The 54089-nt window shown below is 65.2% G+C and carries 59 protein-coding genes, 2 tRNA genes and 1 other RNA gene (1 of these 62 cut by a window edge); 27 read left to right on the top strand and 35 right to left on the bottom strand.

Going from position 1 to position 54089, the window contains the following annotated elements; translation table 11 throughout:
* A protein-coding gene (gltX, locus tag AYJ57_RS01345; RefSeq protein ID WP_442974580.1) for a glutamate--tRNA ligase crosses the window boundary here: on the top strand, positions 1 to 1403 show its 3' portion. 16 nt of this gene lie to the left of the window's left edge; only the last 1403 of its 1419 coding nucleotides appear in the window; its start codon lies beyond the left edge, outside the window; its stop codon occupies positions 1401 to 1403.
* A gap of 94 nt (positions 1404 to 1497) precedes the next feature.
* Positions 1498 to 2793 (top strand): citrate synthase, encoded by a 1296-nt coding sequence (gene gltA, locus AYJ57_RS01350; protein ID WP_066100124.1) that lies wholly within the window; start codon positions 1498 to 1500, stop codon positions 2791 to 2793.
* A gap of 144 nt (positions 2794 to 2937) precedes the next feature.
* Here the strand turns inward: gltA and AYJ57_RS01355 are convergent, their stop codons facing one another.
* The 8 genes from AYJ57_RS01355 to AYJ57_RS01390 form a co-directional block, all read right to left on the bottom strand.
* Positions 2938 to 3714, bottom strand: a complete 777-nt coding sequence (locus AYJ57_RS01355; protein WP_066100127.1) for an enoyl-CoA hydratase-related protein — start codon at positions 3712 to 3714, stop codon at positions 2938 to 2940.
* An 80-nt stretch (positions 3715 to 3794) separates the two neighbouring features.
* A complete protein-coding gene (locus AYJ57_RS01360) occupies positions 3795 to 4304 on the bottom strand; it encodes a DUF2087 domain-containing protein (RefSeq protein WP_066100130.1) in 510 nt (169 codons plus the stop codon).
* 181 nt (positions 4305 to 4485) lie between these two features.
* On the bottom strand, positions 4486 to 4983 hold the full coding sequence (locus tag AYJ57_RS01365) for a cytochrome c-type biogenesis protein (protein WP_066100132.1): 498 nt from the start codon (positions 4981 to 4983) through the stop codon (positions 4486 to 4488).
* Positions 4980 to 6947, bottom strand: coding sequence for a heme lyase CcmF/NrfE family subunit (locus AYJ57_RS01370; protein ID WP_066100135.1), 1968 nt, complete (start codon positions 6945 to 6947; stop codon positions 4980 to 4982). The genes AYJ57_RS01365 and AYJ57_RS01370 overlap by 4 nt, the downstream gene beginning before the upstream one ends.
* A gap of 105 nt (positions 6948 to 7052) precedes the next feature.
* On the bottom strand, positions 7053 to 7601 hold the full coding sequence (locus tag AYJ57_RS01375) for a GNAT family N-acetyltransferase (protein WP_066100137.1): 549 nt from the start codon (positions 7599 to 7601) through the stop codon (positions 7053 to 7055).
* Positions 7602 to 7719: 118 nt separating this feature from the next.
* Positions 7720 to 7989 carry a 50S ribosomal protein L27 gene (gene rpmA, locus AYJ57_RS01380; RefSeq protein WP_066100140.1) on the bottom strand — a complete coding sequence of 90 codons (270 nt, stop codon included), beginning with the start codon at positions 7987 to 7989 and terminating at the stop codon, positions 7720 to 7722.
* A 23-nt stretch (positions 7990 to 8012) separates the two neighbouring features.
* Positions 8013 to 8585 (bottom strand): 50S ribosomal protein L21, encoded by a 573-nt coding sequence (locus tag AYJ57_RS01385; RefSeq protein WP_066100143.1) that lies wholly within the window; start codon positions 8583 to 8585, stop codon positions 8013 to 8015.
* A gap of 311 nt (positions 8586 to 8896) precedes the next feature.
* On the bottom strand, positions 8897 to 9721 hold the full coding sequence (locus AYJ57_RS01390; protein ID WP_066100146.1) for a DUF2059 domain-containing protein: 825 nt from the start codon (positions 9719 to 9721) through the stop codon (positions 8897 to 8899).
* A gap of 189 nt (positions 9722 to 9910) precedes the next feature.
* On the opposite strand from AYJ57_RS01390, the gene AYJ57_RS01395 reads away from it, so the two are divergent.
* Positions 9911 to 10000, top strand: a tRNA-Ser gene (locus AYJ57_RS01395).
* Positions 10001 to 10294: 294 nt separating this feature from the next.
* Here the strand turns inward: AYJ57_RS01395 and AYJ57_RS01400 are convergent.
* The 4 genes from AYJ57_RS01400 to AYJ57_RS01415 form a co-directional block, all read right to left on the bottom strand.
* Positions 10295 to 10813, bottom strand: coding sequence for a hypothetical protein (locus AYJ57_RS01400; RefSeq protein ID WP_066100148.1), 519 nt, complete (start codon positions 10811 to 10813; stop codon positions 10295 to 10297).
* Between the two features lie 112 nt (positions 10814 to 10925).
* Entirely contained in the window at positions 10926 to 11465 is a 540-nt protein-coding gene (locus AYJ57_RS01405) for a hypothetical protein (RefSeq protein WP_066100151.1), read from the bottom strand.
* Positions 11466 to 11602: 137 nt separating this feature from the next.
* On the bottom strand, positions 11603 to 12247 hold the full coding sequence (locus tag AYJ57_RS01410; protein WP_157373895.1) for a DUF4760 domain-containing protein: 645 nt from the start codon (positions 12245 to 12247) through the stop codon (positions 11603 to 11605).
* Positions 12248 to 12663: 416 nt separating this feature from the next.
* Positions 12664 to 12749, bottom strand: a tRNA-Leu gene (locus tag AYJ57_RS01415).
* 165 nt (positions 12750 to 12914) lie between these two features.
* Between AYJ57_RS01415 and AYJ57_RS01420 the strand changes: the two genes are divergently transcribed.
* From AYJ57_RS01420 to gap, 4 genes are all read left to right on the top strand, one after another.
* Positions 12915 to 13493 (top strand): YqaA family protein, encoded by a 579-nt coding sequence (locus AYJ57_RS01420; RefSeq protein WP_066100156.1) that lies wholly within the window; start codon positions 12915 to 12917, stop codon positions 13491 to 13493.
* Positions 13494 to 13497: 4 nt separating this feature from the next.
* Positions 13498 to 13971: a disulfide bond formation protein B gene (locus AYJ57_RS01425; RefSeq protein WP_066100159.1), complete on the top strand. Its 474-nt coding sequence runs from the start codon at positions 13498 to 13500 to the stop codon at positions 13969 to 13971.
* Positions 13972 to 14156: 185 nt separating this feature from the next.
* Positions 14157 to 14300, top strand: a complete 144-nt coding sequence (locus AYJ57_RS26160) for a hypothetical protein (protein WP_193789501.1) — start codon at positions 14157 to 14159, stop codon at positions 14298 to 14300.
* An 85-nt stretch (positions 14301 to 14385) separates the two neighbouring features.
* Positions 14386 to 15387, top strand: a complete 1002-nt coding sequence (gap, locus tag AYJ57_RS01430) for a type I glyceraldehyde-3-phosphate dehydrogenase (protein ID WP_066100162.1) — start codon at positions 14386 to 14388, stop codon at positions 15385 to 15387.
* 65 nt (positions 15388 to 15452) lie between these two features.
* On the opposite strand, the gene AYJ57_RS01435 is transcribed toward gap, so the two are convergent.
* Positions 15453 to 15704, bottom strand: a complete 252-nt coding sequence (locus AYJ57_RS01435) for a hypothetical protein (RefSeq protein WP_066100165.1) — start codon at positions 15702 to 15704, stop codon at positions 15453 to 15455.
* A 327-nt stretch (positions 15705 to 16031) separates the two neighbouring features.
* On the opposite strand from AYJ57_RS01435, the gene AYJ57_RS01440 reads away from it, so the two are divergent.
* Entirely contained in the window at positions 16032 to 16193 is a 162-nt protein-coding gene (locus AYJ57_RS01440) for a glyceraldehyde-3-phosphate dehydrogenase (protein WP_066100169.1), read from the top strand.
* A gap of 77 nt (positions 16194 to 16270) precedes the next feature.
* On the opposite strand, the gene coaD is transcribed toward AYJ57_RS01440, so the two are convergent.
* The 3 genes from coaD to AYJ57_RS01455 form a co-directional block, all read right to left on the bottom strand.
* Positions 16271 to 16768 (bottom strand): pantetheine-phosphate adenylyltransferase, encoded by a 498-nt coding sequence (gene coaD / locus AYJ57_RS01445; protein ID WP_066100173.1) that lies wholly within the window; start codon positions 16766 to 16768, stop codon positions 16271 to 16273.
* A 103-nt stretch (positions 16769 to 16871) separates the two neighbouring features.
* Positions 16872 to 17306 carry a CBS domain-containing protein gene (locus AYJ57_RS01450; protein WP_066100177.1) on the bottom strand — a complete coding sequence of 145 codons (435 nt, stop codon included), beginning with the start codon at positions 17304 to 17306 and terminating at the stop codon, positions 16872 to 16874.
* A 58-nt stretch (positions 17307 to 17364) separates the two neighbouring features.
* Positions 17365 to 18261 (bottom strand): LysR family transcriptional regulator, encoded by an 897-nt coding sequence (locus AYJ57_RS01455; RefSeq protein WP_066100181.1) that lies wholly within the window; start codon positions 18259 to 18261, stop codon positions 17365 to 17367.
* 97 nt (positions 18262 to 18358) lie between these two features.
* Between AYJ57_RS01455 and AYJ57_RS01460 the strand changes: the two genes are divergently transcribed.
* The 10 genes from AYJ57_RS01460 (at position 18359) to AYJ57_RS01505 (ending at position 26355) form a co-directional block, all read left to right on the top strand.
* A complete protein-coding gene (locus AYJ57_RS01460; RefSeq protein WP_066106503.1) occupies positions 18359 to 19858 on the top strand; it encodes a CoA-acylating methylmalonate-semialdehyde dehydrogenase in 1500 nt (499 codons plus the stop codon).
* A 192-nt stretch (positions 19859 to 20050) separates the two neighbouring features.
* A complete protein-coding gene (locus tag AYJ57_RS01465; protein WP_066100183.1) occupies positions 20051 to 20470 on the top strand; it encodes a hypothetical protein in 420 nt (139 codons plus the stop codon).
* Positions 20471 to 20598: 128 nt separating this feature from the next.
* Positions 20599 to 21018 (top strand): hypothetical protein, encoded by a 420-nt coding sequence (locus AYJ57_RS01470; RefSeq protein WP_066100186.1) that lies wholly within the window; start codon positions 20599 to 20601, stop codon positions 21016 to 21018.
* 18 nt (positions 21019 to 21036) lie between these two features.
* Positions 21037 to 21386, top strand: a transfer-messenger RNA (tmRNA) gene (ssrA, locus tag AYJ57_RS01475).
* Between the two features lie 141 nt (positions 21387 to 21527).
* The gene (locus AYJ57_RS01480) at positions 21528 to 22181 is read left to right on the top strand and encodes a DUF1194 domain-containing protein (RefSeq protein ID WP_066100190.1); all 654 of its coding nucleotides are present in this window, start codon (positions 21528 to 21530) and stop codon (positions 22179 to 22181) included.
* A gap of 6 nt (positions 22182 to 22187) precedes the next feature.
* Complete coding sequence (gene chrA / locus AYJ57_RS01485; RefSeq protein ID WP_442974582.1) at positions 22188 to 23489, top strand: chromate efflux transporter; 1302 nt, start codon at positions 22188 to 22190, stop codon at positions 23487 to 23489.
* A gap of 109 nt (positions 23490 to 23598) precedes the next feature.
* Positions 23599 to 24066, top strand: coding sequence for an SspB family protein (locus AYJ57_RS01490; RefSeq protein ID WP_066100196.1), 468 nt, complete (start codon positions 23599 to 23601; stop codon positions 24064 to 24066).
* A gap of 215 nt (positions 24067 to 24281) precedes the next feature.
* Complete coding sequence (gene fumC / locus AYJ57_RS01495) at positions 24282 to 25676, top strand: class II fumarate hydratase (protein WP_066100199.1); 1395 nt, start codon at positions 24282 to 24284, stop codon at positions 25674 to 25676.
* 203 nt (positions 25677 to 25879) lie between these two features.
* Positions 25880 to 26113, top strand: a complete 234-nt coding sequence (locus AYJ57_RS01500; RefSeq protein WP_066100202.1) for a DUF4169 family protein — start codon at positions 25880 to 25882, stop codon at positions 26111 to 26113.
* The gene (locus tag AYJ57_RS01505; RefSeq protein WP_066100205.1) at positions 26110 to 26355 is read left to right on the top strand and encodes a ribbon-helix-helix domain-containing protein; all 246 of its coding nucleotides are present in this window, start codon (positions 26110 to 26112) and stop codon (positions 26353 to 26355) included. The genes AYJ57_RS01500 and AYJ57_RS01505 overlap by 4 nt, the downstream gene beginning before the upstream one ends.
* A gap of 39 nt (positions 26356 to 26394) precedes the next feature.
* On the opposite strand, the gene AYJ57_RS01510 is transcribed toward AYJ57_RS01505, so the two are convergent.
* Entirely contained in the window at positions 26395 to 26784 is a 390-nt protein-coding gene (locus AYJ57_RS01510) for a DUF6314 family protein (protein WP_066100208.1), read from the bottom strand.
* 166 nt (positions 26785 to 26950) lie between these two features.
* Between AYJ57_RS01510 and purB the strand changes: the two genes are divergently transcribed.
* The 5 genes from purB (at position 26951) to AYJ57_RS01535 (ending at position 31480) form a co-directional block, all read left to right on the top strand.
* Positions 26951 to 28258 carry an adenylosuccinate lyase gene (gene purB / locus AYJ57_RS01515; RefSeq protein ID WP_066100210.1) on the top strand — a complete coding sequence of 436 codons (1308 nt, stop codon included), beginning with the start codon at positions 26951 to 26953 and terminating at the stop codon, positions 28256 to 28258.
* 180 nt (positions 28259 to 28438) lie between these two features.
* Positions 28439 to 28594, top strand: a complete 156-nt coding sequence (locus AYJ57_RS01520) for an adenylosuccinate lyase (protein ID WP_066100212.1) — start codon at positions 28439 to 28441, stop codon at positions 28592 to 28594.
* A 246-nt stretch (positions 28595 to 28840) separates the two neighbouring features.
* On the top strand, positions 28841 to 29893 hold the full coding sequence (locus AYJ57_RS01525) for a flagellar motor switch protein FliG (protein ID WP_066100215.1): 1053 nt from the start codon (positions 28841 to 28843) through the stop codon (positions 29891 to 29893).
* A 231-nt stretch (positions 29894 to 30124) separates the two neighbouring features.
* Positions 30125 to 31036 (top strand): lysophospholipid acyltransferase family protein, encoded by a 912-nt coding sequence (locus AYJ57_RS01530; protein ID WP_066106506.1) that lies wholly within the window; start codon positions 30125 to 30127, stop codon positions 31034 to 31036.
* Positions 31037 to 31138: 102 nt separating this feature from the next.
* The gene (locus AYJ57_RS01535; RefSeq protein WP_066100219.1) at positions 31139 to 31480 is read left to right on the top strand and encodes a hypothetical protein; all 342 of its coding nucleotides are present in this window, start codon (positions 31139 to 31141) and stop codon (positions 31478 to 31480) included.
* Positions 31481 to 31508: 28 nt separating this feature from the next.
* Here AYJ57_RS01535 and AYJ57_RS01540 read toward each other — a convergent pair whose 3' ends face one another.
* Complete coding sequence (locus tag AYJ57_RS01540; RefSeq protein WP_066106509.1) at positions 31509 to 32216, bottom strand: DUF1223 domain-containing protein; 708 nt, start codon at positions 32214 to 32216, stop codon at positions 31509 to 31511.
* Positions 32217 to 32433: 217 nt separating this feature from the next.
* Here AYJ57_RS01540 and acnA point away from each other — a divergent pair, with 217 nt between their 5' ends.
* Together acnA and AYJ57_RS25795 are read left to right on the top strand one after the other, a co-directional pair.
* Positions 32434 to 35202 (top strand): aconitate hydratase AcnA, encoded by a 2769-nt coding sequence (acnA, locus tag AYJ57_RS01545; RefSeq protein ID WP_066100222.1) that lies wholly within the window; start codon positions 32434 to 32436, stop codon positions 35200 to 35202.
* 390 nt (positions 35203 to 35592) lie between these two features.
* A complete protein-coding gene (locus AYJ57_RS25795; RefSeq protein WP_157373897.1) occupies positions 35593 to 35766 on the top strand; it encodes a hypothetical protein in 174 nt (57 codons plus the stop codon).
* 127 nt (positions 35767 to 35893) lie between these two features.
* Here the strand turns inward: AYJ57_RS25795 and AYJ57_RS01550 are convergent, their stop codons facing one another.
* The 4 genes from AYJ57_RS01550 to AYJ57_RS01565 all read right to left on the bottom strand — a co-directional run bounded on the left by AYJ57_RS01550 (position 35894) and on the right by AYJ57_RS01565 (position 39590).
* Positions 35894 to 36322: a PACE efflux transporter gene (locus tag AYJ57_RS01550; RefSeq protein WP_066100224.1), complete on the bottom strand. Its 429-nt coding sequence runs from the start codon at positions 36320 to 36322 to the stop codon at positions 35894 to 35896.
* 138 nt (positions 36323 to 36460) lie between these two features.
* On the bottom strand, positions 36461 to 37492 hold the full coding sequence (locus AYJ57_RS01555; RefSeq protein WP_066100228.1) for an LLM class flavin-dependent oxidoreductase: 1032 nt from the start codon (positions 37490 to 37492) through the stop codon (positions 36461 to 36463).
* A gap of 102 nt (positions 37493 to 37594) precedes the next feature.
* The gene (locus tag AYJ57_RS01560; RefSeq protein ID WP_066100231.1) at positions 37595 to 38923 is read right to left on the bottom strand and encodes an ATP-binding protein; all 1329 of its coding nucleotides are present in this window, start codon (positions 38921 to 38923) and stop codon (positions 37595 to 37597) included.
* Between the two features lie 4 nt (positions 38924 to 38927).
* A complete protein-coding gene (locus AYJ57_RS01565; RefSeq protein ID WP_066100234.1) occupies positions 38928 to 39590 on the bottom strand; it encodes a response regulator in 663 nt (220 codons plus the stop codon).
* 334 nt (positions 39591 to 39924) lie between these two features.
* Between AYJ57_RS01565 and AYJ57_RS01570 the strand changes: the two genes are divergently transcribed.
* Together AYJ57_RS01570 and AYJ57_RS01575 are read left to right on the top strand one after the other, a co-directional pair.
* Positions 39925 to 40686 carry a L,D-transpeptidase gene (locus AYJ57_RS01570; RefSeq protein ID WP_066100237.1) on the top strand — a complete coding sequence of 254 codons (762 nt, stop codon included), beginning with the start codon at positions 39925 to 39927 and terminating at the stop codon, positions 40684 to 40686.
* Positions 40687 to 40830: 144 nt separating this feature from the next.
* Entirely contained in the window at positions 40831 to 41382 is a 552-nt protein-coding gene (locus AYJ57_RS01575) for a L,D-transpeptidase (protein WP_066100240.1), read from the top strand.
* A gap of 115 nt (positions 41383 to 41497) precedes the next feature.
* Here the strand turns inward: AYJ57_RS01575 and xylB are convergent, their stop codons facing one another.
* The 13 genes from xylB to AYJ57_RS01640 all read right to left on the bottom strand — a co-directional run bounded on the left by xylB (position 41498) and on the right by AYJ57_RS01640 (position 54009).
* Positions 41498 to 42946, bottom strand: a complete 1449-nt coding sequence (xylB, locus tag AYJ57_RS01580) for a xylulokinase (RefSeq protein WP_066100244.1) — start codon at positions 42944 to 42946, stop codon at positions 41498 to 41500.
* A gap of 4 nt (positions 42947 to 42950) precedes the next feature.
* Positions 42951 to 44429 (bottom strand): mannitol dehydrogenase family protein, encoded by a 1479-nt coding sequence (locus AYJ57_RS01585; RefSeq protein WP_066100247.1) that lies wholly within the window; start codon positions 44427 to 44429, stop codon positions 42951 to 42953.
* A gap of 11 nt (positions 44430 to 44440) precedes the next feature.
* Positions 44441 to 45211 (bottom strand): L-iditol 2-dehydrogenase, encoded by a 771-nt coding sequence (locus tag AYJ57_RS01590; RefSeq protein ID WP_066100251.1) that lies wholly within the window; start codon positions 45209 to 45211, stop codon positions 44441 to 44443.
* A 2-nt stretch (positions 45212 to 45213) separates the two neighbouring features.
* Positions 45214 to 46218 carry an ABC transporter ATP-binding protein gene (locus AYJ57_RS01595; RefSeq protein WP_066100254.1) on the bottom strand — a complete coding sequence of 335 codons (1005 nt, stop codon included), beginning with the start codon at positions 46216 to 46218 and terminating at the stop codon, positions 45214 to 45216.
* A gap of 14 nt (positions 46219 to 46232) precedes the next feature.
* Entirely contained in the window at positions 46233 to 47063 is an 831-nt protein-coding gene (locus AYJ57_RS01600; RefSeq protein ID WP_066100257.1) for a carbohydrate ABC transporter permease, read from the bottom strand.
* 90 nt (positions 47064 to 47153) lie between these two features.
* A complete protein-coding gene (locus tag AYJ57_RS01605; RefSeq protein ID WP_066100260.1) occupies positions 47154 to 48026 on the bottom strand; it encodes a carbohydrate ABC transporter permease in 873 nt (290 codons plus the stop codon).
* 249 nt (positions 48027 to 48275) lie between these two features.
* Complete coding sequence (locus AYJ57_RS01610; protein WP_066100263.1) at positions 48276 to 49592, bottom strand: ABC transporter substrate-binding protein; 1317 nt, start codon at positions 49590 to 49592, stop codon at positions 48276 to 48278.
* 118 nt (positions 49593 to 49710) lie between these two features.
* The gene (locus tag AYJ57_RS01615; RefSeq protein WP_066100264.1) at positions 49711 to 50673 is read right to left on the bottom strand and encodes a sugar-binding transcriptional regulator; all 963 of its coding nucleotides are present in this window, start codon (positions 50671 to 50673) and stop codon (positions 49711 to 49713) included.
* 2 nt (positions 50674 to 50675) lie between these two features.
* The gene (locus AYJ57_RS01620; RefSeq protein ID WP_083191117.1) at positions 50676 to 51359 is read right to left on the bottom strand and encodes an HAD family hydrolase; all 684 of its coding nucleotides are present in this window, start codon (positions 51357 to 51359) and stop codon (positions 50676 to 50678) included.
* A 183-nt stretch (positions 51360 to 51542) separates the two neighbouring features.
* Positions 51543 to 52340: an ATP-binding protein gene (locus AYJ57_RS01625; protein WP_157374102.1), complete on the bottom strand. Its 798-nt coding sequence runs from the start codon at positions 52338 to 52340 to the stop codon at positions 51543 to 51545.
* 41 nt (positions 52341 to 52381) lie between these two features.
* The gene (tatC, locus tag AYJ57_RS01630; RefSeq protein WP_066100269.1) at positions 52382 to 53311 is read right to left on the bottom strand and encodes a twin-arginine translocase subunit TatC; all 930 of its coding nucleotides are present in this window, start codon (positions 53309 to 53311) and stop codon (positions 52382 to 52384) included.
* A complete protein-coding gene (gene tatB / locus AYJ57_RS01635; protein WP_066100272.1) occupies positions 53308 to 53790 on the bottom strand; it encodes a Sec-independent protein translocase protein TatB in 483 nt (160 codons plus the stop codon). Before tatB ends, tatC begins: the two co-directional genes overlap by 4 nt.
* A 3-nt stretch (positions 53791 to 53793) precedes the next feature.
* Positions 53794 to 54009 carry a twin-arginine translocase TatA/TatE family subunit gene (locus AYJ57_RS01640; RefSeq protein ID WP_066100275.1) on the bottom strand — a complete coding sequence of 72 codons (216 nt, stop codon included), beginning with the start codon at positions 54007 to 54009 and terminating at the stop codon, positions 53794 to 53796.
* Positions 54010 to 54089 lie beyond the last annotated feature (80 nt).

The following is a 54089-nucleotide window of genomic DNA, read 5'->3' on the forward strand; positions in this document are numbered from 1 at the left end:
CGGTCGTCACCCGTTTCGCCCCTTCCCCCACCGGCTTTCTGCACATCGGCGGCGCCCGCACCGCGCTGTTCAACTGGCTCTATGCCCGTGGCCGTGGCGGCAAATTCCTGCTCCGCATCGAGGACACCGACCGCGCCCGCTCGACCCCCGAGGCGACGGCGGCGATCCTCAAGGGGCTCGACTGGCTCGGCCTCGACCATGACGGCGAGGTGATCAGCCAGTTCGAGCGCGCCGAGCGCCACGCCGAGGTCGCCCGCGAGCTTCTCGCCAAGGGCGCGGCCTATAAGTGCTTCTCCACACAGGAGGAAATCACCGCATTTCGGGAAAAGGCGAAAGAGGAAGGCCGCTCCACGCTGTTCCGCTCGCCCTGGCGCGACGCCGATCCGGCAACCCACCCCGACGCCCCCTATGTGATCCGCCTGCGCACCCCCGAAGAGGGCGAGACGGTGATCAAGGACGAGGTGCAGGGCGAGGTGCGCATCGGCAACGCCCAGCTTGACGACATGATCCTACTGCGCTCCGACGGCACGCCGGTTTACATGCTGGCGGTGGTGGTCGATGATTTCGACATGGGCGTGACCCATGTGGTCCGCGGCGACGACCACCTCAACAATGCAGCGCGCCAAATGGGCATCTACACCGCCATGGGCTGGCCGGTCCCGGTCTATGCGCATATCCCGCTGATCCACGGCCCCGACGGCAAGAAGCTGTCGAAGCGCCACGGGGCGCTTGGCGTCGATGAGTACCAGAAGATGGGCTACCCCTCGGCGGGCATGCGCAACTACCTCGCGCGCCTCGGCTGGAGCCACGGCGATGACGAGTTCTTTACCGATGCCCAGGCAAAAGAGTGGTTCGACCTGTCTGGAATCGGCAAATCCCCGGCCCGTCTGGACTTCAAGAAACTCGAGAACATCTGCGGCCAGCACATCGCGGCCGGGGACGATGCCGCACTGCTGCAAGAAATCGAGGCGTATCTTGCTGCAGCCGAGCTTCCGGCGCTGACAGCGGCGCAAAAGGACGGGATGACGCGGGGTATGTATTGCCTGAAGGACCGGGCCAAAACCTTCCCGGAACTCCTTGAAAAGGCTCAGTTCATTCTGACAGAGACGCCGATTGTCCCGGATGAGAAGGCACAGAAAAACCTCGATCCTGTATCCCGTGGTATACTGGCTGCGTTGACGCCGCACCTGCAAAGTGCTAGCTGGTCGCGAGAAGAGCTCGAGGGGGTAACGGCGCGTTTCGCCGAGGAACACGACACCAAGTTCGGCAAGCTTGCGGGCCCGCTGCGTGCGGCCCTTGCTGGCCGGGCCGTCACCCCTAGCGTGTTCGATATGATGCTGGTGCTCGGCCGCGAGGAGTCGCTCCTCCGGCTCGAACAGGCAGCGGCCTCCGAGGTGGCGTAACGGCAAGTACCGACCCACTCCGGGCCATGTGACAGATACCGACCGGGCGCGCCCGCCGCGCCTGGCCTTTTCCAGATGAAGGGATAAAGCAAGCATGGCTGACACAGCGAAAAGCGCGAAACTGACCATTGGCGAGCAGAGCTACGATCTTCCGATCTACTCCCCGACCGCCGGCCCCGATGTGGTCGACATCCGCAAGCTCTACGCGCAGGCCGGGGTATTCACTTACGACCCGGGCTTCACCTCCACCGCGAGCTGCGACAGCACCATCACCTTCATCGACGGCGACGAAGGCGTTCTGCTGCACCGTGGCTACCCGATCGACCAACTGGCCGGTAAGTCGCATTACCTCGAAGTGTGCTACCTGCTGCTCTACGGCGAGCTGCCGACCGCGGCAGAGCTCGAGCTGTTCGAGAACACGATCACCCGTCACACGATGATCCATGAGCAGATGCACAACTTCTTCCGCGGCTTCCGCCGCGACGCGCATCCCATGGCAACCATGGTGGGTGTGGTCGGCGCCATGTCGGCCTTCTACCACGACTCGACGGATATCTCGGACCCGCGTCAGCGCGAGATCGCCTCGCACCGCCTGATCGCCAAGATGCCGACCATCGCCGCGATGGCCTATAAGTACTCGATCGGCCAGCCCTTCGTGTACCCGCGCAACGATCTGACCTACGCAGAGAACTTCCTGCACATGTGCTTCTCGGTGCCCGCCGAGAAATACGAGGTCGACCCGATCCTCGCGCGCGCCATGGACCGCATCTTCACGCTGCACGCCGATCACGAGCAGAACGCCTCGACCTCGACCGTGCGACTGGCCTCCTCTTCGGGCGCCAACCCCTTCGCCTGTATCGCGGCTGGCATCGCCTGCCTCTGGGGCCCGGCCCACGGCGGCGCCAACCAGGCCTGCCTCGAGATGCTCAAAGAGATCGGCTCGGTCGACAAGATCCCCGAGTTCATCGCCCGCGCCAAGGACAAGAACGACCCGTTCCGCCTGATGGGCTTCGGGCACCGCGTCTACAAGAACCGCGACCCGCGCGCGACGGTGATGAAGCAATCCGCCGACGAGGTGCTGGATCTCATGGGTGTCGAGAACAACCCGATCCTGCAGGTCGCCAAGGAACTGGAAAAGCAGGCGCTCGAGGATGATTACTTCATCGAGAAGAAGCTGTTCCCGAACGTCGACTTCTACTCGGGCATCATTCTCGAGGCGATGGGCTTCCCGACCTCCATGTTCACCCCGATCTTCGCGCTGTCGCGCACCGTCGGCTGGGTGTCGCAGTGGAAAGAACAGCTCGCCGATCCGCAGCACAAGATCGGCCGCCCGCGCCAGCTCTACCGTGGCTCGGTGACGCGCGACTACACCGACATCGAAAGCCGCTGAACGCAGCTTTTGTGACAGGAAAGGCCCCGCAGATGCGGGGCCTTTCGCTGTCCGGGCCATTACTTTTAGGGCTAAAGCGCGTCTTCAGCGCCGCCCCCCTGCTTCTTCTCTTTAAAAATACGCAGATCCGGCGCCAGCCACGCGTCACCGCCCCTCGAATTTCGCCGCGCGCTTCTCATGGAACGCCACCACGCCCTCCTTGAAGTCCCGCGTCATGCCGCATTCGCCCTGCAATTGCGCCTCCAGCACCAATTGGCTGCCGAGGTCCTGCTCGAAGGCCCCACGGATGGCGCGTTTGATGCGCGCGTAGGCCTCGGACGGGCCCTGCGCCAGATGCGCCGCGCGGGCCTTCCAGATCGCCTCGAACTCCGCGTCCGGCACCGCCTCCCAGATCATCCCCCAGCGCTCGGCCTGCGCCGCGCTGATGCGGTCGGCAAAGAGCGCGGCGCCCATAGCCTTGGCCAGCCCCATCTGCCTTGGCAGCAGCCAAGTGCCGCCCGCGTCGGGTATCAGGCCGATGCGGGTGAAGGCCTGCATGAAAAAGGCGCTCTCGGCGGCGATCACCACATCGGCGGCCAGCGCGAGATTCGCCCCGGCCCCCGCGGCAGCGCCGTTCACCGCCGCGATGGTCGGGCGCGGGCATTCGGTGATGGCGGTCAGCATCGGCATATATTCGTCGCGCAGCACGCGCTCGAGGTCGATATTGGCGGCGGTCTCGCGGTCGCCCAGATCCTGGCCCGAACAGAACGCCCGTCCCTCGCCGGTCAGCACCACCACACGCGCCTCTTTGCCGCCCGCTTGGATGGCATGGGTCAGCTCGGCCCGCATCGGCGCCGAAAGCGCGTTCATCACCTCGGGCCGCGCGAGGGTGATCTGCGCCACGTCGTCAATGACCTCATAGCGGATGGTGTCGTAATTCATGCTGCTCCTCCAGACATCGGCCCGCGTTGGGCCTGCGCGCGCGAAGAGTGCCCGCGCGCGCCGCCGATGCCAAGCCCAGCTCAGAGCTTTTGCAGCGCCGCGATCAGCGCCAGCGCCTCGGGGCTGGGGCGGTGCTCGATGCGGCTGTAGCGCGCGCCATCGCAGGTGCGTGTCAGCATGCGGTTCTCCACCATGCTGCGCCTGATCTGCGCGGCATCGCGAAAGGCGCAGTGTAGGTCGATGCGGGCGCTGATCTCGCGTTCGTTGAACACCTGCCGGGGCGGGATCCGGGCCCAGATCGACGCGAGGCACAGCGCCTGCATCGCAGTCCGCCCGGGAAAGCGCAGCAACCGCCCGTGCTCGTCGAAATGGCGTAGGGCGCGCGCCACCTGCTTGGGGTCGGCCTTCGGCTTTGGCTCAGCCTGCGCGCGCAGCTGCTGATAATTGCGATAGCCCGCGGCCCTAGCGATCAGCCCCAGCATCTGCTGATGCGAGGGCGGCGCGTCGAGGCTCGCGCGCAGGGCGCGGGCAAAGCCCGACAGATCGTCAATGGCAAGCGGGATGGTCTCACGGCGCGAAAACGTGCTCATCGGATCCTCCAGATCCTCCGGCGCTGCTGCCCGACCCCTTGCGGAGCTGGAGTTCCGCCCTTGTCCGTCAGGCATCGCCGGGCTGTCCGGAGATCACTGAAAGCGACAGAGCAGGTTCAGCGTACCTGCGTGCTGCAGGCGGCGGAGACTGGGTGAACTGCCGACCCTGCCCGCGACGCTATCAGGAGGAGCCGCCCTCGTCCAGAATCCGCTTCAGCCGCGCCTCTTCCTCGGGGGTGAGCCCCGCCTCGGTGCTGGCCTCGGCCCGAGAGCGGCCACGTAGGTAGACCGCCGCAAGCAGCAGCGCCAGCACAAAAAGGATCGGCCCAGCGGCCCAGAGCAGCCAGTTCCACCCGCGCGTGGTGGGCTGCAGCAGCACAAACTCGCCGTAGCGGTCGACGAGATAGGCCACGGCCTCTTCGTCGCTGTCGCCCGCCACCAGCCGCTCGCGCACCAGAAGCCGCAGGTCGCGGGCAAGCGCGGCGTTGGAATCGTCGATGTTCTCGTTCTGGCAGACAAGGCAGCGCAGGTGCTTGGAAAGCTCGCGCGCCCGCGCCTCCAGCGCCGGATCGTCGAGCATCTCATCGGGCTGCACCGCCAGCGCCGGGGCGGCGGGCACCAGCGGCAGCGCCAGAAGCAGCAGCATCAGGGCCATGCGAAGCAGGTGAAGCGGCTTCATTCTGCGGGCACTCCCTGCGCCGGGCGGCTCTTGCGCGCGCCTGCGGCGACGCGGAAGCGCCGGTCCGACAGGCTCAGCGCGCCGCCAAGCGCCATAAGGATGGCGCCGCCCCAGATCCAGTTGGCCAGCGGCTTGATATAGACCCGCATGGTCCAGCCGCCGCCCGCCTGCGCATCGCCCAGCACAACGTAGACGTCGCGCAGGACACCGCCGTCGATCGCCGCCTCGGTGGTGGGCATCTTGGCGACCGGGTAGTTGCGCTTTTCCGGATAGAGATGCGCGATCTCTTCGCCGTTCTTACGCAGCGAGACCTCGCCCATGTCCGAGAAATAGTTCGGCCCCTGCACCCGCTGCACGTCGAGCAGTTCAAGCTCATAGGCGCCAACGGTGAAGGGCTGGTTCACCTGCGCGACGCGGATGTCTTCCTCCTGCCACGCCATCAGACCCGCGATGCCGAGCATGGTGATGCCAAGCCCGCCATGTGCCACCGCCTTGCCCCAGTCGGCGCGCGGCAGACGCTTCAGGCGGCTCCAGTCGCGGCTGCGACCGATGCGCGAGATCAGATCGGTAATCGCCCCCGCCACCAGCCATGTGCCAAGAAAGACGCCAATCGGCCCCATCAGGCTGCGCCCGGTCTGCATCGCCCAGGCAAGGCCTGCCAGAGCAATGGCAAGGATCAGCGCGGGCACCAGTTGGCGGAGCGCGCGGCCGATCTTGCCGCGTTTCCAGCTCAGCAGACTGCCGATTGGCAGCACGAGGCCGAGCAGGATCATGAAGGGCGTGAAGGCCATGTTGAAGAAGGGCGCCCCGACCGACAGCTTGCGCCCGAACAGCATTTCGGCGACCAGCGGCCAGAGCGTGCCGGTGAAGACCACAAAGCAGGCGACCGCCAGCAGGATGTTGTTGACCACCAGCGCCGACTCGCGGCTGACGATGCCGAAAACGCCCTTGGCCTGCATGATGCCCGCCCGCGCCGCGTAGAGCGTCAGCGCGCCGCCGGTGAAGAACACCAGAATGCCAAGGATGAAGACGCCGCGCTGCGGGTCGGTCGCGAAGGCGTGGACCGAGGTCAGCACGCCCGAGCGCACGATGAAAGTGCCGATCAGCGAGAAGCCGAAGGCGAGGATGGCCAGAAGGATGGTCCAGCTTTTCAGCGCCTCGCGCTTTTCGACCACGATGGCCGAGTGCAGCAGCGCTGCGGCCAGAAGCCACGGCATGAAAGAGGCGTTCTCGACCGGGTCCCAGAACCAGAAGCCGCCCCAGCCAAGCTCGTAATAGGCCCACCAGGAGCCAAGCGCGATGCCGATGGTCAGGAAGAGCCAGCTCAGCAGCGTCCAGGGGCGCACCCAGCGGCCCCAAGCGGCATCAACCCTGCCCTCGATCAGCGCGGCGACCGCGAAGCTGAAGCAGATCGAAAGGCCTACATAGCCGAGGTAGAGGAACGGCGGATGGAAGGCGAGCCCCGGGTCCTGCAGCAGCGGGTTCAGGTCCTGCCCGTCAAAGGGCGGCACCGCGAGGCGCAGAAACGGGTTCGAGGTGAAGAGGATGAAGGCGAAAAAGGCCACGCCCACAGCTGCTTGCACCGACAGCACCCGCGCGCGCAGCGTCGGCGGCAGGTTGCCCCCGAACCACGCCGCCATCGCGCCAAACAGCGACAGGATCAGCACCCACAGGAGCATCGAGCCCTCGTGGTTCCCCCAGACGCCAGAGATCTTGTAGATCAGCGGCTTGGCGGAATGCGAGTTCAGCACCACCAGCCGCAGCGAGAAATCGGAGGTGATGAAGGCATGCATGAGGGCACCGAAGGACAGTGCCACCAACAGGAATTGCGCCGTGGCGGCGGGCTCGGCGACGGCCATCCAGCCGGGCCATCGCTTGTGCGCTCCGATCATCGGTACCACCGCCTGCACGCAGGCGACGAAGAAAGCGAGGATGAGCGCGAAATGTCCGAATTCGGTGATCATGATCCCGCTTATAGGGCGCAAGACAACGCCCGGCCAACGGAAATCGCGGGCCGGGCGGGATCACAATGTCGCAATTGACGCAGCGGGACGGGCGCGGCGCGCGCCTCAGTCCATGCGGCGCAGGTAGGTCCAGGTCGGCACCGCGGAGTTGCGGGCCACCGAGAAAGCCTCTGCGTCGCCAATATATTCAAAGCCGCAGTTCACCAGCACGCGCGCCGAGGCGGCGTTGTCCTGAAACACCGAGGCGAACATCGTGGAGCTGCCAAACGGGTTGGCCTGCACCAGCGCGCGCACCGCTTCCGAAGCGTGGCCGGTGTTCCAGAACGGCGGCGCGACCCAATAGCCGATCTCGGCCTGATTGCCGTCGAGACGTTCAAGCGAGATGAGCCCCATGACCTCGGCACCGCCATGCGCTTCGCCGTCCATCGCCCAGACATCCTCTTCGCGCTTGGGATCGGTCGCGCGCGCGATGAAGGCCTCGGTCGCGCCCGGCGGCAGCGGGTGCGGAATCGAGGTGGTCATACGCGCGAGGCGCAGATCGCCGGTGTAATGCGCAATCATCCCGGCGTCCGACTTTCGCAGCGGCCGCAGCAGGAAACGGGGTGTCTCGATGACCGGCTGTGCGGTCAGCTGGTCCTCTTGGGCCAGGCTCATCGTCTTTCTCCTCTTGTGCGCGAGGGATCGCCTCACGGGCCGTTTCGTCTCCCCCCGAAACGGAAGAGGGGGACCGGCCCGTGCCGATCCCCCTGCAAGATGTCGATCTTGGATCGGCTTATTCGGCAGCCTCCGCCACGGGCAGGACGGAAACGAAGGTGCGGCCCTTGAGGCCTTTGTGGAAGGTGACCGAGCCTTCGGTCACAGCAAAGATGGTGTGGTCTTTGCCCATATCCACGCCCTCGCCCGGCCAAAACTTGGTGCCGCGCTGACGGATGATGATGTTGCCGGGGTTGGCGGCTTGGCCACCGTAGAGTTTCACGCCGAGACGGCGGCCAGCGGAGTCGCGGCCGTTACGGGAGCTACCGCCTGCTTTTTTATGTGCCATGGGTTGGTCTCCTTAAATCTCTATCAGGCCAGGGTCTTGGCCTGTTCAACCCACTCGGGCTTCACCTTCACGGCTTCGAAGCTCTCGGGGTCAACGGCGGCGAGCTGTGCGAAGGTGGCGATGCCGGCTTCGTTCAGCTTCTTGGCGGCGGCGGGGCCGACACCGGTGATCTGGGTCAGGTCGTCACCCTCTGCTGCGGCGGCCTTGGGGGCTGCTGCGGCGGGCGCGGCTTTCGGAGCGGAGGCAGCGCCAGCGGCGGCCTTCACGCCGGTGCCTTCGGCGCCGGATGCGAGGATCTCGGTCACGCGCAGCAGGGTCAGCTGCTGACGGTGGCCGCGGGTCCGCTGCGAGCTGTGCTTGCGGCGGCGCTTGACGAACTTGATGACTTTCTCGCCCTTGATCTGGTCGATCACGGTTGCCTGAACGGCAGCACCGGACACCAGCGGAGCACCAACGGTGACATTGTCGCCGCCGAGCATAAGGACTTCGTTGAACTGAACGGTTTCACCCGCATCAGCAGCCAGCTTTTCCACGCGGAGCACGTCGCCCGCCTGGACTTTGTATTGCTTGCCGCCGGTTTTCATCACCGCGAACATCTGCGTCTTCCTTTGTCTACCGCGTTCTGTGGCGTCCCGGCCCGTGCGGACCTTTTCGGGAACTTCGTGGTGCGGAAAGCCCGCTCCGCCGTCGAACAGCGCGCCCTTTCGGGCTGTCATGATGTAAGAATCGAAAGCGGGGCGCGCAATGGCCCCGTCTTCGAAGCCCGGCTTATCGGGGCAAAACCTTATGCTGTCAACCCATCAGAGCGGCAAAGCGCTGGATTCGCGCTTAGCGCAGGGATGACCGCGGGGTTCTCATGCGCGCGGGCATCAAAGCCCCCTCGCCCACGCCGAGCCCCAAAACCCTCTCAGAGCTCTTCGCTGCGCATCTCGCGCGCGGCCGCCAGCCCCAGCCCGTAAGAGATCTCTTCATACATGTGATTGAACCCGTCGAACAGCGCGCGGTTCATCGCTTTGCCCTCGGGCGTTGCAGAGACATCTATATAGGCATCGAGCTCTTCATCGGGCAGCGGCCCATAAGCGGTGAGCATATAGGCATAGAGCCACTCTTCGGTGTCGTAGCGCGTGGTCTCTTCCTGCATCCAGACCTCTTCGACGATCTCCGGCTCGGTCATCTCCATGCCGCCGCCATCCACAAGGCCAAGGTAGAACTGGAAGCTGGCGTTGAGCGCGCCGACCACATTTGTTTCAAGCAGATCATTGGCGGCCACGAAACGGTCAAGCTGCGCCGCGCGCGGATCGCCAGTGCCGGCGATGGCGTTCCACGCCTCGCGCGCGGCAACCTCGACATCATTGTCGATCAGCTCGCGCCGGGCCGTGAGTTCAAGCTCGACCACACGCTGCCCGGCCTCGGAGGTGAAAAACTCCAGCAAGGGCCCCGCGTCGGTGTCGCCGAAGCTTTCGAGAAAGCCCGCGCGCACCACCTCATCCATGGCGTCCGCATCATAGAGCCTGTCCACGGCCTCTTCCCAGCCAGCGGTCGCCCCTGCCGGAAGAAGGTCCTGCGCCATGTCCGATCCATAGTCCCGGCCCTCGGCGCGCATGATCTCGACAATCTCATCCACCTTCAAAGCGTCGAGCAACTCCTCGGCGCTGCCTGCCCAGCCCGGCAGGCTAAGCGTGGGCAGGATCAGCGAGGCGGAAACGGTACAGGCGGCAAGACGCGACAACATGGCAGAGCTACTCCAGCTACTTTCGGCCAGACCCTAGGGCGCGCCCGCGGCATTTCCAAGGTGACGCAAGGTGCCCGCGCGATGGCTGGCGGAGCTTTGCCAAGGAAAAATTCCTCCGAATGAAAAAACTTCAAAATTCCCTGTTGCACCCCCCTGAGCATATCGTTAAACGCCCCCCACGACCCCCGCGGAGAGGTGCCGGAGTGGTCGAACGGGGCGGTCTCGAAAACCGTTGACCCTTCACGGGGTCCCAGGGTTCGAATCCCTGTCTCTCCGCCACTTTCCTTCGGGAAAGTAGCCAGTTACGCCGACAGCCTTCAGACATATCTGAGCTGTCGGCATCACTGACCCAGCCATCCAAAATTGATCCACGCCCGGTGTCAGCGCCCGATCGTTCGTGCGTTGTATCTGCCGTTGGCGCATTCTGCTGCAGCCCCCTATGGCCTATGCCGCGCGCGTGGGTTCACGGCCCTTTGGTTCCTCCAAACACCCTACCCCGCACAAAAAACGCGGCGTGCAGGGATCGTCCTGCATACCGCGTCATTCTCAAAGACCGGTTTTGCGCTGCGGTGCTCAGGCCTCGATGCTGCCGCGTGCCGGTGCATCCGCCTGCTGCGCCTCGGCGCGTGCTGCGGCATAGCTTTCGGCCCCTTGGCGCATCCGGGTCGCAAGACCGTCTTCATCGGCACCGCTGCCGATCTGCGCAAGCACCAAGGACTTCATGAAGCTTTCCTGCGTGGAGATCGCCTTGGCGCGGGCCTGCGCGAGAGCGTCAGCCTCTTCCGGAGTTTCGCTCGCCTCGACCTGCGCGCCGCTCGACTGAGCGGCATTGGCGGCCACGTCATCGGTCTCGCTCGACGCATTGCCGTTCGCGGCACTTGCGGCGCCAGACGAAGAGCCCTCGCTCGCCGCCTCTTGGGTGGACGTCTCCGCCACTGCGTCAACGCTGGCCGAGATCTCCTGAATCTGATCGTCTTCGTCCGTGGCTTCCGATTCAGCTGCAATCTGGTTCTGGGAGGAGGTTTGCGCCGCGACCGTCGAGGCGATCGCCCCGAAGAGGCTCGAGTTCGAGCCGGAAATGGAACCTAACATTTACATACACCTTTTGATGGTACACGCGCCTTTTGATTAAGGATTGAGGAAGAATTACGACCTCTGCGAGACCACTTGGCGGCAAGCCGCCCTTCCGGTGCCCGTCAGGTTCTCACCATTCGGCGGGGAATTCGCCCGGCAGATAGGCCCGGATGCTGTGGAAAAAGATATCGATCTCCAGCGCCAGCCCGACCTCGAAGTCATTGAGTTCCGCCCCGCTCCAACGGTGCTGCTCGAGGCGTGCAAGAAAATCCCGGCGGGTTTGCTCGTCGCGCGGCTCCAGTGGCAGGGTTCCGGCGGCACGCAGCAGGTCGATGCGCTTGTGCACCTCGCGCATGCCCGAAAAGGCCTCCATCATCGGGCGCGTCAGGCGCGGGTCTTTCTGCCATGACGCTCCGCCAAAGACCTCCTGCACCACCCGATTGCCCGCCCCAAGGCAATCATAGGCGACGCAGCCCGGAAACCCCTCCTCCGTAAGGCGGTCGTGAATGGTGCAGCTGTGTCCCGAAAGGTTCCGGCACGGCTCGCCGGGGTTCTTGTCGAAGGCGAAGTCCTTGCCCTTGTCGAAGGCCAGCGCGAGGCAGCAGAGCGCCGCGCATTTCGAGCAGTCGGTCTTGAGGTGATCGGTCTTGAGATGATCGGTCTGCGGCATTGCGGCAATCGTTCTTCAGGGATGTCCAAGGGCGGCTGAGGTGGCCGTATCCCGCGGAACGCCCGCGGATTGCAAGGCCACGCTCTGCGCAGCGTGTGCAAATGACCGGCGCGCGCCAGCTGCGGACGGAGCGGGGTTCAGGCTGATTTATCCGACTTCTTACCGTCGGGCAGAGCCTCGTCCCCCGGCCCCGAGGGGGCCTCCGGCGGTTTGCTGAAGGACTTGGTCAGAACGATTGCCTCTTCACTCCAGCGGCAGGCCATCTTCTGGAAGTTCTCAAAGAGAACATGGTGGTAGTCCCATTTTTCGCTCTGAGCGTCCCACTTCCATCTTTCGCGCTGAATGAAATCCGCAGCCGCGTTCCAATCCCGCACGAAGGGTCCTCTCATCCACTCACGATAAAAGGCTTCATCGAGAATTTTTCTGCGAATCCCGATGGATACAAGCTCGTAGTGATTGAGATACCCCAAGATCGCCCGGCGTTCTTCCCGGTCTTTCGTTTCCGCGGGGCTGTGAAGCTTTGCAAAGCCATTTTGACGGCGGTGGTAGCTGAAGACAGAATTCTGCTCTTGGTAATATGGCGTGGATTCGACCTTCTCGATCATGTCCAGCGTGGCTCTTTGGCGGGTGGACGCCCGGGCCATGGCGACGCCATAGGCCGCCACCGCGACCGACAGCAGGATGACCGCAGGGCCGACCAAACCGATCCAGTTGAAACTAGAAGCGACGCAAACCACCAAGGTTTGCGTCGCTTCACTGGCAATCTGCTCGGAACAGTTCACGTCAGTCCCGAGCACCTTCTTTGGTGATCACAGACATGCTGGTCTCCTTCTCAGAAAGATGCGTTGCAAGCAGGTTTACGCGCTTCACGCGCACTGTCAACGAATTCCCATACGCTGGCACAGCCTCCCGCTTACTCCCGCTTTGCGAGAGCCGCGCGGGACCGGAGAGCGCAAAACCTCGCCCACAACAAATGCGGCCATCGAAACTCTAGCTTACAATGGTAAACGCTTCACTTCCCGCCGAGTTCCATAACGCTCGCACATATTCCAACTTCATTCTGCAAGCTGAGATGAAATGATCTGACCACGCTGATCTACCACGACGGACCGCGCGCGACCCGGCGCGGCGCAACGCCTGATCACGCAAAACACGCTTAAATCTATGAGGATTTGCAGAAAGCTGAGACATTTCAGCTTGGTACCCAAGGTCGGACTCGAACCGACATGACCTCGCGGCCGGGGGATTTTGAATCCCCTGCGTCTACCATTCCGCCACTTGGGCCCGGGCATGGATTTAGCCGCCCCGCCGCGCCGCGTAAAGCGGCAATCTTCACGCACTCGCATGTTCCTTGCGAAACTGTCATCACAAATGCAGCGTCAATGGCTTGCGCCTCGGGGTCCCCCGTGCTTCCTGCAAAGAAGACCCACGCCGGAGACCTGCCCGACGATGCTGCGCCGCCTTTACGACTGGACCATGTCGCTTGCCGATCACCCCAAGGCGCTTTGGGCGCTGGCAGCGGTCTCTTTCATCGAAGCCTCGGTGTTTCCGATCCCGCCCGACGTGCTGATGATCCCGATGATCCTCGCCGCGCCGCGCCGGGCATGGCTGATCGCGCTGGTGGCCACATTGGCCTCGGTCGTCGGTGGCCTCTTCGGATATGCCATCGGGCATTTCTTCTTCGACAGCATCGGGCGGCCAATTCTCGAAACGCTCGGCAAGGCCGACTCGATGGAGGCCTTCAACGCCCGCTTCAACGGCGTTGGGTTCTGGGCCGTGCTGATCGCCGGGATCACCCCCTTCCCGTTCAAGGTGATCACCATCATGTCGGGCTGGACCGCGATGCCGCTCGGCACCTTCGTCACCACCGCCATCATCGCCCGCGCCTTCCGCTTCTTCATCGTCGCGGGGCTGCTGCGGGCCTTCGGCGCGCCGATCCGGGATTTCATCGAAAACCGGCTCGGGCTGGTGTTTACTGTCTTTGTGCTGCTGCTTGCCGGCGGCTTCTTTCTGGTGAAATACCTCTGAGACCATGACTGACCTGCGCAAGTTCCTCATCCTGATCGCCGCTGGCGGATCGGCCGCCGTGCTGCTTGGCGCCATCGGCTCACAATTCATCGGCGGACTCGCCCCCTGCCACCTGTGCATCCTGCAGCGCTGGCCCCACGCCATCGCCGTCGTCATCGGTGCACTGGCGCTGGCCTTCCGCGCCCGCCTGCTGCCGCTTTTGGGCGCGCTGGCGGCGCTGACCACCAGCGGCATCGGCGTCTATCACACCGGCGTCGAGCGCGGCTGGTGGGAAGGGCCGACCACCTGCACCTCCGGCCCGATCGGCGGCATGTCGGCCGATGAGTTGCTCAACCAGATCATGGACGCGCCTCTGGTGCGCTGCGACGAGGTTGCCTGGCAGTTCCTCGGCCTGTCGATGGCCAGCTGGAACGCGGTCATCTCGCTTGGCCTTGCGCTGATCTGGATCGCCGCATGGCGGCGCTCGGCCCAAGCCTGAACGGTGTTAGTGCGGCCCTGAACCAAAGTTGCAGGGGGCCAAATCAGCCCCCTGCCACGCAGCGCGACCCCGCCTGCCCCACGTCAGATCGGTCTTCGAGGCGCGGATGTCCTGAGCAGCGCCGCGCCTGACGGCATCGCTACAAGACAGGTGACAGAGCGCCAAACCTCTGGCATCACGAGAAAATGACCAATCGCTTCGCCCTCTGGCTCGCCGCCATCCTGATCCTCGCCGCCGTGCTGGATTACCTGCTCTTCGGGAGCGATCACTTCATCTATCTGGGGCGGAAAGTTTTCAATCTGCTCGATTGGATGGCATTTTGGCGGTGAGCGCTAACAGTCCCAGTATTGACTTGCCCGACGTATCCTGATGACCTTCGGGCAACCGCAGACTCTCGGACAGCGAGGAGACATCATGACCGTCAAGGTAGCGATCAACGGCTTCGGCCGCATCGGGCGCAACGTGCTGCGCGCCATCATCGAATCCGGCCGCACTGACATCGAAGTCATCGCCATCAACGACCTCGGCCCGGTCGAGACCAACGCCCATCTTCTGCAGTTCGACAGCGTGCACGGTCGCTTTCCGCAGGACGTGAAAGTGGCGGGCGACACGATCGACGCAGGCCGCGGCCCGATCAAGGTGAGCGCCGAGCGCAACCCCGCCGATCTGCCTTGGGGCGACGTCGATGTGGTGCTCGAATGCACCGGCATTTTCACCGACCGCGAGAAGGCCGCCGCCCACCTCGCCAATGGGTCGAGCCGCGTTCTGGTCTCTGCCCCCTCCGCCGGTGCCGACAAGACCATCGTCTACGGCGTCAACGACGACACGCTGACCAAGGATGACCTGATCGTCTCCAACGCGTCCTGCACCACCAACTGCCTGTCGCCCGTCGCCAAGGTGCTGAACGACACCGTCGGCATCAAGAAGGGCTTCATGACCACCATTCACAGCTACACCGGCGACCAGCCGACGCTGGACACGATGCATAAGGATCTCTATCGCGCGCGCGCCGCGGCGCAGTCGATGATCCCCACCTCGACCGGCGCCGCCAAGGCCGTCGGCCTCGTGCTGCCCGAGCTTAACGGCAGGCTCGATGGTGTGGCGATCCGCGTGCCGACGCCGAACGTGTCGGTCGTGGATCTGGTGTTCGAAGCCGAGCGCGAGACCACGGTGGAAGAGATCAACGACGCGATCCGCGTCGCCGCCAATGGCAAGCTGAACGGCATTCTGGGCTATACCGACAAAAAGAACGTCTCGATCGACTTCAACCACGATCCGCACAGCTCGATCTTCCACACCGACCAGACCAAGGTCATGGAAGGCACCATGGTGCGCATCCTGTCGTGGTATGACAACGAGTGGGGCTTCTCGAACCGTATGTCCGACACCGCCGTGGCGATGGGCAAGTTGATCTGAGCCTGCGGCGCGCTTGAGGGCGCCATATCTGGAAACTCAAAGGCGGGGCCGCGTGCCCCGCCTTTTCATTTGTCGAACGCCTTGCGCGCCGCGCCATAGCCCTCTGCCGCCTCGAGCCCCGCGGGCCGTGCGCGCGGGGTCACCCTGCCGGTCAGCGGCAGCGCCAGCGGCTGGCTGATCACCGGCACAGGCGCTGCGAGCGGGGCGTGAGACAAGCGAGCCGCCCCCTCTTGCGGTGCAGTGCGGGCGGGCTGCTGCGGCGCGGTTTTGGGCCGCTGCGACCGGCCGTGACCGCCGATCCCTTGATGAATTTCCATGACCTGTCTCCCTTTCTAAGAGCCCATCCGCGCTGTTTTGGCTGCGCGCCCGGCAGCCGCGCCGCGCTGTTGCTGTGGCGTTAAGGTTAATCGCCGAAGGTTTACAAAGCCTTGCGCCCGCAGAAACGCGCCGCACGTCATGCCATGCATGTTTTGCAAGGCGGGTCTGGAAAAGCGTCAATTGTGCTGCGTCGCAGCAAGACCTAAGTTAGCGCCAACGCCGGGGACACCCGCAAGGGCATTTCCCACGGCACCGAGTTTCAACAAACCAACCGCAAACGCGCCCACTCCTCCCCTCGGGGCGCCCTTCATAGATGGATCAGAGACATGACCAAAGCCATCAACGCCGTTCGTGACAGCTTCTCCCGCCGCTTCGCCTATCGCCGCACCCATCAGGCCCTGATGTCGCTGCCGCTGCGAACCCGCATTGACTGCGACATCGCAGGCCGCGAAGCGGAAACCGCGCGGATCGCTGTCTACGGTCAGTAAGACCAAGCTACGACAAAGATAAACGGGGCCCCAGCGGCCCCGTTTTTGCGTTCAGCCTTGGCGTTGCACGCCTGCGTTCAACCTTTGTCGAAGCGCGCCTTCAGCGCCTCGTTCACCGTGGGCGTGACGAATTTGCTGACGTCGCCATCGAGCCGGGCGATCTCTTTCACCAGCTTCGAGGCGATCGCCTGATGCCGCGCCTCGGCCATCAGGAAAACGGTCTCGATGCTGGTGTCGAGCGCGCGGTTCATGCCAACCATCTGGAATTCATACTCGAAATCCGCCACGGCGCGCAGGCCGCGAATGATGATCTGCGCGCCCACATCGCGGGCGCAGTCGATCAGCAGGTTCTCGAAAGGATGCGCGACGATCTCTGTCCCGGTCTCTTCAGACAGTTTGGCGCATTCCGTCTCGATCATCGCCACGCGGTCTTCCAGCGGAAACAGCGGACCCTTGTCGCGGTTGATCGCGACACCGATCACCAGACGATCGACCAGCGCCGCGGCGCGGCGGATGATGTCGATATGGCCCAGCGTGATTGGATCGAACGTGCCGGGGTAAAGGCCAATGCGCATGAAATCCTCCCAGGAGTGCCCGCGGGGGCATGTCCGGCGCACGCAACAATATTGCGTTCCGGAATGCAACCCCGAAACCGGCCTCCTGTCGAGGCGGCTTGGCCTAGAAGCCCATGATCATGCCCTGCAGCGCGTCTTTTTCCATGGCAAGTTCGGCGATCTGCGCCTTCACCACGTCGCCGATCGAGATGATGCCCACCAGCACCCCATCCTCGACCACCGGCATGTGACGGAAGCGCCCCTCGGTCATCCGGGCGAGCACCACATTGGTGTCCTCGTCGCGGGTGCAGACCTGCAATTTGCGGGTCATCAACTCGTCACACGTCATGTTCAGGATGCTGGCACCCTGCGCCGAGATCGCGCGCACGATGTCACGCTCTGACAGGATCCCCAGCGGCGTCTGCCCGTCGTCGGAAACCACCACACCACCGATCCGGCGCTCAGACAGCACCTGCGCCGCGTCACCGACGCTGCTGCCGGGGGTGACGGTGACCACCCCGTCGTCGGACTTATCCTTGAGAATCTGTTGTACCTGCATGCGGCTTTCCTCCTAAGCGCTGCTGACCGTTACAGCGTCCGCCCCCTGCGACCTTCTGTCAACTCCCACCTTCGAGGCAGGCCAGCTCGCGCCGAACACCTTCGGCCAAAAGCTCTGCGAATCCGTTAAGGCGCGCGTGGCGCCGGTCATCGGCATGGCGCACGAGGTAAAAACTGCGGGTGAGCGACACTTCATCGGCCAGCACCTTGCGCAGCCCCGGCGCGGCGGGCAGCGCGAAATCATGCACGATGCCCAGCCCCGCGCCCAAGCGAAGCCAATGGAACTGCACCGCGACCGAATTAGAGGCGAGACGCACCCGCTCGACGCCCAGATCGCTGAGATAGTCGAGCTCGCGGTCAAAAATCATGTCGGGGATGTAGCCCACCATGCGGTGCCCCTGCAGGTCGGCGCGGCTGCGGATCGGGGCGTGACGGGCCAGATACTCCTCGGAGGCCGCAAGATGCAGGCGGTAGTCCGAGATCTTCTTGACCACCAGCCGCCCCGCCGTGGGCGCAGAGACCGCGATGGCCATATCGGCCTCGCGCCGCGACAGGTTCACCACGCGCGGCAGCGAGACGATCTGCAGATCGAGCCCCGGGTTGTCCTCGGCGATCTTGGCGCAGACCTGCGGCAGCAGGAAGTTCGCGCAGCCGTCGGGCGCACCGATGCGGATCTGCCCGGCGAACCCCTCAGAGGCTCCCATCAGCGCCTGCGCACCCTGCCCCAGCGCCTGTTCTGCGGTCTCGGCATGGACCAGCAGCCGCGCGCCTGCCTCGGTCAGCGCGTAGCCCTGCGGCGACTTGGCAAAGAGCGGATGGCCCAGTTGCTCCTCAAGACGCGCCACCCGGCGGCCCACCGTCGCCGGGTCCATGCGCAGCACCCGCCCCGCCGCCGACAGGCTCTCGCCGCGCGCGACGGCAAGGAAAATCCGCAAGTCATCCCAGTTCTCACGCATGGCGCACCTGAATTTTTGCAAAACCTTTTTGCTGGATTACCCCTGTCCCCTGCATTTCCGCAAGGCTAGAGTGCGGCCCAACATCAAGGAGGTTCAGATGCAAGAACTCACGCATTTCATCAACGGCGAACACGTCAAGGGCACCTCGGGCCGCTTCACCGAGATCTTCAACCCGGCCACCGGGGAAGTTCAGGCCAAAGTGCCGCTGGCCACCGTCGCAGAGCTGAACGACGCCGTTGCCAAAGCCGCCGAAGCGCAAAAGGGCTGGGCCGCCACCAACCCGCAGCGTCGCGCCCGCGTGATGATGAAGTTCGGTGCGCTGATCAATGAGCATATGGACGAGCTGGCCGAGCTGGTCTCGAAGGAACACGGCAAGACCCTGCCCGACGCCCGCGGCGACGTGCAGCGCGGTCTGGAAGTGGTCGAGGTCTGCATGGGCGCGCCGCATATGCTCAAGGGCGAGTTCACCGACAACGGCGGTCCGGGCATCGATCTCTACTCCATGCGCCAGCCGCTTGGCGTGGTCGCGGGCATCACCCCGTTCAACTTCCCGGCGATGATCCCGCTGTGGAAGATGGCCCCGGCGCTGGTCTGCGGCAACGCCATGATCCTCAAGCCCTCCGAGCGCTGCCCCTCGACCTCGCTGCGCCTCGCCGAGCTGATCATCGAGGCCGGCCTGCCCGAGGGCGTGCTGCAGGTGGTCAACGGTGACAAGGAAGTGGTGGACGCGATCCTCGACAACGAGACCGTGCAGGCCGTGGGCTTCGTCGGCTCGACCCCGATCGCGCAGTACATCTATGGCCGCGCGGCCACCAACGGCAAGCGCGCGCAATGCTTCGGCGGTGCCAAGAACCACATGATCATCATGCCCGACGCCGACCTCGACAAGGCCGCCGACGCGCTGGTGGGTGCGGGCTACGGCGCTGCAGGCGAACGCTGCATGGCGATCTCGGTGGCCGTTCCGGTGGGCGAGGAAACCGCCGACGCGCTGATCGAAAAGCTGGTGCCGCGCGTCGAGAAGCTGAAGGTTGGCCCCTACACCGCGGGCGAAGACGTGGACTATGGCCCGGTGATCACCGGCACCGCCAAGGACCGGATCAACGGCCTCGTCACCAAAGGTGTCGAACAGGGCGCGAAGCTGGTCATCGATGGCCGCGACTTCTCGCTGCAGGGCTATGAGAACGGCTTCTTCGTCGGCCCGTCGCTTTTCGACAATGTGACGCCCGACATGGACATCTACAAAGAAGAGATCTTCGGCCCGGTTCTCAGCACCGTGCGCGCTGGCACCTACGAAGAGGCGCTCGATCTGGTGATCGACAATGACTACGGCAACGGCACGGCGATCTACACCGCCGATGGCGACACCGCGCGCGACTTTGCGCACCGGGTGAACGTGGGCATGGTCGGCATCAACTTCCCGATCCCGGTGCCGCTGTCGTACCACACCTTCGGCGGCTGGAAGAAATCGGCCTTCGGCGATCTCAACCAATACGGCCCCGACGCCTTCCGCTTCTACACCAAGACCAAGACCGTCACCGCGCGCTGGTTCTCGGGCATCAAGGAAGGTGGCGAGTTCAACTTCAAGGCCATGGACTGATCCATCGCCGCGCCGGTTCGCACCGGCCCCTTGTCAAAAGCGCCGCCCCGATCCCCGGGGCGGCGTTTGCATGTCCGGCGCAGAAGCGTGACAGCGCCGACGCCAAACATACATCTGCGGTACATCGTTGACGAGGCGCGACACACCGGCAAGGCTGCCGCACCAAAGCCAGAAACAGCCACAACAGCCGCCATGCCTGTCACGTTCCGCATTCTTCCGAAACACGGTCTTGTCTACGTGCGCTATGAGGGTCAGGCGCGCCTTACTGACACGACCACGGCGTTTGCCGCCTATACCGTTCATCCGGAATTTCACCCCGGCCAGAAACAGCTGGTCGATCTGTCGGCGATCACCGGCTGGGATGGGGACTTCCTCGAACTCATGAAAATTCAGGCGCAGAAGGCCGAGGCGTTTCGTGGCGTCGGGGCTCAGACCATGATGGTCTATTATGCGCCCACACGAACCAGCCTCGATCTGGCGAAGATCGCCCTGCAATCATGGGACGGTCTCGACGGGGTGATCACACTCGTCCAGCAGAGCGAGCTTGGCACGCTTGCCCTGCTCGGTCTGGCCGAGCGCAGTTTTGAACAATTGCTGCAGGAGGCGGGCTGAGCCTCAAGCCACACAGCGCCCACCCCGATGTGTCGCTTACGCGACATAAAGTTTGACAGTCCCCTGCCTCCAGAACAGATGTTAGCGAGACCCAACGCCGCAATTTTCCTGTTTCTGGGAGACCCCACATGGCTGGCACCTTTAGATTTCTTGCCGACCGCCCATTGGTCTACATGAAATTTTCCGGGGAGACCTATTGCGAAGAATGCGTCGAGGCGCAGAAGGTAATCAAGGCAACCCCGGGCTGGTCGCCCAACGTCGGTTGCCTGATCGACTATTCGGAACTGACCCATTTTCGCAGCGGCTACACCGGGCTTCAGCAGGTCTCGGCAGAGATGGCCGCCTCGGGGCTCTTCGACGATGGTGTGATGCCTCTGGTCTATTTCGCCCCGACCGATCTGGCTTTCGGCGTGGCGCGCATGGCGCAGCAGATCCTCTCGCCGCAGCTCAGTTTCGACATCCATGTCTTCCGCGAAGAGGCGCCCGCGCTTGCCTTTTTAGGACAGCCCGAGACCCGCGTCTCGGACCTCTTTGCCGCGACCCAGTGATCAGATCGCGCGCAACACCCCATTGAAAGCCGCGCGCCGCCGTCCTATATGAGGGGTGTTCCGCAAGGGACTATGGGCATAAACGCGCATGTAATAAACGGATCGGACCCGGGGGCGGTACCCGGCGGCTCCACCAATAAACCCTTGTTGGGGGTTCATGGGGCCGAAATAGGATCGACGAACGCGTAAAGATGTAGCTTTGTCCCGGTGAGATACCACCGTTATCGGTTCATAAAGCATAGTTGCCAACAACAATCGTGCTCCGATGGCTCTGGCTGCGTAAGCAGTCCGAAACATCGAAATCTAAGTCCTTGCGCCTAGCAGCGTAAGGCGGGGTTCGCAGGTACCTGGCAACAGAAACCTGCACTTCCTTCCCCCCCAGAGACATCTTGAAGCCCATCGCGACATGCGCGCGGGATGCCGCTTGCAGAGCGCCGCAATTCGCTGCTTTTGCGCCGCGACCGACGGATAGATTGACCGAATACCGCCGCGCTGCCAGCATTCGGCTTATGTTTCGCGTGGTTGCCGCCAGCCTTGCCCTGCTCGTCTCGCCGGCCCGTGCCTGCGAGACCGCGCTGCTTTTGGCCATGGATGTGTCGAACTCGATCGACCCGGCGGAATATGCGATCCAGGTCGAAGGCCTCGCCTTCGCAATGCGCGACCCCGAGATTGCCGCGATCCTCGTCGAGGATCGGATCGCGCTTGCGGTGCTGCAATGGTCCGGCCCGGCGCATCAGGCGCTCACCCTTGGCTGGCGGCAGATCACCGAGCCCGCCGATGTTTCCGCCTTCGCCAGCGCCGCAGAGCGCATGGAGCGGGCCTTTGTGCTTTCTGACACCGCGCCGGGTGCCGCGCTGCAGGCCGCGCTCGATCACATGGCGGCGGCCCCCGCCTGCGGGCGCAGGGTCATCGACATCTCGGGCGATGGCACGCCGAACTCCGGCCCCTCCGCCTCTGCCGCGCGGGTGCGGGCCGAACGCATGGGGGTGACGATCAACGGGCTGGCGATCGAGGGGCCGGGCCATGGGCTGCCGGTGACCAATTATTACCGGCAAGTGCTGATCACCCGCGACGGCTTTGTCCTGACCGCGCGCAGCCACCTTGCCTATGCCGAGACCATGCGCCGCAAGATCCTGCGCGAGATCGCCCGCGTGCTGGGCTGAGCCGTCATGAAAGTTTCATCAAGCCCTGCGCAAAAGCCGGTGATGACGACGCCCGCCAAGACCCCACTTTCCCAGCTTTTCCTGAGTTTCCTGCGCATCGGCCTGCTGAGCTTCGGCGGTCCGGCGGCGCAGATCGCGCTGCTGCATCGCGAGATCGTCGAAGAGCGCGGCTGGCTGAGCGAGCGGCAATACCTGCAGGCGCTGTCCTTTTGCATGCTGCTGCCGGGGCCCGAGGCGATGCAGCTGGCCACTTGGGCCGGCTGGCGGCTGCGCGGCGTCGCCGGCGGGCTGATCGCAGGGGGGCTCTTCGTGGTGCCCGGCGCCCTGGTCATCGCCGCGCTGGCGCTGGCCTATTCCGCCTATGGCACCCGCCCCGAAGTGACCGCGCTGATGCTGGGCGTGAAGGCCACGGTGATCGCGCTGGTCGCCTTCGCGCTCATGAAGCTTGGGCGCAAGGTGCTGTCTCATCGCGGCGCGCCATGGATCGCGCTGGCCGCTTTTGCCGCGCTCTACGTGCTGCATCTGCCGTTCCCGCTGGTCATCGCCTGCGCCGGAACCATCGGCTGGCTCAGCCGCGCTGCCGCCCCCGCCGAGGACGTGCGCCCCCTACCCGCGCCGGTGACCGACCGGCTGTGGGTCTGGCCGCTCTGGGTGACGCTCTGGTTCGCGCCAATGGTGCTGGCCGCGCTGGCCGGACAGACGCTGCTCTACGACATCGGCATGCTCTTCTCAAAGCTGGCGGTTTTCTCCTTCGGCGGAGCCTATGCGGTGCTGGCGTGGCTGGCGCAGGAGGCGGTCTCGGCACGCGGCTGGCTCAACCCCGCGCAGATGGCCGACGCCTTGGGGCTGGCCGAGACGACGCCGGGTCCGCTGATCCTCGTGACACAATTCGTGGGGATGCTCACCGGCTACGCCGAGGGCGGCTGGCCCATGGCGCTGGCCGCCGGGGCGATGGTGCTTTGGGTGACCTTCGTGCCTTGTTTCCTGTGGATCTTCGCCTTTGCCCCGCATCTCGAAAGGCTGCTGGCCCGCCCCCGCCTGCAAGGCGCGCTGGATGCGATCACCGCCGCCGTGCTGGGGGTGATCGCCAACCTCACGCTGTGGTTCGCCCTGCATGTGCTCTTCTCCGAGACGTGGCAGCTGCGGCTTGGTCCCATCGCCCCGGAACTGCCCGTGCTGCAAAGCTGGCGTCCCGGCGCGCTGGCGCTGACGCTTCTGGCCGCCCTGCTGCTTGGCCCGCTTGGCCGCTCGGTGCCGCTGACGCTTGCCGTGACGGCAGTCGCGGGGCTCTTGTTAACTATTTATTAATGCGCGCCTTTCCGTGAAATCCCGTCCAACGGGGAATTTTCCAGCCAAGTCCCCTTTTCCTCGCCGCCAAATCTAATATGGTGAAAAGAAAGCGACGAGGATCAGAGCCATGCCCTCCGGCATCGACTACGGGAATCTCATGCACCGCGCCATGCGCGGGCTCATCCATGACGTCCTTCTGGGCGTTCAGGAATCCGGCCTGCCGGGCGAGCACCATTTTTTCATCACCTTCGACACCCAGCATCCCGATGTGGAACTGGCGGACTGGCTGTCGGATCGCTACCCGGGCGAGATGACGGTGGTGATGCAGCATTGGTACGACGACCTCGAAGTGACCGAGGACGGCTTTACCGTGACGCTGAACTTCGGGGATGCGCCCGAGCGGCTCTACATCCCCTATGACGCGATCAAGACCTTCGTCGATCCCTCGGTCGAGTTCGGCCTGCGCTTCGAGACGCATGAGGAAGACGAGGACGACGACGAACCCACCCCGCCCGACGGCGACGATCCCGAAGGCTCGGGCGATGCGCCCAAGCAGGATGCCGAGGTGGTGCGGCTGGATTCTTTCCGCAAATAAGCCGCCGCACAGGATGCGCCATGCCGCCGCCGGTCTGCCCGGCGGCGTTCGCGTTTCTGCTGCGCTGACCCCGCCACCACGGCCCGCGTCGCAGGATTTGCAAATTTTCCTGCCCTGTCGCGACGCTAACAGCCCACGCAAAACACGCTGCCCCGTTGCCCCTTCGTCTCGCTGGGGCTAAACGGCACACAATGGTATGCTTGCAGGAGGCAAAGATGGCCAACACCCGCACCGAAACCGACAGCTTCGGCCCGCTCGAGGTTCCCGCCGACAAGTACTGGGGCGCTCAGACCCAGCGGTCGATCATGAACTTCCCCATCGGCTGGGAGAAGCAGCCGGTTCCGATCATCCGCGCGCTTGGCGTGGTGAAAAAGGCCTGCGCCATGGCCAACAAGGAACTGGGCAACATGGAGGCCGAGGTCGCCGATGCGATCATCGCCGCCGCCGGTGAGGTGATCGAGGGCAAGTTCGACGACAACTTCCCGCTGGTGGTCTGGCAGACCGGCTCGGGCACGCAGTCGAACATGAACGCCAACGAGGTGATCAGCAACCGCGCGATCGAGATGCTGGGCGGCGAGATGGGCTCGAAAGCGCCCGTGCACCCCAACGACCACTGCAACATGGGACAGTCGTCCAACGACACCTTCCCCACCGCCATGCACGTGGGCATCGCCATGCAGGCGCGCGACGTGCTGCTGCCGGGCCTGCGCAAGCTGCACGCGGCGCTCGAGGCGAAGAGCGAAGAGTTCAAGGACATCATCAAGATCGGCCGCACCCACACCCAAGACGCCACGCCGCTGACGCTGGGTCAGGAATTCGGTGGCTACGCGCATCAGGTGAAAAAGGGCATCGAGCGGGTCGAGGCCTGCCTTGGTGACATCTACGAGCTGGCGCAGGGCGGCACCGCCGTGGGCACCGGGCTCAACACCAAGAAAGGCTGGGCCGAGATGGTCGCCGCCAATATGGCGCAGATCACCGACCTGCCCTTCGTCACCGCGCCCAACAAGTTCGAGGCGCTCGCCGCGCATGATGCGATGGTGATGTTCTCGGGCGCGCTGAAGACCGTGGCCGCCTCGCTGTTCAAGATCGCCAACGACATGCGCCTGCTGGGCTCCGGCCCGCGCTCGGGCCTTGGCGAGTTGATCCTGCCGGAAAACGAGCCCGGCTCGTCGATCATGCCGGGCAAGGTGAACCCGACTCAGGCCGAGGCGCTGACCATGGTCTGCGCGCATGTGATGGGCAATGACGCCGCCGTCGGCATGGCCGGCAGCCAGGGCCACTTCGAGCTCAACGTCTACAACCCGATGATGAGCTACAACGTGCTGCAGTCGATGCAGCTGCTGGGCGACTCGGCCTCGGCCTTCACCGACAATATGGTCGTGGGCACGCAGGCGAACACCGCGCGCATCGACAAGCTGATGAAGGAATCGCTGATGCTGGTGACGGCGCTGGCGCCGACCATCGGCTATGACAACGCCACCAAGGTCGCCAAGACCGCGCATAAGAACGGCACCACGCTGAAGGAAGAGGCGATCGCCCTTGGCTTCGTCGACGAAAAGACCTTCGACGAGGTGGTGCGCCCCGAGAAGATGATCGGCCCGAAGGACTGATCCGCGTCCTTTTGCGAGACTTGAAACGGGGCCCCGCGCGGGCCCCGTTTTCGTCAGCGCCGCCGCCCGAGCGCGCAGCTTGCCGCAAACTGCCGCATATCTTTGCCCGCGCCTGTTCATACTTGCCTGTCCGGGCCTGCCCGTCCCTGCCCGCCCGCGGTTTTCGATTGTCCCCGCGCCGCACCGCGCTATCCTTTTTTGCCATGAGCAACGTCGTTAACCTCAACCGCTTCCGCAAATCCAAAGCCCGCGCCGAGAAATGCGCGCAGGCCGACGAGAACGCTGTGCGCCATGGTCTCAGCAAGGCCGAGAAGAAGCTCGAAGAAAGCCGCAGCGACAAGGCCGCGCGCAGCCTCGAAGGCCACCGGCTGGATACGCCCGATGGCACGCCCGAGGGCGATGGCACGCCCGAGGGCGACGAGACTTCCCGCTCATGACCCCCAGGGAAATCGGGCGCCCGGCGAAACACTCGCTGACCATCCGCGGCCACCGCACCTCGGTGTCGCTGGAGACGCCCTTTTGGGACGAATTCCGCAGCATCGCCGAGGCTGAGGGCAAGACGCTCAACGCCCTCGCCACAGAGATCGACGCGCAGCGCGGCGTCGAGGCGGGGCTCGCCTCGGCCATCAGGGTGCATGTGCTCGAACACCTCAAGGCACGGCTGCGGGCGGCGGGCTGAGACGCCTCCGGCGGGCGTATTTTGGGAACAATGAAAGGCTCAGCGGCGGTAGTGGCTGAGCATCTCGTAGTCTTTGCGCGGCCCGCGCACGCGCCAACGGGCGGTCCACTCGGGCCAGCGGCTGAAATCATACTCGGCATCATATTGATCGGGATCGCACCAATGCGCCGCCGCGCCGCCGCCGGGCGGCACTTGGTGGAAAAAGCGCCCGTCGTCGAACCAGACCGACAGATCCGCGCCCCAGCGATAGCGCCGCTCGGCGGCAAAACGCCCGGTCCCGATGATCAACTCCCCGGTCTCAACATAGAGCGCGCCACCGTCTTCGGCGCGCCACTCGGCCTGCCCCTCGAAACGCGCCGCGCTGCCATCGCCATGGGTGATCTCGCGCGCCAGCCGCCAGTCACCGAGGAAATCTTGGAGTCTGCGCATCGCCGCTGGTCCTATCTTCTTCTCTTTCCAAATACGCACATCTTTGGCGGGCGAAGCCGCGCGGCGGGCATGAGGCAGAGCTGCCAGCCACTCACCGCCCTTGCCGTGGCGCCACTTCCGCCCTATGACGCCCGCGTCTGCCATGCAAGAGACCGAAGGATAGCCGATGATCCCCCGCTATGCCCGCCCCGAGATGACCGCGATCTGGGAGCCCGCCACCAAGTTCCGCATCTGGTACGAGATCGAGGCCCATGCCTGCGACGCACAGGCCGCGCTGGGGGTCATCCCCAAGGAAAACGCCGAGGCCGTCTGGAAGGCAAATGACGTCGAGTTCGACGTCGCCCGCATCGACGAGATCGAAGCCGTCACCAAGCATGACGTCATCGCCTTCCTCACCCACCTCGCCGAGCATGTGGGCAGCGAAGAGGCGCGCTTCGTGCATCAGGGCATGACCTCTTCGGATGTGCTCGACACCTGCCTCAACGTGCAGCTGGTGCGCGCCGCCGACATCCTGCTGGACGGCGTCGACAAGGTGCTGGCCGCGCTGAAAAAGCGCGCCTACGAGCACAAGGATACCGTCCGCGTCGGCCGCAGCCACGGCATCCACGCCGAGCCCACCACCATGGGGCTGACCTTCGCGCGGTTCTACGCCGAGATGGACCGCAACAAGAACCGTCTCGAGAAGGCCAAATGGGAGATCGCCACCGGCGCGATCTCGGGCGCCGTCGGCACCTTCGCCAATATCGACCCGGCGGTTGAAGAGCACGTCTGCGAGAAGCTGGGCCTGCGCCCCGAGCCGATCTCGACGCAGGTGATCCCGCGCGACCGCCATGCCATGTTCTTTGCCACGCTCGGCGTCATCGCCTCTTCGATCGAGAACATCGCCATCGAGATCCGCCACATGCAGCGCACCGAGGTGCTGGAAGGCGCGGAGTTCTTCTCGATGGGCCAGAAAGGCTCGTCGGCGATGCCGCACAAAAAGAACCCGGTGCTGACCGAGAACCTCACCGGCCTCGCCCGCCTCGTGCGGATGACGGTGATCCCGGCGATGGAGAACGTGGCGCTCTGGCACGAGCGCGACATCTCGCACAGCTCGGTCGAGCGCGGCATCGGCCCCGATGCGACCATCACCCTCGATTTCGCGCTGAACCGTCTGGCCGGCGTCGTCGACAAGATGATCATCTACCCGCAGAACATGCTCGACAATATGAACAAGTTCCCGGGTCTGGTGATGTCGCAGCGCGTGCTGCTGGCGCTGACCCAAGCCGGTGTCAGCCGCGAGGACGCCTATTCCATGGTCCAGCGCAACGCGCTGAAAGTCTGGGAAGAGCGGCTTGATTTCCGCGAGCTGCTGCTGGCCGACGAAGAGGTGGTGAAAGCGCTCGGCGTCGACGGCATCAACGAAAAGTTCGACATGGGCTATCACACCAAACACGTGGACACGATCTTCCGCCGTGTGTTCGGCGAGGGCTGAGCCCCGCCCGGCTGGGGGCGCTGCCCCCGTCAGCTGACGCGGACTCCCCCGGGATATTTTGATCTAGACGAAGGGCCGGTGCGGCGCTCGCGGGAACGTGAGGTGCCGCGCTGGCCGCTTTCTTTTTGGCGGGTGGCGGAGCTGTGGTACCCTAGGGTCATTCCACACGGAGGACGAAGCATGACGATCAAGACGCTGTTGACCGCCGCCGCCCTCGTGGCAGCCCCGATGATTGCCTGGGCCGATTGCAGCTATCACGAGCAGGCCAAGATGACCTGCGCGGAAGGCTCGGCTTATGACGCCGAGAGCGGCACCTGCAAGGTGATCTCTGGCTGAGCATTCCGCTGGCCTCGCGTGCAGTTACCCGAAGGGGCGCCCGGTCTGGGCGCCCCTTTTTCCTGCGCGCCGTGACGGGGCGGAAATGCCGCGAGCCATGAGGGTTTATTAACCTCGCTGCGCTAGGACTGGAGCTTGCCAGCCCAACCGGCCCGCACAGGCTTTCTGATCCCAAGATGCGATACCAAGCCACGAGACCCCGATAAGACAACACGCCACGGTAAAACGACGCGATACTCAGCACCGATGTCTACTCTGCCTTCCTTGTCCGAGTCCCAAGGCCGCCCCGGCGGTCGGCCGCCGCTGTCGCGCCGCGCCAAGGCGGCGATCATCGTGCAATTCCTGCTCAACGAGGAGGCCGATGTGCCGCTCTCGGCGCTGCCCGACGATCTGCAGGCCGAACTGACGCTGCAACTGGGCCGCATGCGCTATATCGACCGCGCCACGCTCAACGCCGTGGTCGAGGAGTTTTCCGCCGAACTCGACGGGATCGGCCTGTCGTTTCCCGGTGACATGGCGGGGGCGCTGTCGGCGCTTGACGGCAAGATCAGCGCCCGCACCGCCGCCCGCCTGCGCAAAGAGGCCGGGGTGCGCCAGAGCGGCGATCCATGGGAGCGGATCGGCGCCCTGCCCGAGGCGCGCATCGCCGAACTCGCCAGCGCCGAAGCGATCGAGGTGGCCGCCGTCATGCTCTCGAAGATCAACACCGCCAAGGCCGCCGCGGTGCTCGCGCTGATGCCCGGCGAGCAGGCCCGGCGCATCACCTATGCCGTGTCGATGACCGCCGGCGTCTCGCCCGAGGCGGTGGACCGCATCGGGCTCAGCCTCGCGGCGCAACTCGATGCGGAGCCGCCCAAGGCGTTTGCCAACCGCGCGGACGAGCGGGTTGGCGCCATCCTGAACTACGCCGCCTCGGCCAAGCGCGACGAGGTGCTCGAAGGGCTCGAGGAGACCGACAAGGATTTCGCCGAGGCCGTGCGCCGCGCCATCTTTACCTTCGCCGACATTCCCACGCGGTTGAAAAAGGTCGACGTGCCGAAGATCACCCGCGACGTGCCGCCCGAGGTGCTGACCACCGCCATCGCCGCGGCCACCTCCGAGGCCGATCTGCCCGCGGCGGAGTTCCTGCTGGAGAATATGTCGAAGCGTATGGCGGGCGCGCTGCGCGAGGATGCCGCCGGGATGACCGTGAAGGGCAAGAAGGGCGAAACGGCGATGAGCACGGTGGTCACCGCCATCCGCGAGTTGGTCGCCGTGGGCGAGATCGAGCTTCGAACCGGCGAGGATGACGACGACTAACGCGGCTCTGGAACTTGTGCCGCGCCGCGCGGCGGCCTAAATCTGCCCCTCGTAGGAACGGAGCGGGCTTTGACCAAGGGCGAGACGAATAACACCACTGCGCCGCAGGCATCCACAAAGGACGGCGGTCCCGCGTCGGCAGGTGCCAAGGCAAGCGCCGAGACAAGCGGTAAGACCGACGGGAAGACGGGCGCCAAGACCGGCAGCAAGAAAGGCGGCAAGCCCGCCCCCGTGCGCGGCGGCACGGCGGATTACCTCTCGGACAAGGCGCTGCGCGGCACCATCCGGCTGGCGCTGACGCTGCCGCCTGCGCTGCGCGGACGGATGATGGGAACGCTGGTGCGGCGCCTCGTGGCGCCGCTCGCGGGCTACCGGGCGCGCGCCATGGCCAATCTCGAACACGTCTGGCCGGATATGCCCGAGGCCGAAAAGCGCCGCATCGCCGATCAGGTGGCCGACAATGCCGGGCGCACGATGATCGAGAATTACGACGTCGCCGGACTTTTGGAGCGGATGAAGGACACGCCGGTGACCGGCGAAGGCGTCGCCGCGATCGAAGCCGCCCGCGCCGAGGGGCGCCCGATCCTCTTTGTCACCGGCCATTACGGCAACTTCGAAGCGCCGCGCGCCGCGCTGGTGGCGCGGGGCTGGCGCATCGGCGGGCTCTACCGGCCCATGGCCAACCCGTTTTTCAACGAGCACTATGCCGCCAATATGCACGCGCTGAGCGATCCGGTCTTTGAACAGGGCCGCCGCGGCACCATGGGGCTGCTCAAGCACATTCGCGGCGGCGGCATGGGCGTGCTGTTGTTCGACGTCTACGACAGCGCCGGAACCTCCATCGACTTTCTCGGCCAGCCCGCGCCCACGCTGACCTCCGCCGCCGAGATCGCGGTGAAAACCGGCGCGCTCTTTGTGCCCTTCTTCGGCATCCGCAAGCCCGACGGGGTGAACTTCGAGGCGGTGTTTGAAGCGCCCATCGCCCATGGTGAGCCGGTGGAGATGATGCGCGAGGTCACCCGTAGGCTGGAGGCGCGGATCGAGGCAGACCCGGGCCAGTGGTTCTGGATCCACCGCCGCTGGAAGCCCAAGCGCCAGCGCAAGCGGGCCGAGAAGCGCGCGCGCCAGCACGATCAGAGCTAGTCCGCCGAGCACGGCGCTGCCTGCGCAAAAGGCTTGCCGAATGCAGCGCCGTCGGCTCTCCTGCCCGGATATTCGAGACAGGAATTTTCCGGGAGACCCCAAATGCCTTCAGCCAAGTTCTACCTTACAGCGGCGCTGATGCTCGCCGCCTGCGCCGAGACAGATAGCCCCGCAATAGACGCGCCCATGCCCGCCTCTCCGGCTGGACCGCCCTTCATCACCTCGATGTCGCCCGACGTCAGCAGCGCGGCGATTTCGGCCTGCCAGTCGGCGCTTGCGGCGCAGACCGAGGGCGGCGTCACCGTGGTCGGCGGCGAAACCTCAGAGGCGGCAACGGCGGTCTATATGCGGGTCGGCGCCAACGGGGCACCATGGCGTTGTCTGGTCGCGCCTGACGGCAGCAACCCAGACCTGATGTTCATGGGAGATGAGGGCGCGGCCTGACTCGCAACTGGCCTCGCCGCGTGCTGGATCAGTCTTTCCAGCGCGCCGAGGCCAGAACCGGGCCGAACTGGGCTTCCTGCAGAAGCACCACAGCCGGATCGTCGCCTTCCAAGGGCACGGAGGTCTCATAGGGCTCCTGCCCGTCCCAACTGCCGATCACCTGCCAGCCGTGGGCGATATTGGTGTAGGTCACCTCAAGCCCGGCATTCTCGCCATCCTCGATCGAGACGGTCTTTTCCGGCGCATAGCGCACGAGGTGGATCACCGTTTCCGGCGGCAGCTTGGCCAGCGGCTCGGCGCGGATCACCAATTGGTCGCCATCGCGCGCCACCAGAAGTTTCGCGGGCGACGCGGTTTCCGACGCGGCGCGGATCGCATCCACCACTTTCATCGGGCGCGAGCCAACCACGTCGTAGCGCCCGTTCACGATCATCTGCGGCGTGTAGAGCGAGCGGCGACCGGCGGCGCGGGCATAGCCCTTCTGGCGCTTGGTAAAGCCCGGATCGGCGAAATCATCCTTCCAGCCGATGTAATCCCAATAGTCCACATGCAGCGCCAGCGGGATGACATCCTCGCGGTTGCTGAGCTCGGCAAGCACCGCATCGGCGGGTGGACAGGCGGCACAGCCTTGCGAGGTGAACAGCTCGACGAGAACCGGGTTGTCCTGCTGCGCCTCGGCTGCGCTGCCCGCAAGCAGCATGGCGAGAGGTGCCATCCAAGTCGTGAGTCGGTTCATCTGAGCAGTGTTCCCCATGTCTGCGCCCCCATCTGGGGTACAAAACCCTCTTTGAAATAACCAATCAAGGTTTTGCGAGAGCAGGTGAAGCGTGTTTTCCGTGCATTGTATACCGTTGGATACAAAAAAACTCACGCGCCACTTGATCCAGCCCCCCCTCTGAGCCATCTACCTACTAGCGACCCATTTTTCTCCACGCAATGAGAGGGAGCCAGACATGCCTATTACAGTCGGTCAGGACACGGCCAAGACCCGCAAGACGCTTGAGGTCAACGGCAAGACAATCGCTTATTACTCGATCCCCGCAGCAGAAGAGGCCGGTCTCGGCGAGTTCTCGAAGCTTCCCGCCGCTCTGAAGGTCGTGCTGGAAAACATGCTCCGCTTCGAAGACGGCAAGACCGTCTCGGTGGACGACATCAAGGCGTTTTCGGAATGGGGCAAGCAGGGCGGCAAGAACCCCCGCGAGATCGCTTACCGTCCCGCCCGTGTGCTGATGCAGGATTTCACCGGCGTTCCGGCGGTTGTTGACCTTGCCGCCATGCGCGACGGCATCAAGGCGCTGGGTGGCGATGCGCAGAAGATCAACCCGCTCAACCCCGTGGATCTGGTCATCGACCACTCGGTGATGATCGATGAGTTCGGCAACCCGCGCGCCTTCCAGATGAACGTGGATCGCGAGTACGAGCGTAACATCGAACGCTATGAGTTCCTCAAATGGGGCCAGTCCGCGTTCAACAACTTCCGCGTCGTGCCGCCGGGCACCGGCATCTGCCACCAGGTGAACCTTGAGTATCTGGCGCAGACCGTCTGGACCGATGAAGATCAGGACGGCACCGAGGTCGCCTACCCCGACACGCTGGTCGGCACCGACAGCCACACCACGATGGTCAACGGCGCTGCGGTTCTGGGCTGGGGCGTCGGCGGTATCGAGGCCGAGGCCGCGATGCTCGGCCAGCCCATCTCCATGCTGATCCCCGAGGTCGTCGGCTTCAAACTGACCGGCGAGATGATGGAAGGCACCACCGGCACCGACCTCGTGCTGAAGGTCGTCGAAATGCTGCGCGCCAAGGGCGTGGTCGGCAAATTCGTGGAGTTCTACGGCGACGGGCTCGACAATTTGCCGCTGGCGCAGCGCGCCACCATCGCCAACATGGCCCCAGAATACGGCGCCACCTGCGGCTTCTTCCCGATCGACGCCGAGACCCTGCGCTATCTCGAGCAGACCGGCCGCGACAAGGAGCGCATTGCGCTGGTCGAAGCCTACGCCAAGGAGAACGGCTTCTGGCGCGACGGCGGTTATGATCCGGTCTACACCGACACGCTCGAGCTCGACATGGGCACCATCGTGCCCGCCATCTCGGGCCCGAAACGCCCGCAGGACTATATCGCGCTCGACGCCGCCGCCCCCGCCTTTGCCGAGTTCGTCGAAGGCCAGCGCAACGGCAACAACACCGACAAGGCCGAGGCCCGCTGGGAAGCCGAGGGCGGCGCCCCCGAGCCCACCGACATCCCCGGCGACGTCGGCCACCACAAGAAGGGCTGGTACAAGACCGACGACGGTGCCTACCAGCTGCACGACGGCTCGATCGTGATCGCCTCGATCACCTCCTGCACCAACACCTCGAACCCCTATGTGATGATCGGAGCCGGTCTGGTGGCGCGCAAGGCGCGTGAGCTTGGCCTCAACCGCAAGCCCTGGGTGAAAACCTCGCTCGCGCCGGGCTCGCAGGTCGTGTCGGAATACCTCGAGGCCGCCGGGCTGCAAGAAGACCTTGACGCCGTGGGCTTCAACCTCGTGGGCTATGGCTGCACCACCTGTATCGGCAACTCCGGCCCGCTGGATGCGCCGATCTCGAAAGCGATCAACGATTACGATCTGATCGCTACATCGGTGCTCTCGGGAAACCGCAACTTCGAGGGCCGCATCTCGCCCGACGTGCGCGCCAACTACCTCGCCTCGCCGCCGCTGGTGGTGGCCTACGCGCTGGTGGGCGACATGAACGTCAACATCGCGACGGATGTCATCGGTCAGGACAAAGACGGCAACGACGTCTACCTCAAGGACATCTGGCCCTCGAACGCCGAGATCGCAGAGCTGGTCGAAAAGACCGTGACCCGCGCGGCCTTCCAAGAGAAATACGCCGACGTCTTCAAGGGCGACGAGAAGTGGCAGGGTGTGGAAGTCAAAGGCGGCGAGACCTACAGCTGGCCGCCGACCTCGACCTATGTGCAGAACCCGCCCTACTTCCAAGGCATGTCCAAGGATCCGGGCGTGATCACCAATATCGAAGGCGCGCGCATCCTTGCGGTGCTCGGCGATATGATCACCACCGACCACATCTCGCCCGCAGGCTCGTTCAAAGAGAGCACCCCCGCCGGTCAGTACCTTGTCGAGCATCAGGTGCCCGTGCGCGAGTTCAACTCGTATGGCTCGCGCCGCGGCAACCACGAGGTGATGATGCGCGGCACATTCGCCAACATCCGCATCAAGAACGAGATGCTGGATGGCGTCGAGGGCGGCTACACCAAGGGCCCCGACGGCGCGCAGACCTCGATCTATGAAGCCGCCATGGCCTATCAGGATCAGGGCACGCCGCTGGTGATCTTCGGCGGTGAACTTTACGGCGCTGGCTCCTCGCGAGACTGGGCGGCCAAGGGCACGGCGCTGCTGGGCATCAAGGCGGTGATCGCCGAGAGCTTCGAGCGCATCCACCGCTCCAACCTCGTTGGCATGGGGGTGATCCCCTTCGAGTTCACCGGCGGCGACACCCGCACCACGCTGGGCCTCACCGGTGAAGAAACCGTCAGCATCGAAGGGCTCGACAGCGTCACCCCGCTGGCCGAGGTGCCCTGTACCATCACCTTCAAGGACGGCTCGACGAAGACCATCCAGCTCAAGTGCCGTATCGATACGGCGATCGAGAAGGAATACGTCGAGCACGGCGGCGTGCTGCACTACGTGCTGCGCAACCTCGCCGCCTCCTGATCGGCGCGCGGCGCGACTCGTCGCGCTTGCCTGACTGCTATGAACCGCCCGGAGCCCATGCTTCGGGCGGTTTTGCATTGCCCGGATGCTGCCTATGGCGGCCGTTTCGTGCCGATCCAAGGGCTGGCTGTGACCCGAAATCCTCAACCATGCCGCTTTTCCGCGCAGAAGAACGCAATTTAGGCAAAAGACCGCACGCATGTCGCAATCGCGACACCTGATCCGCCGCAACCTGCTGTATTCTTGTCAGAAGCTCCTACCTGAGGGGCAGCGAGCACAAGAACGACGACTACCAGAACGATCACCATAAAAACGACAGCAGATAAAAACCATAAGGGGGTCCGCCCGCAGCCATAAGCGGGGGCAGCCACCACATCTTTGAGGCAGAAGATGAAACGCACAACCATGATCCAGCTGGCGGCGCTTGTCGCCCTCGCCGTCCTTGGCGCCTATCACGGTGCGAAGGCGCAGCAATCCCCCGCGAGTCCGGTCTGCAGCAGGCCCGCGCTCGAGCATCCGATGGCGCCCCTCGCAAGTGATACGAAGGGCACTTGCGAACTCTGACGCGCCTTTGGTGACGCCGCGTGCTGCGCGGGCGTCTGGCACTCTACTGGGCATCAAGGGAGGGGGCGCTGCCCCCTCGGCGCTTTGCGCCTCACCCCCGGCGTATTTTTAAAGAGAAGAAGCGGGCTCAGCTGCGCGCAGATGCACGCGGTGCCGGGAACAGCAGGTCGTAGAGCCAGTTGAAGACGAAGGCGTAGCCCACGTAGAACAGCGCGAAGGACATATCCATGACCAGCGCGTGCCAAAGGCTCACCCCCAGCTGCCACGCAATATAGGGCGCAAGCGCCAGCAGCAGCCCCGCCTCGAAGAGCAGCGCATGCGCGATGCGCAGGCCCGGCGTCTTTTGCGCATGGCCATAGCGGCGCTGCATCCAGCGGTCGAAGAGCAGATTGTAGAGATAGTTCCAGCCCGTCGCCACGAGGCTGCAGACCAGCGCGATCAGGCCGATCTCATGGGCTGAGGCGCCAAAGGCGCTGGCGCCGAGCGGGATGATGAGGGCGAGCCCGATAAGCTCGAAGCTGAGGGCGTGGCGGATACGGTCGAAACGGCTGCGCATGAGGGGTCTCCTTTGCCTCGGTCCGTCCCGTCTCGTATCCCTTTTGCGGGGGAGGTCGTCCTCACTCGATCAGCGCATCTACGCCCTCCGGCGCGGCGTTTCAAGGCCGCACCAGAGAGATGGCCGCGCTGAAATGGCTCAGCCGGCTTTGCGCAATTCGGGGGCCACTTTGGTGCCCAGCACCTCGATCGCCCTCAGCATCTCGGAATGTTCGATCACCCCGATCGCCATCTGGATCGTCACGCGGTCAAAGCCGAGGTCCTCGCGCAGGCCAAGGATCTTATCCACCAGCTGCGCCGGGCTGCCGACAAACATCGAGCCCTCGCGGCTCATGCTCTCGTCATATTGCGCGCGGCTCTGCGGCGGCCAGCCGCGCTCGCGGCCCAGCTGGTCCATCACCTGCTTTTGCGCCGGGAAGAAGAGATCGGCGGCGCGCTGGCTGTCCTCGCCGACAAAGCCGTGCACGTTGAGCGAGACGCGCGCCTGCTCGGCGTGGCCGGTCTGCGCCGCGGCCTTGCGGTAGAGAGCGGCCAGCGGCGCGAACCGCCGCGGCTGCCCGCCGATGATCGCCAGCGCCAGCGGCAGACCCAGCGCCCCGGCCCGCACCATGCTCTGCGGCGTGCCGCCCGCGGCGATCCACAGCGGCAGGCGGCCATCGCCGGTGGCACGCGGGTAAACCCCGGCGCCCTCGACCGCAGGTGTATGGGTGGTGCCGGGCCATTTCAGCGCTTCATACTCGTTGATCGCCATCAGCATCGACAGCTTTTCCTCGAACAGCTCGTTGTAATCGTCGAGCGCGTAGCCGAAGAGCGGGAAGCTCTCGATGAAACTGCCGCGCCCCACCATCATCTCGGCGCGGCCGCCGGTCAGATTGTCGAGCGTCGCGTACTGCTGGTAGACGCGGATCGGATCGTCGGAGCTGAGCACCGTCACCGCCGAGCTGAGCTTGATGCGCTTGGTGGTGCGCGCCGCCCCTGCCAGCACCGTCGCGGGCGAGGAGATCGCGTAATTCGGGCGGTGGTGCTCGCCGAGGCCAAAGACGTCGAGCCCGACCTGATCGGCCAGTTCGATCTCTTCCATCAGGTTCTGCAGCCGCGCCTGCGCGTCGATCTTTTCGCCGGTGACCGGGTTCGTGCCCACATCGCCGAAAGTGTAGAGTCCGAGTTCCATTGCAATCTCCTTGCCTTGGCCCGGTATTTAGGGTGCGCGCGGCGTCCGCGACAGCCCTGCCCGCGCACATGGGTTGTGCATCGGGTGATCAGGCGGGCGCGGTCAGGCGGGCGGCAGATGCAGCTCGGCGCGTTGGCCCTCGCCGATGCTTTGGGGCAGCTCCAGTGTGCCGCCGAGCCGGTCCATCGCCGCAGCCGCAATCGCCAGCCCGAGCCCGCTGCCATCGCCGCCCGCCGTGCCGCGCACGAAACGCTCGCAGACCCGCGCGCGCAGTTCGGGCGGGATGCCCGGCCCCGCGTCCTCGACCCGCAGCACACCGCCTTGCAGCGAGATGCGCACCGTGGCGCCCTCGGGCGAGGCCTGCACCGCGTTCTCGACCAGATTGCGCAGCGCCGTATGCAGAAGGAACCCGCTGGCGCGCAGCGGCGCGGACGCGCCCTGCGGCACATCCGAGCGCAAGAGCACCCCGCGCGCCTCGGCCAGCGGCGTGAGATCGGCGCATATCTCTTCACTCAGGCGGCCAAGGTCGGCATGACCCGGGGCCTCGCCCGCGCTTTCCACCGCCGAAAGCTCCAGAAGTTGCCGCACCATCCGATCGGTGCGATCGACCGAGCGTTCGATGTTCTGCAGAGCGCGCGCCCGGGTCGCCTCATCCGGCGCGATGCGGGCGATCTGTGCCTGCGTGCGCAGCCCGGCCAGCGGGGTCTTCAGCTCATGCGCGGCGAAAGCGGTGAAATCGCGCTCCGCCTCGCGCGCCTTGGCCAGCCGCCCGAAGAGACCGTCGAGCGCCGCGCGCATGGGGCGCATCTCGGCGGGCACCGGCCCTGCGGGAAGCGGACCGAGATCGCCGGGGCTGCGCAGCCGCAGCGCCTCGGCCAGACGGTGCATGGGCGCGAGCCCGCGTCCGACGCTGACCCAGATCGCCGCCGCCAGCAGCGGCAGGATCACCGCCAGCGGCAGCAAAAGCCCCTCGATCACGCCCGACACAAGTTTGTCGCGCACGGCGAGGCTGTCGCCCACCATCACCCGCACGCCCAGCGTGGTGTTCTCCACCGTATAAACGCGCCATGTCTCGCCATCGACGGTGGATTCCGAATAACCGGTGCCATGGGCGGCGCTCAGCTGTGCCTGCGGTGCGCCCTCGGACTGGCCCACAAGACTGCCCTGCAGCGACCATATCTGGCACGACAGCTGATGCGCGTAATCGCCATGCGCATCGAGCGGGATCGCCACCGGCGCGCCCTCGCCCGCCATGGCGATACGCCGGTCCGAGAGCAGCGAAGACACCATGCGGGCGGCTTCGGCCAGCCGCGCGTCAAGCACCTGCTGCACCTGCGCGCGGGTGGAATGCTCGATCCAGAGCACCGCCGAAAACCAGATGCCGCCGGTCGCCAGCGCGAGGATCAGAAAGAGGCGCAGCCGCAGCGACACAGGGTCAGCCCCCGCGCGCCACGCGGTAGCCAAGGCCCCGCACGGTTTCGATGAAACTGCGCCCCAGCTTGGCACGCAGGTGATGCACATGCACTTCGACCGCGTTGCTTTCGACCTCTTCCTGCCAGCCGTAGAGACGCTCTTCGAGGGCGGGTTTCGACAGGATCTGCCCCGGACGCTCCATCAGCGCATGCAGCACCGCGAACTCGCGGCGTGAGAAACTCAGCGGCACGCCCTGCAGCACGCCGCGCATCTGCGCCGGGTCAAGCTCGAGCCCGTTCCAGCGCAGCACCGCCGCCGCGCGCCCATCGGCGCGGCGCAGGATCGCCCGCAGCCGCGCCGCCAGTTCCTCAAGATCGAAGGGTTTGCCAAGATAGTCATCCGCACCGGCGTCCAGCCCCTCGATCCGGTCCCGCACCTGATCGCGCGCGGTCAGCAGCAGCACCGGCAGGTCCGAGCCGCCGCGCCGGATCTCCGCCAGCAGGTCGATCCCCGAGCCATCGGGCAGCATCACGTCGAGCACCATGCCCGCGAACTCCGACGCCTCCAGCGCGGCGCGGGCGTCGGACAGCGTGCCGACCGGATCAGCGGTGAAGCCCGACAGCCCCAGCCCAACCGAGAGTCCCTCGGAAAGCACAGGGTCGTCCTCGACGATCAGGATGCGCATGAAACCTCCTTGCCTCGGCGCGTTCGCTGGTAAACCTTAAGGCTTACTTAAGCAGCAATTCATAGTCGCATCACATGACCCTTTGCCCGATGCCCCGCAAGGCGCCGATGCGCGGCGCCGCTTTTGTCCCCCTTGCCTGCGCACCGCGGCCGGTGCCCGGCGCAGGCCTGCCTGTTGCTGCAACACAACAAATTGGAACCGGAGTGCGGACAAATCATACCGCCGCTCTACCTGTTTCGCGACGAGGGGTCCCGCCCATCCGGCGCGCCTCCCCCCGCCCTTTCGTCGGAGCAGCCCCGCTGCACCGCCATCCCCAAACGAACGGAACCGCCAGATGACAGACATCCTCCGACCGCGCCGCAGTGTTCTTGCCGCGCTCTCGCTCGCCACATTGGGCCTGCTTTCGGCCTGCGCCAGCACGACTTCGGTGCCCCCGACCACCCCCGGCGCCATCTCGGAAGAGACGCGGATGATGTATATGGCGGTCGACGATGGCGACATCACCGTTCCGGCGATCGAGGATAAATATCTGACCGAGGCGAAGAAGCGGCAGGTGGTCGACTATTGGTCGGACGAGAAACCCGGCACGATCATCGTCGATCCCGGCGCGCGCTGGCTCTATCAGGTGCTCGAAGGCAATAAGGCCATGCGCTATTCGGTCGCCGTGGGCGCCGAGGGCCTGAGCTTTTCGGGCACCGCCAATATCGCGCTGAAGCGCGAATGGCCCTATTGGACCCCGACCCAGAACATGATCCGCCGCGAGCCGGAAACCTACAAGCCGGTGGCGAGCGGCCTGCCCGGTGGCCTCGAAAACCCGCTCGGTGCGCGGGCGCTCTATCTCTACAAAGGCGGGCGCGACACGCTCTACCGCATCCACGGCACCCCCTCGCCCTGGACCGTCGGCCATGCCACCTCGTCGGGCTGCATCCGCATGTTCAATCAAGATTCGATGCATCTTTACGAGCGCACCCCCAAGGGCACCAAGGTGATCGTGCTAACCAAGGGCCAATCCGGTCAGGGCACCGTGCCGCCGGGCACCGCCCTGCCCGCCACGGCAGCGCTTGAGGCGCCCGCCGCCCCGGCCAGCGCCACCTGAGCCTTCGGCGCGCGGCGCGCGGCGCACGGTGGATCGCATTCGCGTGAAGCCGGCGCCGCCGCGCCAAACGCTTAAGCTCCGGTTAAGGCCGGTCACGTCTCTGGCCCGCAAGGACGGGGGTATCCCCGCCGGAAAGGAGACCACATGAGCCATAACCTCACCCGCCGTGCCGCCCTTGGCGGCGCGCTCGCCACCGCCTCAGTACTTGCCACGCCCGCGCTGCTGCACGCCGGGACGCGCAACAATATCTCGAGCTTCGTGCGTCAGGACTGGCGCGACCATTTCGACGATCTGGGCAAAGCCACCATCGTCGCCGACACCGCGTCGCGCGCGCTGCACTTCTGGAACAGCGACGGCAGCGAATACCGGGTCTATCCCACCTCGGTGCCGATCTCGGAAGAGCTGACCAAACGCGGCTATACCTCCATCGTGCGCAAGAAGGTCGGCCCGTCGTGGACGCCCACCGCCTCGCAGATGGAGCGCTACCCCGACTGGAAGCCCATCGGCCCCGGCCCCGACAACCCGCTGGGCACCCACGCGATGTATCTCAGCTGGCCCGCCTATATCATCCACGGCACCCATGACACGCGGAAGATCGGGCGCCCGTCCTCGGACGGCTGCATCGGGCTTTACAACGAGAAGATCGCCGAGCTTTTCCAGCTCTGCCCAGTCGGCACGCAGGTGCGGGTGATCTGAAGGCTCATCTAAGTCTCGTTCCTTGCACGTCTTGTTCCCCTCGCGTGCGGACCCGCCGGAGGGCTCTTTGCGCCTCCGGCGGGGATATTTTTGCCAAGAGGAAGCCCCGGGGCGCCTACTGGATTGAACGGATCCCGCGATAGGCCGGGCCGAAGGTGCTGTAGACCTCGTCGAACGCGGGCACCAGCGCGGCCACCGGCTCGATCACCTCGGCGGTGGCGGGCGGGCGGATCACCTCCTCGGGGGCGGCGCCAGTGGCGGCGATGAGCCCCAGCCGCGCGGCACCGAGCGCTGCGCCGAACTCGCCCGACGCGGGCAGATGCAGCGGCGTGTCCAGCACCGTCGCGATGAGCCGCAGCCAGTAGCGTGAGCGGCTGCCGCCGCCGATCGCCAGCAGCTGCGACAGATCCGCGCCAGCGCTGCGCAGCGCCTCGGCGCTGTCGCGCAGGCCGAAGGCCACGCCTTCGAGCACCGCGCGGGTCATCTCGTCGCGCCCGGTTTCCGCGCCAAGCCCGGTGAAGGCGCCGCGGATCACCGCATCATTGTGCGGCGTACGCTCGCCCGAGAGATACGGCAAAAAGCGCACCCGGCCCGGCGGCTGCAGTGTGACGCCCAAAGGCGCGGTCAGCTCGGCAGGCCGCAGCCCGGCGATGCGCGACAGCCAGTTGAGACTGTCGGTGCAGGAGAGCATCACCCCCATCTGGTACCAGCGCCCCGGCACCGCGTGGCAAAAGCTGTGCAGCGCGCTTTCGGGGCGCGGATGGCAGCCATCCCGCGCCGCCAGCAACACGCCGGACGTGCCCAGCGAGACAAAGCCCTGCCCTTCGCCAAGCGCGCCGGTACCGCAGGCGGCGGCGGCATTGTCGCCCGCGCCGCCCGCCACGGTGACCGGGCCGGACAGGCCCCAGCTTGCCGCGATGTCTTTGCGCAGATCGCCCGCCGGGTCCGAGCCCTCGACCAGCCTCGGCATCTGGTCGCGGCGCATGTGACCGGCGGCCAGCAGCGCCTCGGACCAGTCGCGCCCGGCGATATCCAGCCACGAGGTACCGGCGCTGTCAGACATATCCGCCACATGTTCGCCGGTCAGATAGAGGGTGAGAAACGCCGCTGGCAGCAGCACCTTGGCGATCCTGGCGAAGACCTCGGGCTCATGGCGCTGCACCCAGCACAGCTTCGGCGCGGTGAAGCCGGGAAAGACGATATTGCCCGAGATCGCGCGAAATTCGGACCGCGCGTCAAGCTCTGCCGCCTCGGCATGGGCGCGGGTGTCGTTCCATAAGATGCAGGGCCGCAGCACCTGATCCTCGGCATCCAGCAGCACCGCCCCATGCATGTGCCCCGCAACGCCAATGCCGCGCAGCGACGGCCACGCGGGCTCGGCGCGCAGGTCGGAGACGGCGCCTTCCAGCGCCGCGATCCAGCTGGCCGGGTCCTGCTCGGACCAGCCGGGATGGGGATGCTGCGCCTCATAGTGGCGCTCGGCGCTTGCCAGCGGCGCGCCCGCCTCATCCACCAGCAGCGCGCGCAGCCCCGAGGTCCCGAGGTCGATCCCGAGATAGGCCATTCGCTCAGTCCTCGGGCTGGGTTGCGAGATAGGTTTCCAGCGCCACCTGCGCGCCATCCGACCAGATCAGCCCCAGCCAGCGTGCAAAGGCCGCGCCGAAAACGTCATTGCCGGCGATCTCGCCATAGACCGCGCGCTGGCTCAGCCAGGCCTCGGGCCTATCGCGCGCCTCTGCGGCGAGCGCGGTCAGCGCGCTCCAGTTCGGGTCATTGGGCTCGATCACCGTGCCGTCCTCGAAGGTGCCAAAGCAGTAGCGGCACCAGAGCGCGCTTTCGAGCGCCAGACCCTCGACCGAAGCGCCCTTGCGCAGACCGTCGGCGATCGAGGGCACGATGAACTTCGGCTGCCGGTTCGACCCGTCGAGGCAGAGACGGCGGATGGTGTCCTTCACCGCGGTATTGCCAAAGCGCTCTTCGATGAGCTCAAGATAGGCCGGCGGGGTGAACTCGGGCACCGGCTGCACATGCGGCAGGATCTCCTCCTGCTCGACCTTGCGCAGGAAGGCGCTGACCAGCGGGTGACGCATGGCGTCATCGGCAAACTCGCAGCCCATGAGCGCCCCGGCGTAGGCGATGATGGCATGGCCGCCGTTGAGGATGCGGATTTTCATCCGCTCGTAGGAATGCACGTGATCGGTGAAGGTGACGCCCACTTCCTCGAGCCGCGGGCGGCCTTGCGGGAAATTGTCCTCGAGCACCCATTGCCGGAACGGCTCGCAGGTCACCGGCACTGGATCGTCGAGGCCGAACTCCCGCGCCAGCGCCCGCTCGCCCGCGCCCGTCGCCGGGGTGATGCGGTCGACCATGGCGTTGGGAAAGGCGACGTTGGCCTCGATCCATTGCGCGAACTCCGGGTCGGAAAGCCGCGCGGTTCCGGCCACCGCGTCGCGGGTGACCTCGCCATTGCCGGGGATATTGTCGCAGCTCATCACCGTGAAGGGCGGCAGCCCCCCGGCCTTGCGCGCCTTGAGGGCGGCGACAATGGCCCCAAAGACCGTCTTGGGCGTGTCCGGCGCGGCGCCATCGGCGACAATGTCGGGATGGGTGGGATCGAAGGTGCCGGTGGTGGCATCGACGTAATAGCCGCCCTCGGTCACGGTCAGCGAGATGATCCGCGCGGCCGGATCCGCCATGCGCGCGATCAGCGGGCCGTTGTCGGGCGCGACCTCCACGAAATCCACCATGGCGCCGATGATACGCGGACGCGGCCCCGAGGGATCAAGCTCGATCACCGTGGAAAGATAATCCTGCGCCGCCAGCGCCTCGCGCATCTTGCCATCGGGCGCACGCACCCCCGCGCCGCAGATCGCCCAGTCATGATCCAGCCCCTTGGCAAACAGATCGTCGAGATAGACCGCCTGATGCGCGCGGTGAAAATTCCCGAGCCCGACATGGACGATCCCTGCCGACAGGGCGCTGCGGTCATAGCCGGGCACGGTGATGCGCTTATCGAGCGCGCCGAGCGTGTTGGTCTGGAGTTTCATCAAAGCCTCCGTCAGCTCATCCATTGTCCGCCGTCCACGTTGTAGGTCTGGGCGACGATGTAATTGGCCTCGTCCGAGGCGAGGAAGACGGCCATGCCGGTCAGATCCTCGGCCCGTCCCATGCGGCCGTAAGGCACCGCCTCGCCGACCTCGCGTTTCTTCTGGCCGAGCGGCTTGTTTTCATATTTGGCGAAGAAGGCGTCGACCCCGTCCCAATGCTCGCCATCCACCACGCCGGGGGCGATGGCGTTGACGTTGATGCCGTGTTCGATGAGGTTCAGCGCCGCCGATTGCGTCAGGCTGATCACCGCCGCCTTGGAGGCGCAGTAGACCGCCACCAAGGGCTCGCCCCGGCGTCCGGCCTGACTGGCCATATTGATGATCTTCCCGCCACCCCCGCGTTCGATCATATGTTTCGCCGCCGCCTGCATCGTAAAGAGCACCCCCGCGACGTTGATGTCGAAGACCCGCGCGTAATCCTCGCGGGTGATCTCGGTCAGCGGCGCGGCGGTAAAGAGCGCGGCGTTGTTGATCAGGATGTCGATCCGCCCGAGCCGCGCCACGCTCTCGGCGACGGCGCTGTCGATGCTGGCCTGATCGGTGACATCCATATGCACCGCCACGGCACCATCCCCCAGCGCCGCGGCGGTGGCTTCGGCGCGGGCGAGGTCGATGTCGGCAATCGCCACTTTCGCGCCCTCGCGCAGATAGGCTTCGGCAAATGCCGCCCCGATGCCCCGCGCCGCCCCGGTGATCAGGGCGCATTTGCCCTGCAGCCGCATGCTCATATCCGCAGCCCCTGCGCGTCGAAACGGTGCAGCTTGCTCTCGTCCGGGGTCAGGAAGATCGTATCGCCATGGCGCACCGGCATCTCGCCGTCCACACGCACGGTCAGCGGCTCATCGCCCAGCCCGTGATCATGCACATGCAGGAAGGTGTCGGACCCGAGGTGCTCGGCCACGCCCACCCGGCCCTGCCACAGCCCGCTCTCGGTCGAGGCCGCCAGATGCTCGGGCCGAATACCGATGGTCGCCACGCCGTGTTTGTCGGCCTCGGCGCCGCGGATCAGGTTCATCTTCGGCGAGCCGATGAAGCCCGCGACGAACTCATTCTGCGGCGTGTGGTACAGATCCAGCGGCGAGCCCACCTGCTCGATATTGCCCGCGCGCAGCACCACGATCTTGTCGGCCATGGTCATCGCCTCGACCTGATCGTGCGTCACATAGATCATCGTCGTTTTCAGCGCGTTGTGCAGCTCGGAGATCTCCAGCCGCATGTTCACCCGCAGCGCCGCGTCGAGGTTCGACAGCGGCTCGTCGAAGAGGAACGCCGAAGGCTCGCGCACGATGGCGCGCCCGATGGCGACCCGCTGCCGCTGGCCGCCCGAAAGCTGCCCCGGACGCCGGTCGAGATAATCCGTCAGGTTGAGCGATTTCGCCGCCGCCTCGATGCGGCGGTTCTGCTCGTCCTGCGGCATCCCCGCCATCTTCATCGGAAAGGCGATGTTCTTGCGCACCGACATATGCGGATAAAGCGCGTAGCTCTGGAACACCATCGCCAACCCGCGCTTGGCGGGGGGCATGTCGGTGGCGTCCTCGCCGTCGATGCGGATCTGGCCCGAGGTCACGTCCTCAAGCCCCGCGATCAGCCGCAGCAGCGTGGACTTGCCGCAGCCCGAAGGGCCGACGAAGACCACAAACTCGCCGTCGTTGATGGTCAGATCCAGCGGCGGGATGACGTTCACTTCGCCGAAGCTCTTGGTCACCTTGTCGAGGGTGATGCGTCCCATGTCTCTGGTCCTTCTTATTTAACCGCGCCGAAAGTCAGGCCGCGGACAAGTTGCTTCTGGCTGAACCAGCCCATGATGAGGATCGGCGCGATGGCCATGGTCGAAGCCGCCGAGAGCTTGGCGTAGAACAGGCCCTCGGGGCTGGAGTAGGAGGCGATGAAGGCCGTCAGCGGCGCCGCCTTGGCCGCCGTCAGGTTCAGCGTCCAGAACGCCTCGTTCCACGCGAGGATGATGTTGAGCAGCAGGGTCGAGGCGATCCCCGGCACCGCCATCGGCGTCAGCACGTGAATGAGCTCGTTCTTCAGCGACGCCCCATCCATGCGCGCGGCCTCGAGGATCTCACCGGGGATTTCCTTGAAGTAGGTGTAGAGCATCCACACGATGATCGGCAGGTTGATCAGCGTCAGCACGATCACCAGACCCAGCCGCGTATCGAGCAGCCCGGCGTCGCGGAACAGCAGGTAGATCGGCACCAGCACACCGACGGGCGGCAGCATCTTGGTGCTGAGCATCCACATCAGCACGTCCTTGGTGCGCTTGCCCGGCACAAAGGCCATGGCCCAGGCCGCCGGGATTGCGATCAACAGGCCGATCACGGTCGAGCCCAGCGAGATCACCACCGAGTTCCAGAAGTGCCGGAAGTAGTTCGAGCGCTCCTGCACCGTGGCGTAGCTTTCGAAGGTCCAGTTCGAGAAGAGCACCTCGAAGGGCGTTTTGATCGCGTCGCCCTCGGATTTGAACGACAGGATCACAATCCACAGGATCGGGAAAAAGATCGCGATCCCCACGAGCCAGGCCAGAACGGTCACCACCGCCTTGCGCCGGTTTGTCACTGCGCGCGCCATCTCTCAGCCCCTCCCATTCATTGTTCGAAAAATACGCCCGCCGGAGGCGTCCGCGGCCGCAGGCCGCGCTGTGCTGCGCATCGTCATCGCTCAGGCCTCCAGGTTCTTGCCGATCATCCGCATCAGGAAGATCGCCACGATATTGGCGAGGATGATCGCCACCACGCCCCCGGCAGAGCCGCCACCCACGTCGAATTGCAGCAGCGATTGCATGTAGATGAGGTAGGTCAGATTGGTCGACGCCACGCCCGGACCGCCGTTGGTGGTCACCAGGATCTCGGCAAAGACCGACAGCAGGAAAATCGTCTGGATCAGGATCACCACGGTGATCGCCCGCGCCAGATGCGGCACCATGATGTAGAAGAAGCGCGACAGCGGCCCGGCGCCGTCCATCTCGGCGGCCTCCAGCTGTTCCTGGTCCAGCGACTGCAGCGCGGTCAGCAGGATCAGCGTCGCGAAGGGCAGCCATTGCCAGCTGACAATGAAGATGATCGACCCCAATGGCGCCTGCGCGAGGAAATCATAAGGTTGCAGGCCAAAGAACTTCGCCAGATGCGCGAAGAGGCCATTCACCGGGTTCATGAACATGTTCTTCCAGACCAGCGCCGAGACGGTGGGCATGACGAAGAACGGCGCGATCACCAGAATGCGGACGATGCCCTGCCCCCAGAACGGCTGGTCCATCAGCAGCGCCAGCAGCGTGCCGCCCACGGTGGTGATCAGCAGAACACCCCCCACCAGCAGCAGCGTATTCCACAGCGCCGCCGAGAAGGCCGGATCGGTCAGGAAGAAGCGGTAGTTGGTCCAGCCGGTGAACTCTTCCATGCCCGGCATCAACAGATTGTAGCGCAGGAACGAGAAATAGAGCGTCATCGACAGCGGGATGATCATCCAGCCCAGCAGCAGCAGAACTGCGGGCGAGATCATGAGCCGGGCGGCGGCACGCGAAGCTTTGGTGGCCATGGCCTGTCTCCCTGTGGAATGAAACCTTCCGGAGCGATGCGGCAGAGGGGGGCGCCGTCATCTCTCCGGAAGAAGGTTGGTCCGATGCGTGACGCGGGTCCCGGTGAGGTGAGACCCCCGCTGCGGTGCGCGCTCTGGCGGCACGCTCCCGCCGCGGTTCGAACCGGTGAAGCCTCCGAAACTGTGGAGGTGGCGGGCCCCGGTCCCCGAAGGGACCTCCATCTGGAGCAGGCCCGCCCGCTTCGGGGCTTACTTGATGTAGCCGGCCTTCATCATCTCACGCTCGGTGAGCATCTGTGCCGACTGCAGCGCCTGCTCGGCAGTCACCTGCCCGGCCAGCGCGGCCGAGAACTGCTGGCCGACAGCGGTGCCGAGGCCTTGGAACTCGGGGATGGCGACGAATTGCACGCCCACATAGGGCACTTCGTCGACGGTCGGGTTCTGCGGATCGGCGGCGTTGATCGAGTCCAGCGTCATCTGTGCGAAGGGTGCCGCCTCGAGATACTCGGGGTTCTCATAAAGCGAGGTGCGGGTGCCCGGCGGTACGTTCGCCCAGCCCTCTTTTTCCGCCACAAGCTCGAGGTACTCTTTCGAGGTCGCCCATTCGACGAAGGTCTTGGCCGCGTCTTCCTTCTGGGTGCCTGCCGGGATGCCGAGGTTCCAAGCCCAGAGCCAGTTGCCGCGCTTGCCAAGCCCGTTGTCCGGCGCCAGCGCAAAGCCGACCTGATCGGCGACCGAGGATTCCTCGGCATTGGTCACGAAGGACGCCGCCACGGTGGCGTCGATCCACATGCCGCATTTGCCCGACTGGAACAACGCGAGGTTCTCGTTGAAGCCGTTCGACGACGCGCCCGGCGGGCCGTAGTTGTTCATCAGCTCAAGGTAGTCGGTCAGCGCCGCGTTCCATGCGTCGCTGTCGAACTGCGGCTTCCAGTCCATGTCGAACCAGCGCGCGCCGTAGGAGTTGGCCATGGCGGTCAGGAAGGCCATGTTCTCGCCCCAGCCCGCCTTGCCGCGCAGGCAGATGCCGTAGACTTCACCCTCCTTGTCGGTCATCGCCGCCGCGGCTTCCTTGATGAAGTCCCAGGTCGGCGCCTCGGGCATTTCCAGACCGGCAGCGTCCATCAGGTCCTTGCGGTACATGACCATCGAGCTTTCGCCGTAGAACGGCGCCGCGTAAAGCGAGCCGTCGATGGTCAGACCGCCGCGGATCGCCGGCAGCAGATCGTCGGTGTCGTAGCTCTCGGGCATGTCGTCGAGGCTGACCAGCCAGCCGCGCTCGCCCCAGATCGGAACCTCATAGGTGCCGATGGTCATCACGTCGAACTGGCCGCCCTTGGTGGCCACGTCCTGCGTCACGCGCTGGCGCAGCACGTTCTCTTCCAGCGTCACCCACTCGACCTTGATGTCGGGGTGCTGCTCGTTGAAGGCGTTCATCAGACCCTGCATGCGGATCATGTCGCCGTTGTTCACCGTGGCAACGGTGATGGTGGTTTCGGCCATGGCCGCGGTGGAAAGCGCACCGAGCGCGCACGCGCCCATCAGCGCGCGAATGGTAACTGACATGAGAAATCCTCCCTGAATTCCGACACTGGACAATCGAGGTTGAGCAACTGCCCGCGTGCTGGGCAAAAGCTCACCCAACGACACGAGTCGAGTCAAGCCCAATTTGGCGTCAAAAGCTTTAGGAAGTGCTGAGGATTTCGGCTGCGGTCAGTTCGTCGGTAACCAAACCCTGCACCAGTCGACCTTTAAGAGCAGCGCGCAAGGCTTTGATTTTGCTGACACCTCCAGCCACGCAGATCACCGGGTTCTGGTTCTGCGGCACGCGCACGCCAACCATGAACTCATTTACCGGATGCTCGAGGTAGCGGCCCTCGGAATCGAAGACATGGCCGCCCAACTCGCCCGCAGCGCCAGCGGAACGCAGGCTACTCAACTCATCGGCGGTAATGAACCCGTCCACGAACAGCGGCGCGTCATCCGCCATCTGCCCGATTCCGACCACGGTGACATCCGCCTCCTTGGCCAAGGCGCGCGAGCTGACCACATGCGGCAGGCTGCGATAGGTGGCAAACTCTTCGGCGTCGCGCGCCATCACCGGCACCGACATCGGGTAATGCGGCGCGCCGGTCTTGTCGGCGATGCGCATGATGACCTCGTAGAAGGACGCCGACCCGTCCGGCGCGACGTTGCCAATCAGCGAGACCATGCGGTGGTGCCCGGCGTTGATCGTCTGCATCTGCTCGATCATCGCGCGCAGCGTCCGCCCGGTGCCGAGCGCGATCAGCTGCGGCGTGGGATTGGCGAAGATGCGCTCCATTTCGGCGGCGGCAAAGGGCGCGATGGCCCGCAGCGCGTCCTGCCCGCCGTCGGCGCGTGGCGCCACCCGCGCCCGCACCAGCCCAAAGCGCTGGCGCAATTGCTGTTCAAGCTCGAGACATTCGGCGATCGGGTGGTCGATGCGCACCTTCACCAGCCCCTCGGCCATGGCGCGCGCCACCAGACGCTGCGCGCGCTGGCGCGAAATCCCAAGCTCGTCGGCGATCTGATCCTGCCGCAGCCCGCCCACGTAATAGAGCCATGCGGCCCGCGCCGACAGGTCCTGCGGCGAGGCTTCCCCCTCATCGATGCTGCGCAAGGCCATGATCACTCCCCCCTGATAAAAGCCTGTGGTGCAAGATGCGGAAGTTCCGCGAAACTTGCAAATTGTCGGTGCGGCAGCGCGTCCGGGTCCGCGGCCACCGCGCCCTCGGCCATATGGCTGCCGCCGGTGAACTGCCAGACCTGCATCCCCGCCGCGAGCCCCGCGGCGATGCCCGCCAGCGAGTCCTCGATCAGCAGGCAACGCTCTGGCGCGATGCCAAACTTGCCCGCCGCGTGCAGCGGAAGATCCGGCGCGGGCTTGCCGCGCGCCACTTCCGATGCCGTCGTGATGCAGCCCGCAAACGCCTCGGTGAGGCCGGTCATCGCAAGGCTGGAGGCGACCCGCGCCGGACTGGAACTGGTCGCCAGCCCGTAAGGCACCCGCAACGCGCCCAGCACCTCGCGCAGATGCGGCATCACCCGCAGCCCCTCTGCCTCGAAGGCGGCCAAGAGCCGGGCGCGGTAGTCGGCCTCGAAGCCCTCGGGCAGCAGAATGCCGAATTCCTCGCGGATTTGCGCCAGAACCACCGGGTAGCTGCGGCCCAGAAAATGCCGCGACACATAAGGGATATCGACGCTCACCCCATGTTGCGCCAGTTCGGCAACCAGCATCCGCAGCGAGATGATCTCGCTGTCCACCACCACGCCGTCGAAATCGAAAAGCACCAGCTCTATCGGCTGTGTCACGCCCGCCCCCTCGTTATGTCAACATAACGACAGAAGCCGCGCCCGGCGGCAACCCCCGGAAACTGCGTATTTGCGGGAACAATGAAAGGCAGGACGCGGCGCCTGCACGGGCCGCCAAACGCGAAAAGGGCCGCGGCAATGCCCGGCCCCTTTCATTGTTCTTCAAATACGCATCGGACGGCCTCAGCCGAGCGCCACGCCCTCGCGCCCTGCCAGATCGAGGAAGAACTGCCAGGCGACCCGGCCCGAGCGCGCGCCGCGCGTGGCCTGCCATTCGATCGCCTCGGCGCGCAGGCGCTCTTCGTCGATGCTCACGCCATGGGCCGCGCAATAGCCGCGGATCATGTCGAGATATTCATCCTGCGAGCACGGATGGAAGCCCAGCCACAGACCGAAGCGGTCCGACAGCGAAACTTTCTCTTCGACCGCCTCAGAGGGGTTGATCGAGCTCGACCGCTCGTTCTCGATCATATCGCGCGGCATCAGGTGGCGGCGGTTCGAGGTGGCGTAGAACAGCACATTGTCGGGCCGCCCTTCGATGCCGCCGTCGAGCACCGCCTTGAGGCTTTTGTAGTGCTGGTCGTCATGGCTGAACGACAGATCGTCGCAGAACAGCACGAACCGATGCGGCGCGCCGCGCAGCACGTTGAGCAGGCGGCTGACCGAAGGCAGATCCTCGCGCTGCAACTCGACCAGCTTCAGCCGCTCGCCCCGCTGCAGCGCCTCGGCGTGCACCGCCTTGACGATGCTCGACTTGCCCATGCCACGCGCGCCCCAGAGCAGCGCATTGTTGGCGGGCAGCCCGCGGGCGAACTGCAGCGTGTTCGACAGCAGCGTGTCGCGCGAGCGGTCGATGCCCACCAGAAGATCCAGCGCCACGCGGTTCACCTGCGCCACCGGCTCCAGCCGGTCGGGCTCGGTGTGCCACACGAAGGCGTCCGCCGCGTCCAGATCCGGAGCGGCAAGCGGCGCCGGAGCCATACGCTCCAGCGCCGCCGCGATGCGTTTCAACGCGTTACTCGTCACGGGATCCGGTCCTCCTGACCTTCGTCTTCATCCTCGTCCTCGAACCAGAGGCCCTGCGCCTTCAGCTCTTTCTCGCGCTTCTTCTCGACGATGCGCACAAGGAAGATCGACACCTCGTAGAGCCCGTAGACCACCACGAAGAGGATCGCCTGCGTGGTCACATCCGGCGGGGTGACCAGCGCGGCCAGCACGAGGATCGCTACCACGGCGTATTTGCGCACCGAGCCGAGACCCGCGGCAGAGACCAGCCCCGCCTTGCCCATAAGGGTCAGCAGCACCGGCAGCTGGAAGCACAGGCCAAAGGCGACGATGAACTTGAGCGTGATGTCGAGGCTCTCGTTCACCTTGCCGAAGAAGGTGATCTTCATGCCCTCGGTGGTCTCGGGGACCACCGCGGTGTCGGCGGGCAGGTTCGACGGAATGCCGTCGGTGGCCTGCGCCAGAAGGTTGGCGAAGATCGAGCTGACGTCGGCGAAGCCGAGGAAGAACTGCATCGCCAGCGGAGTCACCACGAAATGGGCAAAGCTGGCGCCGAGCAGGAACATGATCGGCGAGGCGATCATGAACGGCAGGAAGGCGTTCTTCTCGGATTTGTAGAGCCCCGGCGCCACGAAGCGCCAAAGCTGGAACGAGATCACCGGGAAGGCGAGCCCGAAGCCGAACACCATCGAGATGCGGAACAGGGTGAAGAGATATTCCTGCGGCGAGGTGTACTGCATGGTCGGCGACGGATCGCCAAGCGCACGCAGCGTCTGCTCGATCGGCCCGAGCAGGAACTGCAGGATCGGCTCGGCCACCGTGAAGGCAAGCACGATGCCGACGATGAAGGCCGCAACAGCGCGAATGAGCCGCGTGCGCAGCTCGGCCAGATGCTCGATCAGCGGGGCCGAGCTGTCCTCGATCTCGTCATTGTCGATCTGGCTCATGCCTCACCGTCTTTCTTCATCGCCGCTTCCAGCTCTTCGGCCTTCTTGGCGGCGTCCTCGGCGCGTTTCGCCGCGGCCTCTGCCTCACGCTTCTGGCGGTCGGCGGCAGCGCGGGCGGCACTGGCCTCGATCTTCTGCTTGTTCTCGGCCCGCTCTGCGTCGAGCGCGCCGGGATCTTCTTTCAGCCCTTCGGACTTCTTCGGCGGCGTCGGGTCGGTCATCGACTTGGCCGCGTCGCGCACCCCGTCCATGGCCGAGTTCACCGGGTTGGTCGCCGTCTTCAGCGTCTTGGCCACGTCACGCACGCCTGCTTCATCCGCGGCGTCGTTCATTGCGCGGGTGAACTCGCGCGCCATTCCGCGCGCCTTGCCCATGAAGCGCCCCATATTGCGGAACAGCACGGGCAGATCCTTCGGACCAACGACGATCAGCGCAACGATGCCGATCACCATCAGTTCCGACCAGCCAAGATCGAACATGGATCAGACCTTGTCTTTCTCGCTCTCGGGCGTGACGTCCTTGGCCTCTTCGGCTTTCTCGTCCTCGAGTTCCTTGCCGCCCTCGCTCACGCCCTTCTTGAACGCGGTGATGCCCTTGCCGACTTCGCCCATCAGGCTGGAAATCTTGCCGCGGCCGAACAGAACCAGCACCACGACCGCGATCAGAAGAAGGCCGGGAAGGCCGATATTGTTGAGCATGTCCTTAGTCTCCAATTCGCCGCCCACTGTCCCAGGCCATCGGCCCCCGGGCGGCACGTCGCACTTTGTTCCCCGGTTTC

Origin of the sequence: Salipiger sp. CCB-MM3, assembly GCF_001687105.1 — a bacterium.
Taxonomy (GTDB): Bacteria; Pseudomonadota; Alphaproteobacteria; order Rhodobacterales; family Rhodobacteraceae; genus Salipiger.

Excerpts from the sequence above, each read along its gene's own strand:
- gltA (WP_066100124.1), top strand. The coding sequence starts at position 1,498 with ATGGCTGACACAGCGAAAAGCGCGAAACTGACCATTGGCGAGCAGAGC.
- AYJ57_RS01355 (WP_066100127.1), bottom strand. The coding sequence starts at position 3,714 with ATGAATTACGACACCATCCGCTATGAGGTCATTGACGACGTGGCGCAG.
- AYJ57_RS01360 (WP_066100130.1), bottom strand. The coding sequence starts at position 4,304 with ATGAGCACGTTTTCGCGCCGTGAGACCATCCCGCTTGCCATTGACGAT.
- AYJ57_RS01365 (WP_066100132.1), bottom strand. The coding sequence starts at position 4,983 with ATGAAGCCGCTTCACCTGCTTCGCATGGCCCTGATGCTGCTGCTTCTG.
- AYJ57_RS01370 (WP_066100135.1), bottom strand. The coding sequence starts at position 6,947 with ATGATCACCGAATTCGGACATTTCGCGCTCATCCTCGCTTTCTTCGTC.
- AYJ57_RS01375 (WP_066100137.1), bottom strand. The coding sequence starts at position 7,601 with ATGAGCCTGGCCCAAGAGGACCAGCTGACCGCACAGCCGGTCATCGAG.
- rpmA (WP_066100140.1), bottom strand. The coding sequence starts at position 7,989 with ATGGCACATAAAAAAGCAGGCGGTAGCTCCCGTAACGGCCGCGACTCC.
- AYJ57_RS01385 (WP_066100143.1), bottom strand. The coding sequence starts at position 8,585 with ATGTTCGCGGTGATGAAAACCGGCGGCAAGCAATACAAAGTCCAGGCG.
- AYJ57_RS01390 (WP_066100146.1), bottom strand. The coding sequence starts at position 9,721 with ATGTTGTCGCGTCTTGCCGCCTGTACCGTTTCCGCCTCGCTGATCCTG.
- AYJ57_RS01400 (WP_066100148.1), bottom strand. The coding sequence starts at position 10,813 with ATGTTAGGTTCCATTTCCGGCTCGAACTCGAGCCTCTTCGGGGCGATC.
- AYJ57_RS01405 (WP_066100151.1), bottom strand. The coding sequence starts at position 11,465 with ATGCCGCAGACCGATCATCTCAAGACCGATCACCTCAAGACCGACTGC.
- AYJ57_RS01420 (WP_066100156.1), top strand. The coding sequence starts at position 12,915 with ATGCTGCGCCGCCTTTACGACTGGACCATGTCGCTTGCCGATCACCCC.
- AYJ57_RS01425 (WP_066100159.1), top strand. The coding sequence starts at position 13,498 with ATGACTGACCTGCGCAAGTTCCTCATCCTGATCGCCGCTGGCGGATCG.
- AYJ57_RS26160 (WP_193789501.1), top strand. The coding sequence starts at position 14,157 with ATGACCAATCGCTTCGCCCTCTGGCTCGCCGCCATCCTGATCCTCGCC.
- gap (WP_066100162.1), top strand. The coding sequence starts at position 14,386 with ATGACCGTCAAGGTAGCGATCAACGGCTTCGGCCGCATCGGGCGCAAC.
- AYJ57_RS01435 (WP_066100165.1), bottom strand. The coding sequence starts at position 15,704 with ATGGAAATTCATCAAGGGATCGGCGGTCACGGCCGGTCGCAGCGGCCC.
- AYJ57_RS01440 (WP_066100169.1), top strand. The coding sequence starts at position 16,032 with ATGACCAAAGCCATCAACGCCGTTCGTGACAGCTTCTCCCGCCGCTTC.
- coaD (WP_066100173.1), bottom strand. The coding sequence starts at position 16,768 with ATGCGCATTGGCCTTTACCCCGGCACGTTCGATCCAATCACGCTGGGC.
- AYJ57_RS01450 (WP_066100177.1), bottom strand. The coding sequence starts at position 17,306 with ATGCAGGTACAACAGATTCTCAAGGATAAGTCCGACGACGGGGTGGTC.
- AYJ57_RS01455 (WP_066100181.1), bottom strand. The coding sequence starts at position 18,261 with ATGCGTGAGAACTGGGATGACTTGCGGATTTTCCTTGCCGTCGCGCGC.
- AYJ57_RS01460 (WP_066106503.1), top strand. The coding sequence starts at position 18,359 with ATGCAAGAACTCACGCATTTCATCAACGGCGAACACGTCAAGGGCACC.
- AYJ57_RS01465 (WP_066100183.1), top strand. The coding sequence starts at position 20,051 with ATGCCTGTCACGTTCCGCATTCTTCCGAAACACGGTCTTGTCTACGTG.
- AYJ57_RS01470 (WP_066100186.1), top strand. The coding sequence starts at position 20,599 with ATGGCTGGCACCTTTAGATTTCTTGCCGACCGCCCATTGGTCTACATG.
- AYJ57_RS01480 (WP_066100190.1), top strand. The coding sequence starts at position 21,528 with ATGTTTCGCGTGGTTGCCGCCAGCCTTGCCCTGCTCGTCTCGCCGGCC.
- chrA (WP_442974582.1), top strand. The coding sequence starts at position 22,188 with ATGAAAGTTTCATCAAGCCCTGCGCAAAAGCCGGTGATGACGACGCCC.
- AYJ57_RS01490 (WP_066100196.1), top strand. The coding sequence starts at position 23,599 with ATGCCCTCCGGCATCGACTACGGGAATCTCATGCACCGCGCCATGCGC.
- fumC (WP_066100199.1), top strand. The coding sequence starts at position 24,282 with ATGGCCAACACCCGCACCGAAACCGACAGCTTCGGCCCGCTCGAGGTT.
- AYJ57_RS01500 (WP_066100202.1), top strand. The coding sequence starts at position 25,880 with ATGAGCAACGTCGTTAACCTCAACCGCTTCCGCAAATCCAAAGCCCGC.
- AYJ57_RS01505 (WP_066100205.1), top strand. The coding sequence starts at position 26,110 with ATGACCCCCAGGGAAATCGGGCGCCCGGCGAAACACTCGCTGACCATC.
- AYJ57_RS01510 (WP_066100208.1), bottom strand. The coding sequence starts at position 26,784 with ATGCGCAGACTCCAAGATTTCCTCGGTGACTGGCGGCTGGCGCGCGAG.
- purB (WP_066100210.1), top strand. The coding sequence starts at position 26,951 with ATGATCCCCCGCTATGCCCGCCCCGAGATGACCGCGATCTGGGAGCCC.
- AYJ57_RS01520 (WP_066100212.1), top strand. The coding sequence starts at position 28,439 with ATGACGATCAAGACGCTGTTGACCGCCGCCGCCCTCGTGGCAGCCCCG.
- AYJ57_RS01525 (WP_066100215.1), top strand. The coding sequence starts at position 28,841 with ATGTCTACTCTGCCTTCCTTGTCCGAGTCCCAAGGCCGCCCCGGCGGT.
- AYJ57_RS01535 (WP_066100219.1), top strand. The coding sequence starts at position 31,139 with ATGCCTTCAGCCAAGTTCTACCTTACAGCGGCGCTGATGCTCGCCGCC.
- AYJ57_RS01540 (WP_066106509.1), bottom strand. The coding sequence starts at position 32,216 with ATGAACCGACTCACGACTTGGATGGCACCTCTCGCCATGCTGCTTGCG.
- acnA (WP_066100222.1), top strand. The coding sequence starts at position 32,434 with ATGCCTATTACAGTCGGTCAGGACACGGCCAAGACCCGCAAGACGCTT.
- AYJ57_RS25795 (WP_157373897.1), top strand. The coding sequence starts at position 35,593 with ATGAAACGCACAACCATGATCCAGCTGGCGGCGCTTGTCGCCCTCGCC.
- AYJ57_RS01550 (WP_066100224.1), bottom strand. The coding sequence starts at position 36,322 with ATGCGCAGCCGTTTCGACCGTATCCGCCACGCCCTCAGCTTCGAGCTT.
- AYJ57_RS01555 (WP_066100228.1), bottom strand. The coding sequence starts at position 37,492 with ATGGAACTCGGACTCTACACTTTCGGCGATGTGGGCACGAACCCGGTC.
- AYJ57_RS01565 (WP_066100234.1), bottom strand. The coding sequence starts at position 39,590 with ATGCGCATCCTGATCGTCGAGGACGACCCTGTGCTTTCCGAGGGACTC.
- AYJ57_RS01570 (WP_066100237.1), top strand. The coding sequence starts at position 39,925 with ATGACAGACATCCTCCGACCGCGCCGCAGTGTTCTTGCCGCGCTCTCG.
- AYJ57_RS01575 (WP_066100240.1), top strand. The coding sequence starts at position 40,831 with ATGAGCCATAACCTCACCCGCCGTGCCGCCCTTGGCGGCGCGCTCGCC.
- xylB (WP_066100244.1), bottom strand. The coding sequence starts at position 42,946 with ATGGCCTATCTCGGGATCGACCTCGGGACCTCGGGGCTGCGCGCGCTG.
- AYJ57_RS01585 (WP_066100247.1), bottom strand. The coding sequence starts at position 44,429 with ATGAAACTCCAGACCAACACGCTCGGCGCGCTCGATAAGCGCATCACC.
- AYJ57_RS01590 (WP_066100251.1), bottom strand. The coding sequence starts at position 45,211 with ATGCGGCTGCAGGGCAAATGCGCCCTGATCACCGGGGCGGCGCGGGGC.
- AYJ57_RS01595 (WP_066100254.1), bottom strand. The coding sequence starts at position 46,218 with ATGGGACGCATCACCCTCGACAAGGTGACCAAGAGCTTCGGCGAAGTG.
- AYJ57_RS01600 (WP_066100257.1), bottom strand. The coding sequence starts at position 47,063 with ATGGCGCGCGCAGTGACAAACCGGCGCAAGGCGGTGGTGACCGTTCTG.
- AYJ57_RS01605 (WP_066100260.1), bottom strand. The coding sequence starts at position 48,026 with ATGGCCACCAAAGCTTCGCGTGCCGCCGCCCGGCTCATGATCTCGCCC.
- AYJ57_RS01610 (WP_066100263.1), bottom strand. The coding sequence starts at position 49,592 with ATGTCAGTTACCATTCGCGCGCTGATGGGCGCGTGCGCGCTCGGTGCG.
- AYJ57_RS01615 (WP_066100264.1), bottom strand. The coding sequence starts at position 50,673 with ATGGCCTTGCGCAGCATCGATGAGGGGGAAGCCTCGCCGCAGGACCTG.
- AYJ57_RS01625 (WP_157374102.1), bottom strand. The coding sequence starts at position 52,340 with ATGGCTCCGGCGCCGCTTGCCGCTCCGGATCTGGACGCGGCGGACGCC.
- tatC (WP_066100269.1), bottom strand. The coding sequence starts at position 53,311 with ATGAGCCAGATCGACAATGACGAGATCGAGGACAGCTCGGCCCCGCTG.
- tatB (WP_066100272.1), bottom strand. The coding sequence starts at position 53,790 with ATGTTCGATCTTGGCTGGTCGGAACTGATGGTGATCGGCATCGTTGCG.
- AYJ57_RS01640 (WP_066100275.1), bottom strand. The coding sequence starts at position 54,009 with ATGCTCAACAATATCGGCCTTCCCGGCCTTCTTCTGATCGCGGTCGTG.